Origin of the sequence: Vibrio sp. JPW-9-11-11, assembly GCF_013369335.1 — a bacterium.
Taxonomy (GTDB): Bacteria; Pseudomonadota; Gammaproteobacteria; order Enterobacterales; family Vibrionaceae; genus Vibrio.
Genome location: NZ_SZQJ01000005.1, coordinates 1 through 57,671 on the forward strand (window position 1 = coordinate 1; position 57,671 = coordinate 57,671).

At 47.6% G+C, this 57,671-nt stretch carries 39 protein-coding genes and 2 tRNA genes (1 of these 41 running past the window's edge); 33 read left to right on the plus strand and 8 right to left on the minus strand.

Features of this window, described 5'->3' with window-relative positions; all coding sequences use genetic code 11:
* The first annotated feature begins 1 nt into the window (after position 1).
* Positions 2 to 77 (plus strand) — tRNA-Gly (locus FCU94_RS05900).
* Between the two features lie 55 nt (positions 78 to 132).
* A tRNA-Gly gene (locus FCU94_RS05905) sits at positions 133 to 228 on the plus strand.
* 359 nt (positions 229 to 587) lie between these two features.
* On the opposite strand, the gene FCU94_RS05910 is transcribed toward FCU94_RS05905, so the two are convergent.
* Positions 588 to 1,664, minus strand: coding sequence for a PQQ-dependent sugar dehydrogenase (locus FCU94_RS05910; RefSeq protein ID WP_176287623.1), 1,077 nt, complete (start codon positions 1,662 to 1,664; stop codon positions 588 to 590).
* A 225-nt stretch (positions 1,665 to 1,889) separates the two neighbouring features.
* On the opposite strand from FCU94_RS05910, the gene FCU94_RS05915 reads away from it, so the two are divergent.
* From FCU94_RS05915 to FCU94_RS05935, 5 genes are all read left to right on the plus strand, one after another.
* Positions 1,890 to 2,678, plus strand: a complete 789-nt coding sequence (locus FCU94_RS05915; RefSeq protein ID WP_176287624.1) for a TetR/AcrR family transcriptional regulator — start codon at positions 1,890 to 1,892, stop codon at positions 2,676 to 2,678.
* 172 nt (positions 2,679 to 2,850) lie between these two features.
* Positions 2,851 to 5,223, plus strand: coding sequence for an efflux RND transporter permease subunit (locus FCU94_RS05920; protein ID WP_176288338.1), 2,373 nt, complete (start codon positions 2,851 to 2,853; stop codon positions 5,221 to 5,223).
* A 12-nt stretch (positions 5,224 to 5,235) separates the two neighbouring features.
* On the plus strand, positions 5,236 to 6,030 hold the full coding sequence (locus FCU94_RS05925; protein WP_176287625.1) for an outer membrane lipoprotein-sorting protein: 795 nt from the start codon (positions 5,236 to 5,238) through the stop codon (positions 6,028 to 6,030).
* A gap of 8 nt (positions 6,031 to 6,038) precedes the next feature.
* Positions 6,039 to 7,220: a hypothetical protein gene (locus tag FCU94_RS05930; RefSeq protein ID WP_176287626.1), complete on the plus strand. Its 1,182-nt coding sequence runs from the start codon at positions 6,039 to 6,041 to the stop codon at positions 7,218 to 7,220.
* A 189-nt stretch (positions 7,221 to 7,409) separates the two neighbouring features.
* Positions 7,410 to 8,540: a GGDEF domain-containing protein gene (locus FCU94_RS05935; RefSeq protein WP_176287627.1), complete on the plus strand. Its 1,131-nt coding sequence runs from the start codon at positions 7,410 to 7,412 to the stop codon at positions 8,538 to 8,540.
* Here FCU94_RS05935 and FCU94_RS05940 read toward each other — a convergent pair.
* Entirely contained in the window at positions 8,526 to 9,008 is a 483-nt protein-coding gene (locus FCU94_RS05940) for a GNAT family N-acetyltransferase (RefSeq protein WP_176287628.1), read from the minus strand. The two genes, FCU94_RS05935 and FCU94_RS05940, sit on opposite strands and share 15 nt — an antisense overlap.
* A gap of 260 nt (positions 9,009 to 9,268) precedes the next feature.
* Between FCU94_RS05940 and pheS the strand changes: the two genes are divergently transcribed.
* Together pheS and pheT are read left to right on the plus strand one after the other, a co-directional pair.
* Entirely contained in the window at positions 9,269 to 10,252 is a 984-nt protein-coding gene (gene pheS, locus FCU94_RS05945; RefSeq protein WP_176287629.1) for a phenylalanine--tRNA ligase subunit alpha, read from the plus strand.
* An 18-nt stretch (positions 10,253 to 10,270) separates the two neighbouring features.
* Positions 10,271 to 12,676: a phenylalanine--tRNA ligase subunit beta gene (pheT, locus tag FCU94_RS05950; RefSeq protein WP_176287630.1), complete on the plus strand. Its 2,406-nt coding sequence runs from the start codon at positions 10,271 to 10,273 to the stop codon at positions 12,674 to 12,676.
* Positions 12,677 to 12,755: 79 nt separating this feature from the next.
* Here the strand turns inward: pheT and FCU94_RS05955 are convergent, their stop codons facing one another.
* Together FCU94_RS05955 and kduI are read right to left on the minus strand one after the other, a co-directional pair.
* Positions 12,756 to 14,492, minus strand: coding sequence for a methyl-accepting chemotaxis protein (locus FCU94_RS05955; RefSeq protein ID WP_176287631.1), 1,737 nt, complete (start codon positions 14,490 to 14,492; stop codon positions 12,756 to 12,758).
* 326 nt (positions 14,493 to 14,818) lie between these two features.
* Positions 14,819 to 15,655 carry a 5-dehydro-4-deoxy-D-glucuronate isomerase gene (gene kduI / locus FCU94_RS05960; protein WP_176287632.1) on the minus strand — a complete coding sequence of 279 codons (837 nt, stop codon included), beginning with the start codon at positions 15,653 to 15,655 and terminating at the stop codon, positions 14,819 to 14,821.
* Positions 15,656 to 15,884: 229 nt separating this feature from the next.
* Between kduI and FCU94_RS05965 the strand changes: the two genes are divergently transcribed.
* From FCU94_RS05965 to FCU94_RS06015, 11 genes are all read left to right on the plus strand, one after another.
* Positions 15,885 to 16,823, plus strand: coding sequence for a sugar kinase (locus FCU94_RS05965; RefSeq protein WP_176287633.1), 939 nt, complete (start codon positions 15,885 to 15,887; stop codon positions 16,821 to 16,823).
* A gap of 15 nt (positions 16,824 to 16,838) precedes the next feature.
* Positions 16,839 to 17,474 (plus strand): bifunctional 4-hydroxy-2-oxoglutarate aldolase/2-dehydro-3-deoxy-phosphogluconate aldolase, encoded by a 636-nt coding sequence (locus FCU94_RS05970; protein ID WP_176287634.1) that lies wholly within the window; start codon positions 16,839 to 16,841, stop codon positions 17,472 to 17,474.
* 18 nt (positions 17,475 to 17,492) lie between these two features.
* On the plus strand, positions 17,493 to 19,115 hold the full coding sequence (locus FCU94_RS05975; RefSeq protein WP_255199234.1) for a SulP family inorganic anion transporter: 1,623 nt from the start codon (positions 17,493 to 17,495) through the stop codon (positions 19,113 to 19,115).
* Between the two features lie 4 nt (positions 19,116 to 19,119).
* On the plus strand, positions 19,120 to 20,136 hold the full coding sequence (galE, locus tag FCU94_RS05980) for a UDP-glucose 4-epimerase GalE (RefSeq protein ID WP_176287635.1): 1,017 nt from the start codon (positions 19,120 to 19,122) through the stop codon (positions 20,134 to 20,136).
* Between the two features lie 14 nt (positions 20,137 to 20,150).
* A complete protein-coding gene (locus tag FCU94_RS05985) occupies positions 20,151 to 21,206 on the plus strand; it encodes a UDP-glucose--hexose-1-phosphate uridylyltransferase (protein WP_217906384.1) in 1,056 nt (351 codons plus the stop codon).
* A 122-nt stretch (positions 21,207 to 21,328) separates the two neighbouring features.
* Entirely contained in the window at positions 21,329 to 22,090 is a 762-nt protein-coding gene (gene kduD, locus FCU94_RS05990) for a 2-dehydro-3-deoxy-D-gluconate 5-dehydrogenase KduD (RefSeq protein ID WP_176287636.1), read from the plus strand.
* A gap of 167 nt (positions 22,091 to 22,257) precedes the next feature.
* Positions 22,258 to 23,427, plus strand: a complete 1,170-nt coding sequence (locus tag FCU94_RS05995; protein ID WP_176287637.1) for a glycoside hydrolase family 88 protein — start codon at positions 22,258 to 22,260, stop codon at positions 23,425 to 23,427.
* 58 nt (positions 23,428 to 23,485) lie between these two features.
* Positions 23,486 to 25,672 carry a 1,3-beta-galactosyl-N-acetylhexosamine phosphorylase gene (gene gnpA / locus FCU94_RS06000; protein ID WP_176287638.1) on the plus strand — a complete coding sequence of 729 codons (2,187 nt, stop codon included), beginning with the start codon at positions 23,486 to 23,488 and terminating at the stop codon, positions 25,670 to 25,672.
* A 57-nt stretch (positions 25,673 to 25,729) separates the two neighbouring features.
* Positions 25,730 to 27,808, plus strand: coding sequence for a polysaccharide lyase family 8 super-sandwich domain-containing protein (locus tag FCU94_RS06005; RefSeq protein ID WP_176287639.1), 2,079 nt, complete (start codon positions 25,730 to 25,732; stop codon positions 27,806 to 27,808).
* A 119-nt stretch (positions 27,809 to 27,927) separates the two neighbouring features.
* On the plus strand, positions 27,928 to 29,448 hold the full coding sequence (locus FCU94_RS06010) for a putative Ig domain-containing protein (protein ID WP_176287640.1): 1,521 nt from the start codon (positions 27,928 to 27,930) through the stop codon (positions 29,446 to 29,448).
* Between the two features lie 144 nt (positions 29,449 to 29,592).
* Positions 29,593 to 31,485, plus strand: coding sequence for an ABC transporter substrate-binding protein (locus FCU94_RS06015; protein WP_176287641.1), 1,893 nt, complete (start codon positions 29,593 to 29,595; stop codon positions 31,483 to 31,485).
* Positions 31,486 to 31,758: 273 nt separating this feature from the next.
* Here the strand turns inward: FCU94_RS06015 and FCU94_RS06020 are convergent, their stop codons facing one another.
* Positions 31,759 to 33,225: a sulfatase family protein gene (locus tag FCU94_RS06020; protein ID WP_176287642.1), complete on the minus strand. Its 1,467-nt coding sequence runs from the start codon at positions 33,223 to 33,225 to the stop codon at positions 31,759 to 31,761.
* Entirely contained in the window at positions 33,218 to 34,702 is a 1,485-nt protein-coding gene (locus FCU94_RS06025) for a sulfatase family protein (protein ID WP_176287643.1), read from the minus strand. Before FCU94_RS06025 ends, FCU94_RS06020 begins: the two co-directional genes overlap by 8 nt.
* 148 nt (positions 34,703 to 34,850) lie before the next feature.
* On the opposite strand from FCU94_RS06025, the gene FCU94_RS06030 reads away from it, so the two are divergent.
* From FCU94_RS06030 to FCU94_RS06070, 8 genes are all read left to right on the plus strand, one after another.
* Positions 34,851 to 36,053: an anaerobic sulfatase maturase gene (locus FCU94_RS06030; RefSeq protein ID WP_176287644.1), complete on the plus strand. Its 1,203-nt coding sequence runs from the start codon at positions 34,851 to 34,853 to the stop codon at positions 36,051 to 36,053.
* A 544-nt stretch (positions 36,054 to 36,597) separates the two neighbouring features.
* On the plus strand, positions 36,598 to 38,292 hold the full coding sequence (locus tag FCU94_RS06040; protein ID WP_176287645.1) for a DUF2264 domain-containing protein: 1,695 nt from the start codon (positions 36,598 to 36,600) through the stop codon (positions 38,290 to 38,292).
* Positions 38,276 to 40,195, plus strand: coding sequence for an ABC transporter substrate-binding protein (locus FCU94_RS06045; RefSeq protein WP_176287646.1), 1,920 nt, complete (start codon positions 38,276 to 38,278; stop codon positions 40,193 to 40,195). Before FCU94_RS06040 ends, FCU94_RS06045 begins: the two co-directional genes overlap by 17 nt.
* Positions 40,196 to 40,315: 120 nt before the next feature.
* Positions 40,316 to 41,311, plus strand: coding sequence for an ABC transporter permease (locus tag FCU94_RS06050; RefSeq protein WP_176287647.1), 996 nt, complete (start codon positions 40,316 to 40,318; stop codon positions 41,309 to 41,311).
* 16 nt (positions 41,312 to 41,327) lie between these two features.
* Complete coding sequence (locus FCU94_RS06055; protein ID WP_176287648.1) at positions 41,328 to 42,503, plus strand: ABC transporter permease; 1,176 nt, start codon at positions 41,328 to 41,330, stop codon at positions 42,501 to 42,503.
* Positions 42,504 to 42,512: 9 nt separating this feature from the next.
* A complete protein-coding gene (locus FCU94_RS06060) occupies positions 42,513 to 44,186 on the plus strand; it encodes a dipeptide ABC transporter ATP-binding protein (RefSeq protein WP_176287649.1) in 1,674 nt (557 codons plus the stop codon).
* Between the two features lie 117 nt (positions 44,187 to 44,303).
* On the plus strand, positions 44,304 to 46,307 hold the full coding sequence (locus FCU94_RS06065; RefSeq protein WP_176287650.1) for a methyl-accepting chemotaxis protein: 2,004 nt from the start codon (positions 44,304 to 44,306) through the stop codon (positions 46,305 to 46,307).
* Positions 46,308 to 46,310: 3 nt separating this feature from the next.
* Positions 46,311 to 47,507 (plus strand): ROK family transcriptional regulator, encoded by a 1,197-nt coding sequence (locus FCU94_RS06070; protein ID WP_176287651.1) that lies wholly within the window; start codon positions 46,311 to 46,313, stop codon positions 47,505 to 47,507.
* Between the two features lie 97 nt (positions 47,508 to 47,604).
* On the opposite strand, the gene FCU94_RS06075 is transcribed toward FCU94_RS06070, so the two are convergent.
* Positions 47,605 to 50,310, minus strand: coding sequence for a glycoside hydrolase family 2 protein (locus FCU94_RS06075; RefSeq protein WP_176287652.1), 2,706 nt, complete (start codon positions 50,308 to 50,310; stop codon positions 47,605 to 47,607).
* 338 nt (positions 50,311 to 50,648) lie between these two features.
* On the opposite strand from FCU94_RS06075, the gene galK reads away from it, so the two are divergent.
* From galK to FCU94_RS06095, 4 genes are all read left to right on the plus strand, one after another.
* A complete protein-coding gene (gene galK, locus FCU94_RS06080; RefSeq protein ID WP_176287653.1) occupies positions 50,649 to 51,806 on the plus strand; it encodes a galactokinase in 1,158 nt (385 codons plus the stop codon).
* Complete coding sequence (locus FCU94_RS06085; protein ID WP_176287654.1) at positions 51,803 to 52,816, plus strand: aldose epimerase family protein; 1,014 nt, start codon at positions 51,803 to 51,805, stop codon at positions 52,814 to 52,816. The genes galK and FCU94_RS06085 overlap by 4 nt, the downstream gene beginning before the upstream one ends.
* 571 nt (positions 52,817 to 53,387) lie before the next feature.
* On the plus strand, positions 53,388 to 54,179 hold the full coding sequence (gene kdgR / locus FCU94_RS06090; protein ID WP_176287655.1) for a DNA-binding transcriptional regulator KdgR: 792 nt from the start codon (positions 53,388 to 53,390) through the stop codon (positions 54,177 to 54,179).
* Positions 54,180 to 54,675: 496 nt separating this feature from the next.
* Positions 54,676 to 55,638 carry a porin gene (locus FCU94_RS06095; protein WP_176287656.1) on the plus strand — a complete coding sequence of 321 codons (963 nt, stop codon included), beginning with the start codon at positions 54,676 to 54,678 and terminating at the stop codon, positions 55,636 to 55,638.
* Positions 55,639 to 55,798: 160 nt separating this feature from the next.
* On the opposite strand, the gene FCU94_RS06100 is transcribed toward FCU94_RS06095, so the two are convergent.
* Entirely contained in the window at positions 55,799 to 57,238 is a 1,440-nt protein-coding gene (locus tag FCU94_RS06100; protein WP_176287657.1) for a sucrose-specific PTS transporter subunit IIBC, read from the minus strand.
* A gap of 222 nt (positions 57,239 to 57,460) precedes the next feature.
* Here FCU94_RS06100 and FCU94_RS06105 point away from each other — a divergent pair, with 222 nt between their 5' ends.
* Positions 57,461 to 57,671, plus strand: partial view of a LacI family DNA-binding transcriptional regulator gene (locus FCU94_RS06105; RefSeq protein WP_176287658.1) — the 5' portion only. 779 nt of this gene lie beyond the right edge of the window; only the first 211 of its 990 coding nucleotides appear in the window; it begins with the start codon at positions 57,461 to 57,463; its stop codon lies beyond the right edge, outside the window.

Below are 57,671 nucleotides of genomic sequence, written 5' to 3' on the forward strand. Positions count from 1 at the left end.
TGCGACACTAGCTCAGTTGGTAGAGCGCAACCTTGCCAAGGTTGAGGTCACGAGTTCGAACCTCGTGTGTCGCTCCAAATTGTAAAGCCCTAGCAGAAATGCTAGGGCTTTTTGGTTTCTGGTGGTGGCTATGGCAGCGGCTCGCGGCATCAGTTGGTAGAGCGCAATCTTGCCAAGGTTGAGGTCACACTGATGTTCAAAAGAAAGCGAACCTCGTGTGTCGCTCCAAATTGTAAAGCCCTAGCAGAAATGCTAGGGCTTTTTGGTTTCTGGTGGTGGTTATGTCAGCGACTCGTGGTATCAGTTGGTAGAGCGCAATCTTGCCAAGGTTGAGGTCACACTGATGTTCAAAAGAAAGCGAACCTCGTGTGTCGCTCCAAATTGTAAAGCCCTAGCAGAAATGCTAGGGCTTTTCGGCTTGATGCAAGGTGAATGTTCAGTCTGTTTGAAATCAGTTGGTAGAGCGCAATCTTGCCAAGGTTGAGGTCACACTGATGTTCAAAAGAAAGCGAACCTCGTGTGTCGCTCCAAATTGTAAAGCCCTAGCAGAAATGCTAGGGCTTTTCGGCTTGATGCAAGGTGAATGTTCAGTCTGTTTGAACTAAGCGGAAAATTCGTCCGCTGTCACTACTGAAAATAATCTCGCCATTGGGTAGGACTTCAATATCTCGCACTCTCTCCCCAAGATCTTGCAATATTCTTTGCTCATCAATCGCGACACCTCGCGCTAAACTAATGATGTTGATGTGGGTCAGCTTCAATGCGCCTGCTAGGAGTTTTCCATCAAGCTCTGGAAAGCGCTCACCTCGATACATCACTAGGGAACCGGGGGCAATTGAAGGCACGTAGACCTTAATGGGGCTCTCAATGCCAGGTTTTTCTTCGGCCTCTCCAACATCGAGTGGGCCCCAATACTCTTTGCCATGCGAGGTGATGGGCCAACCGTAGTTCTTGCCTTTGGCAATTAAGTTAATTTCGTCTCCGCCGCGGGGACCGTGTTCAATTGACCAGAGTTGTTTGGACTGGCTGTCAAAGAATAGCCCCTGCGGATTACGATGGCCGTAACTCCAAATCTCGCTGAGCACCTTATCATCATCAATATACGGATTATCGTTTGGTACTTGACCATCGGGCGTTAAGCGTAAAATGGAGCCAGCATGAGTTTGTCTATCTTGCCCGTTGTCGCGCTCTCCTCGATCGCCGACAGAGAAGTAGACAGACTCATTGTCAAAGGTGATACGACTGCCAAAATGCCGTCCGCCATCGGAACCGGATTTCGTCACTAATAGCTCACGCCAGCCACCAATCACCTTGCCATCCAGTTCGGCCCTTGCCAGCGTTGTCTCAATCTCTTGTCCAACTTTCTTGGTGTAGGTGACGTAGATATGGTTTGGATTGAAAGGAGAAATGGCAATATCGAGTAGCCCGCCTTGACCATATTCTAGGGCATTTGGCACAGTCGTTATCGTTTGATATGTGTTGGTCGCGAGGTCCAAAAGCCCGATAGTACCGTTTTTCTCACTCACCAACACACGGTTGGAGTCAATCGCGCTCAATCCCCATGGAATTGTTAGCCCGGAGACAATAGGTTCAGCTCGCCATTGAGTGGATGCGACGCTCGGATAGGCTAGGCATAACAATAGTCCGAATAACAGTTTGTTCATAGCGATGTCCTTGTGGATCTGGGGGTTCCGGGGCCAAATAAACCGGCCAAGTATTTCTGTCATCATTATTTTATGCAAAAAAAGCTTGAGATGATCAATAAATGGTCTATTATGACGATGTGTCAAAAATGACGAAGCGTCATAAATGGGTGTTTATCACCGAGTTGTGAATCGTGATACAATCGTGAGCTATAGGGGTATAGAGCAAAGATGGATTAAGTGATCATGTTTGGTTTTGGTGATAGCAAAAATGACAAAAAAGAGCGCTCTCAGTGTTCGCTTGGGCTGACGAAGAAGCAACAAGCGATCGCCGATAGAGAAGTGGAACTGACTCTACTAGCGAAGTCGCTTGTGCAGGAGCAGGGATGGAGTAACTTGACCATGGATAAGTTAACGGCCTCCAGCGCTTACTCTAAGGGTACGATTTATAATCATTTTTGTAGCAAAGAAGATGTGATCATTGCGTTGTGTATCCATTCTCTTAAGAGCGAAGCCGTGTTATTTGCCCGCTCGGCAGAGTTTGAAGGCAGCTCACGAGAGAAAATGATTGCTCTGCATGTTGGCTACCGTATTTATGCTCGCATGGAGCCCATTCTTTCGACGTGTGCGATTATGGCTAAAACACCTTGGGTACTTGAGAAAGCTTCTGCTGAACGTGTTAAAGCGCTCAATTTATTGGAAGAACAGGTGATCGACGAAGCGGACCTGCTGATCCAAAGCGGCATTGAGCAAGGGGACGTGAAGTTCTCACCAGGTATTGGCTCTGACGCGATAGTGTTTGCCAACTGGTCAATCGCTTTTGGCTCCAATGCACTGACGCAAAATGCGTCAAACAGCAATTGTATCCAACGCTTGCAGGACCCATACTCGGTGCTCAATAACGCCAACATGCTACTAGATGGTTTAGGTTGGCGCCCGTTGTCAACAGAGTGGGATTACCGTAAAACGTGGCGGCGGGTTGAGCAGGAGATTTTTGCTCAAGAAGTCGAGTATTTAGCTTCTGTTGGCCGCTAGCGATCTTATTAAAGCCCTTTCTGGGCTTTTTAAATCGCACTTTGTGACGAATCGTCAAATTGACACTGACACCAACTTTTGCAGACCAGCGCAGAAGTGACACCGCAGTCAACCAGCGTGTGCTGGTTTTTTAATGACATTACTTGACGAAACGTCACAAACGGAGAGTGTGATGAAGGCTAATCAATCTAACCCTGTGCAAATCGCGCCATGGCTGACACTGGCTACACGCTACAGCTGGTGGGTAGTATTAATATCAGTCACCTTATTGGTGCTCGCGACCTTAGGGGGTAAGAACCTCTATTTTCGTGGTGACTACAACATATTTTTTGATGGCGAAAACCCTCAGCTACGCGCCTATGACGAAATTCAAACTACGTTCGCCAAATCGGACAATCTCGCTATCGTGATTGCCCCGAATAGCGGCAATGTATTTGAACGAGACACCTTAACCCTAATCCAGAAATTGACTCAAGATGCGTGGCAAGTTCCGTATTCGAGCCGAGTCGATTCATTGGCCAACTATCAGCATACTCAAGCCGATCAAGATGATTTATTGGTTGAGGATTTACTACTAGACGAATACCCGTTGACCGAGCAACGTATTCAACAGGTACGAGAAATAGCGCTATCTGAACCTGTGGTTCGAGATGCCTTAGTGTCGGCTCGCGGAGATGTGGCTGTGGTCAATATCACCGTTCAGCCCCCCCAAATCGATGAAACGGCCGAGGCTCTGGAAATTGTCGCGTATGCAGACCAACTGCTTAGCCAATATCAACGACAGTATCCCGAGGTCACTTTTCATAAGGCGGGAATCATCGCTATGAATCACGCGTTCATGGCGTCTGCTCAACAAGACAGTGAAACACTCGTTCCCACTATGTTACTGGTTATTCTGGTTTTTCTGACAGTGATGTTACGTTCTTTGCTCAGTGTGCTCGCTACTCTTTTTATCATTATCGCATCGGTTGCCGCGACGATGGGGCTATCCGGCTGGGCGGGGATGTTTTTGAGCACTGCAACGGTCAACATTCCCACTTTAGTAATGACGCTGGCTGTTGCGGATTGTGTCCATATCATCGCGACTATGCGGCAAAACTTGCGTAAAGGGTACAACAAGGTCTATGCGATTGATCAGAGTATCGCTATCAATGTGCTGCCGATAGTCATTACCTCAGTGACGACAGCGATTGGTTTCTTAATGATGAACATGTCGGATTCACCAGTGTTGAGAGACTTTGGCAACTTAGCGGCGCTGGGGGTGTTGGTCGCCTGTTTACTCTCCGTCACCTTGTTGCCCGCTTTGCTTAAACTGCTACCCATCAAGGTGAAAGTGGCTCCCGCCCAACAAGATCGTGTGGATGTCATGGACAAGTTGGGGGATTGGGTGGTGCGTCATCGCAACGCATTGCTGCCAGTGTCTGCAGTCGCCATCATAGTGTCAGCGAGTTTAATTCCACTCAATCAAGTCAATGATGAATCGGTCAAGTACTTTGACTCAAGTAATGAGTTTCGCCAAGCGGCAGACTTCATGGAACAGAACATCAGTGGCATGACAACGATCAGTATCGCGATTAAAACTGGCCAGTCACAAGGGATCGCAGACCCCACCTACATGCAAACTATCGGTGATTTTTCGACATGGTTGCGAGCACAACCAGAAACCGACCATGTGGCTACGATCGCCGACGTGTACAAGCGCCTTAATATGAATATGCATGGTGACGATCCTGGCTACTATTCACTGCCATTGGAGAGAGAGCTCGCGGCGCAATATTTGCTGCTGTATGAAATGTCATTGCCATATGGTCTTGACCTCAATAATCAAATCAATGTCGATAAGTCATCGGTCAAAATGGTCGTAACGCTTGCAAACTTGGGCAGCGTAGAGTTGGTTGAAATTGAAAACCGCATCTACCGTTGGTTCGAGCAGCACGCGCCGCAATATCAAGTTATTGCTTCCAGTCCATCTTTGATGTTTGCCCATATCGGTGAAACCAATATGGCGAGTATGTTATCAACCTTGCCGATAACACTAGTGCTTATCTCTGCGCTGATGGTATTCGCACTGCGCTCGTTGCGTTTAGGCATGATTAGTGTTGTGCCGAATATTGCCCCAGCGATTATCGGCTTTGGCTTATGGGCGCTGTTTTCAGGGGAAATCAACCTTGGTTTGTCTGTGGTTGTCACTTTGACTCTAGGCATTGTCGTTGATGACTCCGTCCATTTTTTATCGAAATACCAACGCGCGCGCCAGCAAGGTCAGTCTGCTGAAGAGGCGGTGCGTTATGCATTCCACACCGTGGGCCGAGCATTATGGATCACCACCGTTGTGCTAGTGGCGGGCTTTGGCGTCCTTGCTATGTCGAGTTTTAGACTTAACTCTGATTTAGGACAACTGAGTGCGTTGGTGATTTTTATCGCCTTGGTGGTGGATTTTATCTTCCTGCCCGCACTGTTGATGCGCTTCGACACCGCAAGCTATACCGCCCCAGAGCCCTCGAAAACGCCGTCTTCAGCGGTCAATGTTCAAACTCAAAATTAAAAGGATCTCAGCATGAAATTTAACCTTAAGACGTACCGCATAGCGACGACTTTGGTCAGCTTACTCCTCATTTCAACCGCGGCCTTAGCTGACCCTCAACGAGGGTTGGAGATAGCCAAAGAGCGAAAAGCACGCGATATGGGGTGGGGAGATTCAGTCGCGACGATGCAAATGCTACTGAGTAACGCACAAGGTGAAAGTAGCAGTCGCAAGATGAGATTAAAGTCGCTCGAGGTGGCCGGTGATGGCGACAAAGGTTTAACGATTTTTGACCAACCGCGTGATGTGAAAGGAACGGCATTTCTAAATCATTCTCACAGTACTGAACCGGACGACCAGTGGCTGTATTTGCCGGCACTCAAACGCGTCAAACGCATTTCATCGCGTAATAAATCGGGCCCTTTTATGGGCAGTGAGTTTGCTTACGAAGATTTGAGTTCATTTGAGTTAGAAAAGTACCGCTTTAACTACCTTGGCAACGAAACGCTCGAGGGCCTCGAGACTTTTATCGTCGAACAAACGCCGACGGATAAAAACTCAGGTTATACCAAGCTGTTGGTTTGGCTTGATCAGCAGTTTTATCGACCAGCCAAAATTGAATTCTATGATCGCAAAGGGGCGCTATTGAAAACCCTACAATTTAAGGACTATAAGCAATACCTCGACAAGTACTGGCGCTCGCACAGCATGGAAATGGTCAACCACCAAACAGGGAAGAGTACGCTTTTGACCACCAGTGACCTGACTTTCCAAACGGGTTTAGACGCGCAGGATTTTGAGAAAAATGTCTTAAAGCGAGTGAAGTAGGGAGCGTTATGTCAAAACTATTTAGTTTGTTGGGCCAAGTGATGGCCAGCGGTGTGTTAGCGAGCTTTGCGTTACCAAGCTATGCTGTCGAGATAAGCGGTCAAGGTGTGTTGGAACATCGACAGTTCTTTTCTCAAGGTTTGCAAGGACAAGAGAAAGGTCAAACGTCTGTCGTCATTGAGCCCGAACTCTATTGGTCTTTGACTGACAGTTCCGATTTCACCTTGGTCCCTTTCTATCGACTCGACAGTATGGATGAGCAAAGAACACACTTTGACCTGCGTGAAGCGCTCTATCTTAAGTACTGGGATCAGGTAGAGCTCAGGGCAGGGGTTGGCAAAGTATTTTGGGGGGTGACGGAATCTCAGCACCTAGTGGATGTGGTCAATCAAACCGATGCGATTGAATCTGTCGATGGGGAAGATAAGTTAGGTCAACCTATGCTTCACCTAACTTCGCTGACGGATTATGGCACGTTAGACACATTGCTATTACCCATATTTCGCGAGCGAACATTCGCCGGTGTTGATGGCCGAATACGGCCGACACTGCCGGTGTCTGACTCAGCAGAGTATGAGTCATCTCGGCAAGACCGACACTTAGACTTTGCGCTGCGTTATTCAATCATGCTTGATGATTGGGATCTTGGGTTGAGTTATTTTCAAGGGACGAATCGCGATCCTTATTATCGTGTCGTCGGCTCAGAGCTTCGGCCATATTATGCTCAAGCTAAACAGCTCGGGTTGGACGTGCAAGGCATTGTCGGCGATTGGCTTTGGAAATTCGAAAGTATCTATCGCGATAGTCAGGACCACCATACAGGCCTGGTATCCGGTTTCGAGTATACCCAAGTTGGTTTTTGGGGAACCGTATACGATGTCGGCTGGATAGGGGAATACTTGTATGACAGCCGTGGCAATAACGCTCAAACCCTTGGCCAGAATGATCTTTTCCTGGGTTTGAGAGTAGCGATGAATGATGCCGACAGCAGTGAACTTTTGTTCGGTATCACTCAAGATTTGGATAATCACGATGTATATAATGCAAAGCTTGAAGCGTCGAGTCGTTTGACCAACAGACTGTCTTGGAATCTAAATGCTTGGCTGTTTGAAAACGATTCTCCGAGTGACTTGCTCTATTTTGCTCGCAAGGATGACTTTGTTGAACTATCGCTGGAGTATTATTTTTAAGCGTTAGCCAGATCACGCTTATTGAATGTGATATTGATTCCAAACCTATGGGAGCTGATCTAGCTCCCCTTTTCTGTGTTTCATCACTTAGCATTAGCTAATAAAGCATGTAAAATCCTTATCAATAGAATGGTGATTATAAACCGCTGCTATTTGAACAAGACGGGCAGCGAACAAGGGCTAGGATAGATGAAGTCATTTGAATGGGATAGCTGTTACGAGACAGGCTTGGAAGAGGTCGATGAGCAGCACCAATATCTAGTGGAAGTCATAAACCGTTATGGCGCTTTGATCGCGCAGAACAATATCTCGCTACAAGATATACGCATGGCTCTATTTGAACTCTCTCGCTACGCAGAGTTCCACTTCAAAGAAGAAGAAAACTTAATGCGTCAGGCGGGTGTCTATCAGCTTCATATTGACGAGCATATCAAAGTACACCGCGCTTTTATGGCCGATATTGTCAGTATGCAAGCCTTTATCAGCGAGGAGAATAAGAAGTCATCCGAGCACTTGCTCAACTTTCTTATTCACTGGCTGGCCTACCATATTTTGGGTATTGATCAGAACATGTCACGTCAGGTCAAGCAGATAGAGCAGGGGGTGGACCCAAAATTGGCGTGGGAAAACGAACAAACCAAGCAAGACAAATCAACAGAACCATTGCTTAAAGCCTTGAATGGCCTGTTCGAACAAGTCTCTGAACGCAATAAAGCGTTACTTGAGCTCAACCAGTGTTTAGAAGACAAAGTGCTTGAACGGACCAAACAGTTATCGCGTGTTAACAAGCAGCTAGAAGAACTCTCTTTGACCGATTCGTTGACCAAGCTGCCCAATCGTCGCTGCGCGATTCGTAAACTCAAAGCGTATTGGCAGGAGTCAGTGCAAAATGATGAGCCGTTGGTTTGCATTATGATTGATGCTGACTACTTTAAGCAGGTCAATGATACGGCTGGTCATGATGCGGGGGATAGGCTGCTGGTTGAACTCTCTCAAGCTTTAGGAGACTCGTTCCGCAGCGATGACCTGGTCTGTCGTTTGGGCGGCGACGAGTTTTTTGTTATTTGCCCTAATACCGATCTCGAAGGCGGCGCCCACATCGCCGAAGTGACACGCCACAAAGTGAATCAGATGTTGGTTCCGGTGGGTGACAGTGTGTGGCGCGGCAGCATTAGTGTTGGGGTTGCGGAGCGCAGTCGCGAGATGGTGGACTACAACGATTTGATCAAAGCGGCAGACAACGCGGTCTATAAAGCGAAATCACTCGGCCGTAATCAGGTTGCAGTCACTCAACAGCACCTAACATCAGAGAGTCTTTAACATCCATACGTCGCAACGGCTGTGTTCGGTTCCTTCTAGCGGTTGCTCTAGGTGCGTAAATCCGAGTTTTTGATACAACTGGATCGCTGATGTCATCGACGTCAGTGTATCCAAGTAGCACTGTTGATACCCTTGCTGCCGCGCAAAAGTGAGGCATTGTTGCGTCAACTGTTGCCCTACGCCTAAGCCGCGACTCTCGGGCAATAAGAAGAGCTTTTTCAGCTCACACGTTTGCTGAGATTGTGCAAATGGCGCGATACCACACCCGCCAACAATTTTCCCATCGAGTAATGCCACAAGATACAGACTCTTGTCTTCAGGACGATAGTGTTGACTCATGGCCAAGACCTCAGGGTCAGAAGGGCCGAAACCATCCCCAACTGCGCCAAATTCAGCGCCAACGGCTTTTATAATGGCGCATATCGCCGGGTCTTGTTGTGGCTGAATCGGTTCGATGCTGAGCGTCATTTCTATTCCTTATTTGACCTAGTGACTATGGAACATTTGGGTATAAAAAATCGATTTATCAAGTGTTGAGGCGAAATTTTATCCAAAGGCGGTAAATATGGTGATTTCAGTTTGGATTTGACCTTGTCATTCGTTACTATGTAGGGCTATCTATAGACCAAAAATCCCCGTCGGGTACGAGTCGATAAACGCTCTACCTATAATGGACACTACCACTTATGCCTATGACTTTCATCTAGGTGTAGGTAGATGAGGAAACGATGCAACATCTAGAAGAGATCATTGCTAACGCGAATGCAGCAATTGAAGCTGCAGATTCGTTAGTCGCACTTGATGAAGTGCGTGTTCAGTATCTAGGCAAAAAAGGTGAGCTAACGGCTCAACTTCAAAGCCTAGGTAAACTACCACCAGAAGAGCGCCGTGAAGCTGGTCAAGAGATCAATAAAGCGAAAGGCGCTGTTCAACAAGCGATCGCAGCTCGTAAAGATGCACTACAACGTGCAGAGCTAGAAGCGAAGCTTGCAGCAGAAACAATCGACGTGACTCTACCGGGTCGTCGTATCGAGAACGGTGGTCTACACCCTGTAACTCGCACTGTTGAGCGTATTGAACAGTTCTTTGGTGAGCTAGGCTTTAACACTGAGTCTGGTCCTGAGATTGAAGATGCATTTCACAACTTTGATGCACTAAATATCGCAGAAGATCACCCAGCGCGTACTGACCACGACACGTTCTTCTTTAACCCAGATCTAATGCTACGTACTCACACGTCTGGCGTTCAGATCCGTACGATGGAAAATGGTAAACCACCATTCCGCTTTATCGCACCGGGCCGTGTTTACCGTAACGACTACGACCAAACGCACACGCCAATGTTCCACCAAGTGGAAGGCATGCTAGTAGACGAGAACGTAAACTTCGCACAGCTTAAAGGCATCCTGCACGACTTCCTATGTAACTTCTTTGAAGAAGAAGTTGAAGTTCGTTTCCGTCCTTCTTACTTCCCGTTCACAGAGCCTTCAGCTGAAGTAGACGTGAAAGGTAAGAACGGCAAATGGCTTGAAGTTCTAGGTTGTGGCATGGTTCACCCTAACGTACTTCGCAGCGTTGGCATCGACCCTGAGAAATACTCTGGCTTCGCATTTGGTATGGGCGTTGAGCGTCTGACTATGCTTCGTTACGGCGTAAACGATCTTCGTGCGTTCTTCGAGAACGACCTTCGTTTCCTAAAACAGTTCAAGTAATCCAGGGGATACATCACTATGAAATTTAGCGAATCTTGGCTTCGTGAGTGGGTAAACCCTGCGGTATCGACTGACGAACTTACACACCAAATCACAATGGCGGGTCTAGAAGTAGACGACGTACTACCTGTTGCGGGTTCTTTCACGGGCGTTAAAGTAGGTAAAGTGGTTGAGTGTGGTCAACACCCAGACGCTGACAAACTACGTGTAACTAAAGTAGATGTTGGCGCTGAAGAACTTCTAGACATCGTTTGTGGCGCATCTAACTGCCGTCTAGGTATCAAAGTTGCTGTCGCGACTGTTGGTGCTGTTCTACCAGGCGATTTCAAAATCAAAAAAGCAAAACTACGTGGTCAACCATCACACGGCATGCTGTGTTCATTCTCTGAACTAGGTATCGACGTTGAATCTGATGGCATCATGGAACTAGCAGAAGACGCAGCAATCGGTACTGATTTCCGCGAATTCCTAGGTCTTGACGACGTAACAGTAGACGTAGACCTAACGGCTAACCGCGCTGACTGTTTCAGTATCCGTGGTATGGCGCGTGAAGTTGGCGTTCTAAACCGTGCTGACGTAACTGAGCCTGCGGTAAATGCAGTAGCTCCAGCGATCGACGATCAAGTATCAATCGAAGTGAAAGCACCTGCAGCATGTCCACGTTACCTAGGTCGTGTGGTTAAGAACGTAAACGTTCAAGCTGAAACACCACTTTGGATGCAAGAAAAACTGCGCCGTTGCGGTATTCGCTCTATCGACCCAGTTGTAGACATCACTAACTTTGTTCTTCTAGAGCAAGGCCAGCCAATGCACGCATTTGATCTAGCTAAGATTGAAGGCGGCATCGTCGTTCGTATGGCAGAGCAGGGCGAGAAGCTAACTCTTCTAGACGGTAACGAAGCTGAGCTAAACGCTGATACTCTAGTAGTAGCAGACCACAACAAAGCACTTGCTATCGCAGGTATCTTTGGTGGTGAAGAGTCTGGTGTAACCACTGAAACTAAAGACGTGCTACTTGAGTGTGCGTTCTTCGCACCAGACCACATCCGTGGTCGCGCGCGTAGCTACGGCCTACACACGGATTCTTCAATGCGTTTTGAGCGTGGTGTCGATTTCGCATTACAAACAAGCGCAATGGAGCGTGCAACAGAACTTCTTGTTGAGATCTGTGGTGGTGAAGTAGCACCTGTTGTTGCTGTAGAGTCAGAAGCTGACTTACCAAAAGCGAACACAGTATCACTACGCCGTACTAAGCTAGACAGCCTACTAGGTCACCACATTGCAGACAGCGATGTTGTTGAAATCCTAGAGCGTCTTGGCCTAACAGTGGAAACAACTGACTCAGGTTGGACAGCGACAGCACCAACATGGCGTTTTGATATCGCAATCGAGCAAGACCTAATTGAAGAAGTAGGTCGTATCTACGGTTACGATAACATCCCTAACCAAAACCCAGCGGCAGCACTTAAGATGCACGACCACGTTGAAGCGAACATTCCGCTAAAACGCGTTCGTAACCTACTTGTTGACCGTGGTTACCAAGAAGCAATCACTTACAGCTTCGTTGAGCCAGAGCAGCAAAAGCTTGTTGTTCCAGGTGTTGAGCCGCTAATCCTGCCATTCCCAATCTCTGCGGATATGTCAGCAATGCGTCTAGGCCTTATCCAAGGTCTACTAAACACTGTGGTTCACAACCAGAAGCGTCAACAGCCACGTGTTCGCCTATTTGAATACGGCCTACGTTTCATCCCATGTGAGTCTGCTGAAAACGGTATGCGCCAAGAGCCTATGCTTGCAGGTGTTATCGCAGGTACTCGCAGTGAAGAGCACTGGGACATCGAAACCAACACAGTTGATTTCTTTGATCTGAAAGGCGACCTAGAAGCGGTTCTTGAGCTTACAGCAAACGAAGCGGCTTACTCTTTCGCAGCACTTTCTGCTGAAGACAAAGCAGCGAACCCAGCGCTTCACCCAGGTCAATCTGCAGCTATCATCGTTGATGGCAAGCAAGTTGGTGTGATTGGTACTGTGCACCCTGAGCTTGAGCGTAAGTTTGGTCTAAACGGCCGTACTATCGTATTCGAAGTGGAATGGTCTGCAATCAACACTAAAGTGATTCCTGAAGCAGTACAGCTTTCTAAGTTCCCATCAAACCGTCGTGACATCGCGGTCGTTGTTGACGAAGCAGTCGCTTCTGGCGACATCGTTGCAGCGTGTCTAGAGCAAGGTGGTGAGTTCCTGAAAGACGCGAAACTGTTCGACGTTTATGTTGGTAAAGGCGTTGAAGAAGGTAAGAAGAGCCTAGCAATCGCGCTGACACTACAATCTGTAGAGCGTACGCTTGAAGATGCAGACATCGCTGGCGCGGTTGACGCAATCGTTGCTCACGTATCTGACAAGTTTGGCGCTGTACTACGCGATTAAGTCGTCGCTAACCGATATAAAAAACCTGCTCATTGTTAGCAGGTTTTTTTTCGTCTAAATACTGGGCAGAGCGCTTTGCTTATCGTTTGATATGCATCACCACTTGGTTTAGCTCATTCACGTTGTTTTGCAAATCAATCACGATCGGCTCCACTTGGTTGATGGCTCTACTCATGTCAGACGACAAATTCTTAATGTTGGCCAAATTACCCGATATCTCATCACTCACGGTGAGCTGCTGCTCAGTTGCAGCAGCAATCGATGTATTGAGATTATGAATCTCTGATGCTGAATTCTTGATCGTCGTCAGGGCATCATTGGCCGTGGCCATATTACTTCTCGTCAACTGCATTTGTTCAGCGCTGGTGTGAATCGTCTGGGTCGATTGCTTGGCCTTTTCTTGCAACGACAAAATAATAGACTCAATTTCCCCCGTTGAATCCTGAGTTCTTTGGGCGAGTGAACGCACTTCATCGGCAACGACCGCAAAGCCGCGGCCTTGTTCACCCGCTCGGGCGGCTTCTATTGCGGCATTGAGGGCAAGCAAGTTGGTTTGTTCTGCAATACCTTTAATCACATCCAGCACGTTACCGACGTTATTGGACTCTTCCGCCAAGTGCTCGATGATCTCTGAGGTGTTGGTAAACTCAGATTCTAGGCGACCAAAATCAGACGTTGTCGTCTCAAACACCTCTTTGCTGGTCGTCGCCTCTTTTTCGGCACTTCCCGCATACTCTTCGGCAAGATTGGTATTTTCTGAAACGTTAGAAAGGGCAGCGGTCATTTCCTCCATCGCAGTGGCGGCCAGTTCCATTTCTTGGCTCTGTTGACCTGCTAGGTCGATATTCTGTCGCGTTATGTCTTGCATGGATTCTGAAATATGCGAAATCGTTCGGTTCACTTGGTCAATTTTGTTCACCGTCGTGGCGTAACTGGCTAGTACTTTATTGATGGTGGTGGCAATGATGCCCAGCTCGTCTTTGCGAGTGTCATCGGTTCTTAGCGTGAGGTCAGAATCATCATCGACTTTTTGCAGCATCTTGGCCATGGTATCGACGGGTTTTACTACTTTTCGGTTGACCATGACATAGCCAAAAATCGCAATGACGAACACAGCAATAAGTGAGGCGTTACCAATCAGTACTACGGTTTTCACTCGTTGCGTTTGGGCGTCAAACTGAGCGGAGGTTCGTGTTTCAAGGGCTGTGAAAAACTCGTCAATCGGCGCCATGATTTTGGCTTTTTCTTGGTGATACTGTTTGGAGTGAAGTAACTCGACAGCCATCTGGTTGTCTGGAGTGCCACGTACCGTATAGTTGCCACTGGCGTCGGGGAAGCGACCTTTTACCGCATTCATTGCGCGCACTTCCATATTGACGAGTGCGTCGGAGTTATTTTGTGCTTCTTCGAGCAGTTTAAATTCTTTATCGGTAAACCCTAAGTTCTTCATCATGGTATTGAGAGAGATACGCTGACCATCGGGTTTGGGTTTTTGACCGTAGTTGAGCACTAAGTCCCAGTAGATAGTGTGGTAGTTTTCTGGACGGGGAATATCGCCGTTACGAATCGCCAAAATGTCCATGTACATCTTTTCGTAGTCATCGTTGCCGGTGACTACGTATGTTCTTCCCAAACGAGTTAAATCATCAGAGCTTTGGCGTAACTCGTCTGCAGCTTGATAGGACTGATAGCGAACGTTTGCCAACTCATCCAGTTGTTGCAAAAGGCTACTGAGCTGAAAGATGGTGACGACACTAATAATAATCCCTAAACCAATTACACCAAACACTGCTTTCATCGTGTTGTTAATTGTCATAGCACTCATTCCTAGTAAGTGCTGGGTCAAACTAGGTGAAACCTTTGATAAAGGTGTTTCCCTTAAGCCGATAGTTCTCCAGCAAGTATGTCTAAATGACTGCATTTGTAATTTTGTATTAACAGTCCTATCAGTAATGCTAGTCAAAACTGCGTGCTCTTGCGGGAAATTTTATAGGAAAATGGACTGGCCGCGTGTTGCGAACGAAAAAAAAGCGCCCTTAACGGGCGCTTGAACTGCAAACAATATCTTAATTAATCAGCTATATCCTAGTTACTTCAAACAACTACAAAAGTAGGGCCAATGTTTTCAGTAACCAAGCGGAGTTAACGCAGATCTTGCATAGCAATGTGGTCCATGTCAGTGAACTCTTGGTTTTCACCCACCATACCCCAGATAAAGGTGTACGCTTGAGTGCCAACGCCAGAGTGAATTGACCAACTTGGAGAGATAACCGCTTGTTCGTTACGAACCACTAGATGACGAGTCTGTTGTGGCTCACCCATAAAGTGGAACACTGCGCTGTCTTCTTGCATACCAAAGTAGAAGTACACTTCCATACGACGATCATGGGTGTGACAAGGCATGGTGTTCCAAAGCGAGCCTTGCTCAAGCTTGGTGAGTCCCATTAGTAGCTGACACGTTGGTAGTACGTCAGGAACGATGTACTTGTAAATCGTACGCTTGTTGCTTGTTTCACTGTCGCCGAGCGTGACCGGTGATGCTTCTGCAAGCGTAATGCGCTTATTTGGGTACTTCGTGTGTGCTGGTGCACAGTTGTAGTAGAACTTAGCAGGTGCATCCGCATCGTTACTGCTGAAAGAAACCTCGCGTGCACCCATACCGATGTACAGTGCTTCTTGAGCATTTACCGTGTATGTTTCGCCATCAACGGTGATCACACCATCACCACCTACGTTAATTACACCAAGCTCACGACGCTGCAGAAAGTACTCTACGCCGATTTTCTTGCCCAAATCTGCATCGAGTTCAACTTGAGTATTCACTGGCTTAACGCCACCAAATACGATTCGATCGATATGGCTGTAAGTCATAGTGAGTTGGTCAGCAACAAAAATATCTTCAACAAGAAACTCGTTACGAAGTTCTTCTGTGTCTAATTGTTTTGCATGCTCGCTGTGAATAGCTTGACGAATTTGCATTCTACTTCTCTCTTAACATTTGGCCTGTATTTCAGGCATCACAAACTGGATGAAACAAATCCTAGCACCTTGTTTGTTTAACTTTCCAATTTGAAATGTCGTTTTACTATTTACGTCACACTATTGCAAATTTGTGTAATTAAAAATGAAATGCTGTTTCAAAATGATTGAGTAGGCAATTTTCATCGAGTATAGTGAGCAACAATTGATAGAGATTTGGTGTGGAGTCATGCACGACAAGAAAGTGGCCATCATTGGCGAATGTATGGTGGAACTACGTAAAACAGAAGACGGCATTGAGCAAGCATTTGGCGGTGATACGTTAAACACTGCGCTGTATCTATCACGTTTATCAGCGCAATATAAACAGCCTTTGATGGTCAGTTACTTTACGGCTTTAGGTAAAGACAAACTCAGCGATGCAATGGTGTCTGCATGGCAAAGCGAAGGTATCGACGTGAGTCAGGTAAGCCGTTATAGCGACAAGTTGCCCGGGCTTTATATGATTGAAAACCGTCCGTGCGGTGAGCGAGATTTCTTCTACTGGCGCAACGATGCTGCTGTTAGGCAATGGTTAAACCGAGAAGAGCCAGAGCAGCTTTATCAACAGTTAAAGCAATACGATGTGATTTATCTCAGCGGTATCACGTTAGCAATTCTTACTGCCAGCCAAAGCAACTTGCTTATCGATCTTCTTAAGCGACTAAAAGAGCATGGCTGTTTGATCGCTTTTGACACCAACTACCGACCAAACTTGTGGCTAACCAAAGCCCAAGCTCAGCAACGATTTATTCAGCTTTATCAGTTGAGTGACATCGCATTGCTGACTTTTGATGATGAACAATTGCTGTTTGGTGATCAATCGCCCCAAGCCACGCTTGAGCGTTTGCGTGAATTTGCTATCTCGCAACTGGTTATTAAATCGGGCGCTGATGGATGCTTGGTCCTTACTGAGGATGATGAGCAGTGGGTGACAACGAGCCAAGTTGCGCAAGTCGTCGATACAACCGCGGCCGGCGATTCGTTCAATGCGGGCTACCTCTACCAATGGTTAGTGACACAAGATTGCGTCAAAGCAGCGCGTGCCGGCCATACCCTAGCAGGCACCGTGATACAGCACAAAGGGGCAGTGATTGATGTACAGCACATGCCGCAAATTTCTGATTAATACTGGGAGAGAAAAATGAGTAACTTGTCGCTAGAACAGCAGCTGGCCAATGTCAAAGTTGTGCCTGTGATTGCAATCAAAGATGCAGCGTTGGCCGTGCCACTTGCACAAACCTTAGTGGACAACGGGCTACCGTGCGCTGAAGTGACGTTCCGTACAGAAGCGGGCCATGAAGCAATTCGCTTAATGCGTGAAGCTTATCCAGAGATGCTGATCGGTGCGGGTACCGTTGTCACGACCCAACAAGTGGACCAAGCAATTGAAGCGGGTGTCGATTTTATTGTGAGCCCGGGTTTCAACCCGACGGTTGTCAAGTACGCGCAGCAACGCGGTGTGGTCATTGTGCCGGGTGTTAACAACCCGAGTTTGGTTGAGCAAGCGATGGAAATGGGGCTTAAAACGCTTAAATTCTTCCCAGCAAGTGCATCGGGTGGTACTGCGATGCTCAAGGCTTTGAGCGCGGTATACCCGGTACAATTTATGCCAACGGGTGGTGTCTCGGCGAGCAATATCGAGTCGTACCTAGAGATCCCAAGCGTGTTGGCTTGTGGCGGGACTTGGATGGTGCCAGGAGACCTGATTGACGCGCAAGATTGGGCAGCAATTGGCAAACTAGTGCAGCAAGTGGTTTGCGCGCTTTCTGAGCAATAAAATCAAGGGGTAACCTGAATGATGGCCAAAAGCAGCCGTAAGCTTGCCTTGTATTTTCCGTTCTTAAACTGGTTACCCCAAGTAACCTCACAGACAGTCAAAGCGGACTTTTGGGCGGGACTTACCGGCGCAATTATCGTTCTACCGCAAGGTGTAGCGTATGCAATGATCGCTGGGTTACCGCCGGAGTACGGCTTGTACACCGCGATCATACCGGCGATTCTAGCCGCCTTGTTTGGCTCATCACACCATTTGATTTCGGGGCCAACCGCCGCGCTTTCGGTCATTGTGTTTACGACGGTCAGTCAGTTTGCTGATCCGGGAACACCTCTCTATATTCAGCTTTGCTTTACTTTGACGCTGTGCGCCGGATTAGTACAACTGCTGTTTGGTCTACTGCGATTTGGTGCGGTGGTCAATTTTGTCTCCCACTCGGTTGTGTTGGGCTTTACCGCGGGCGCGGCGCTCATCATTGCGATCAGCCAGCTTAAACATGTGCTGGGTTTACACTACGCGTCGGGCGAAACCGCGATTGAGAACGTTAATCTACTCTTTTCTCACTTGGGTCAACTCGACATCAAAGAGATGGTCATCGGTGTGATCACGATTGCGACTTGTATATTGGTCAAGCAAGCGGCCCCCAAAGCGCCCCATATGCTGTTAGCCACGTTAGTGGCAATGGGCGCGGCGTATGGCATGAATTTATTTGGCAATGATGTCGCATTGGTGGGTGAAGTGAGCAGCGCTTACTTGAGTTTGTCGTCACCGTTTATCGGTCTTGCGCATTTAGAATCCATGTTGGGCGGCGTTATCGCTGTGGCGATGCTGGGTTTGGTGGAAGCCATTTCGATTGGTCGATCCGTTGCGATTAAATCTCGACAGCAACTCGACAGTAACCAAGAGTTTATTGGTCAGGGGTTATCGAATGTTGTGGGCTCTTTCTTCTCTTGTTATGTCTCTTCTGGTTCGTTTACCCGTAGTGGAGTCAATTACACCAGCGGGGCAAAAACGCCGTTAGCTGCCGTATTTGCTGGCTTGATTCTATTGGTCATCATGGCGCTGTTTGTTCAATACGCGGCGTATATTCCAATTGCAGGTATGGGCGGTTTGTTGCTGGTGGTGGCTTGGAACTTGGTGGACTTTCACCATATTAAAACGCTGTTTGAGCAAGATATTAAAGAGACGGTGGTATTGGTCGCGACCTTTGTCGCCGCACTCGTACTGCATTTGGAATGGGCAATCTACGTGGGTGTCGTTGCATCGCTGTTTTTCTATTTGCGCCGCACGTCGCAACCTGTGATTGAGTCGTTGACATCAGAGCTTGTCCACCTTGAAGACAAAGATGTTGAAGTGATTCGTATCAATGGTTCAATTTTCTTTGGCTGTATTCAATACCTCAACCAAGAGCTACAAAACATCACCGCACAGCGTGTGATCATTCTAGGTCGCGGCATTAACTTCATCGATCACCTTGGTGTACAAATGCTCGATGACTATATCGCCAGTAGCGGTCGACAGGTCTACTTCTGCCGATTTAAAGCGAAGGCAAAAGAGTCGTTACTTAACGGTTCTAAGCACGTTCAAGAAGAGAACTTCTCCGAACGTTTAACCCCTTTATTAACTTTGACTTCTAGGAAGTAACACTATGAACGTACTTGTTACGGGTGGATGCGGTTACATCGGTAGCCACGCGTGTGTCGCGTTACATCACGCTGGGCATACGCCAATCGTCTTGGATAACTACTCGAACAGTCACCCGAGCGTGATTGGTCGAATCGAAGAACTGACCGGGTCACCGCTAAGGGTTTATCAAGGTGATATTCGAGACAGCAAGGTACTGGCGAGTATTTTTGCCGACCACAATATCTCTGCTGTGATGCACTTTGCGGGCTTGAAAGCGGTGGGGGAGTCTGTCGCTCAGCCACTAGCCTACTACGACAACAATGTATCAGGCACCTTGAACTTGTTAGCTGCCATGCGTGATGCGCAAGTCAACAAACTGATCTTCAGTTCTTCAGCAACGGTATACGGCGACCCTGCCGTGGTGCCGATTGATGAGCAAAGCCCAACGGGTGGGACCACCAACCCTTATGGTACCAGCAAATATATGGTCGAGCGTTGTCTTGCAGATTTAGCCAATGCCAACTCAGGCTGGAGCATCACCTTGCTGCGTTACTTCAACCCGATTGGCGCGCATCCGAGCGGCCGTATCGGCGAAGACCCAAGTGGCATCCCAAACAACCTGATGCCATTTATCACGCAAGTCGCGATTGGTCGCCGTGACGCGTTATCTATATTTGGTAGCGATTACCCAACCGAAGACGGAACCGGAGTACGCGATTACATCCACGTCGAAGACCTAGTGGACGGCCATGTGGCGGCACTGGAAAAACGCGGCGAAGTTGCTGGTCTGCATGTCTACAACCTTGGGACCGGCAATGGCGTCAGTGTATTGCAGATGGTGAACGCAATGAATGGCGTCTTGGGACGAGATCTTCCGGTTCGAATGGAGGCGCGACGCCCGGGCGATATTGCTGAGTGTTTCGCTAACCCAGCGAAAGCCGAACAAGAGTTGGGATGGAAAGCGAAGTACCGCTTAACCGACATGGTCGAACATAGCTGGAACTGGCAACAATCGAACCCGAACGGATACCAATCTTAATTTAAGGAACCACAATGTTGGAAACATTTGATGTCTCTGAGCACCCACATCGTCGTTACAATCCGCTAAGCGGAGAGTGGGTACTTGTTTCTCCTCATCGTGCCAAGCGTCCTTGGCACGGACAGCAAGAAACACCAAGCATCGAGCAGCTGGCCACGTATGAGCCGGAATGCTTTTTGTGTCCAAGTAACACGCGCGTGAGCGGTGATGTTAACCCGGACTACCAAGGCACGTTTGTGTTCAAAAACGATTTTGCGGCGCTGACGACCGAGACGCCTGAATCCCCTTCAAGCGACGATCCCTTGTTCCAGATGCACAGTGCAACTGGGGAGAGCCGTGTGATTTGTTTCTCTCCTGACCATAGTCGTACCTTACCAGAGCTAGAGCTGGATGAGTTAGATCAAGTGGTGGCGACCTGGATTCAGCAGACCGAAGAGCTAAGCCAGTCGTACCCTTGGGTTCAAGTATTTGAAAACAAGGGCGAGACAATGGGGTGCTCTCAGCCTCATCCACATGGCCAGATTTGGGCCAACAGTTTTGTTCCGACTCTGGTGGAAAGAAAAGAACAAAACCAACAGCGTTACTACGCCCAGCACGGAGCGCCAATGTTATTGGACTATGTACAACGTGAGTTGGCATCGGGTGAACGCGTTGTCGTTGAAACAGAACATTGGGTTGCTTTAGTGCCTTATTGGGCGGCATGGCCATTTGAAACACTGCTGCTACCTAAAGCAAAAGCAGGACGTTTGACGGAACTGTCGCTGGCACAACAGCAAGACTTGTCACTTGCTCTCAAGCAACTGACCACGCGTTACGATAATTTGTTTCAGTGCTCATTCCCTTACTCAATGGGGTGGCATGGCGCGCCATTTGTTGAAGGCAACCCAAGTGAGTATTGGCAAGTGCATGCTTGTTTTTATCCGCCATTACTGCGCAGTGCGTCTGTGCGTAAGTTCATGGTGGGATATGAGATGTTGGCCGAAAGCCAGCGAGACCTTACGCCGGAGCAAGCAGCAGAACGTTTACGTAACGTGAGTAGCGTGCACTTTAAATCTGCAACAAGTAAATAAGAAGCAAGTCACATATTGATAGGTCAAAAAATTTTTGCCTTTATTAATTAGTGAAATGATGTTTCAATAAAATATATATCGCATTTCTTTTTAGGTGTGCGCAAAATTACAAGGTAAATAAAATGGTATTAGATACGTTTAATCTAGTCGGGAAGGTAGCTTTAGTTACTGGATGTAATACTGGATTAGGACAAGCAATGGCGGTTGCGCTCGCACAAGCGGGTTGTGACATCGTGGGTGTCAATTACGCAGATGCGGAAGACACGCCAAGCTTAGTGGAAGCGGCAGGGAGAAAATTCTACCCGATTACTGCCGATCTGAGTGACCATTCGGTGATCACTTCAGTGGTCGACCAGGCCGTCAGTGCCGCGGGTCGAATTGATGTTCTAGTGAACAACGCAGGGATCATCCGTCGTGCCGATGCTATCGAGTTCAGTGAGAAAGACTGGGACGATGTGATGGACGTCAATATCAAGAGTGTGTTCTTTTTAAGTCAAGCGGTGGCTAAGCAATTCAAGTCGCAACAGGGTGGCGGTAAGATCATTAATATCGCCTCTATGTTGTCGTTCCAAGGTGGTATTCGCGTGCCGTCGTACACGGCGTCTAAGAGTGCAGTGATGGGGGTAACCCGCTTGTTGGCAAACGAATGGGCGGCGCAAGGCATCAATGTTAACGCGATTGCTCCGGGCTATATGGCTACCAATAATACCGCCGCGTTACGTGCCGACGAAGAGCGAAATGCAGCCATTCTCGACCGCATCCCAGCGCAGCGCTGGGGCGTACCAAGTGACTTAGCTGGTCCGGTGGTCTTTTTGGCATCGCCTGCCTCCGATTATGTCAACGGTTACACCGTGGCGGTCGATGGCGGTTGGCTGGCACGATAAAAATTGAGGCTGCGATGCAGCCTTTTTTTGAACTTGAATTTAAAAGTGAAAAGGTGTTTTAAAAAATGTGAGCAATGGTTGTGTTTGACTATTGATAAGTCGATACACTAGCGCCATCACATTCATTAACCCTTTTCTTTGCGTTGCAAAGGTGTTGAGAGATTTTTATGACCGAAGCGATTACTTTACGTCCGTTGCCAAAAGCACTGGATGAGCAGAGAGTGATTAACCACCTACCGACGGTAGTGGAATCCATTAAGCGAAACATTCCTAAGATTGGTGAGCGTAACCCTAAGATTGGTACTGATGATAATCAGTGGGACTACTGCGGCCAGTTCGACTGGGTATCGTCATTCTGGACAGGCGAGCTATGGCTTTGCTACCAGATGACCGCAGACCAGCAGTTTAAAAACAGCGCAAAGCTACGTAAGCGCTACTTTGCCGATATGTTGTTGGATCCGTTTTGGTTAGATCACGATCTTGGTTTTCAATACAGCTTGAGCTGTGTAGCAGACTACAACCTAACGGGCGATGAAGAGTCAAAAATGATGGCGATTCGCGCGGCTGACCACCTTATTCATCGTTTCCGTAAAATTGGTGGCTATATTGTCGCGTGGAACGATACGCATCCACTCGGCCCTGAGATTACACAGGGTAAGTCGATCATTGATTCTTTGCAGAACACGGCTTTACTGTTCTGGGCTGGCAAAGTGACGGGTTCTCCAGTGTACGCTCAAGCAGCGAAAACGCACAGTGAGACACTGGCAAAACACATTGTCCGTGATGATTTCTCAACCTACCACTCGTTCAATTTTGATCCTGTCACTCAACAGCCGATCAAAGGCGAAACGTTCCAAGGTTACGCTGACGACTCTTGCTGGGCGCGCGGTCAATCGTGGGCGGTGCATGGTTTTGCGCAAACTTACCTATACACAGGTGAAGAGAAGTTCCTAACACTGGCGAAAAAGCTGGCTCGTTATGCGGTGGAACAGATCACTGATGATGGTGTGCCCGTTTGGGACTACTCATTGCCAGCGGATGAAATTCAATACAAAGACAGTTCAGCGGGTGCGATTACCGCGGCAGGTCTACTGCTGATTGCACAGTGCATTGAAGATGCAGAAGAAGCAAAACAGTACCGTGATTGGGGTTTATACCTGCTGCAAGGTCTGATAGATACGTGTGACCTGACGGGTGATGAGAATGCTCTTGGGCTATTGGCTCACGGTGCATCGTTCGTCAAAGTTGGCCTGTGCGACAACATGTTGCCATACGGTGATTACTACTACTTAGAAGCGCTGATGCGCGCCAATGGCTACCAGAACTTCTTCTGGTAATTATTCGATTTCTTACGGGGGAGTCACCCCCGTTTTACCCACATTTTTGGAGCATATCATGACCAAGATTGCCTCTCGTAAAGGTCATATGACCCTGCCTGTAGAAGTCGGTCAGGAAGACGTTGTACTGGATCTTTATCAGCGTTGGCAAGCGGACGCGTTGCGTGACAGTGACGGTACCAGCATGCCTGATTCATTGGCAGAGCAAGACAGCGACATCTATTCAGTCATGTGCCTGGTGCGCGCAGACCAAGATTACGCCAATCAACACCCTGAATACCTTCACCGCAAATATCTGATGTCTTTCCCTGTGACAGCAATGAGTGACAGCGTGACTATTCAACCCTTGGATGGCTACAGTAAAGACAAGTATGAACTTGACGACGACAGCGAGCCTAAACAGTGGTGGGAAGTCCGTAACCGCACCACGGGTGAAGTGATCTCGGTTGATAACTGGTCGTTTGACGCGCAGACGCAGAGCGTTGAAGTCACCAATGTTAACCGCTACCACGAGTACACAGTAACCTTTATGGCTCGCCAAGTTTGGGATAGTGTGTCGATGTACAACGCGCTTACCAATGATTGGGATGGCCCGCGCATCAAGAGTCTCGATCCATACCACCCTGAGTGCCGCGCGCATTTGCTTAAGCACTTCCAACACTGGTTAGAGACGCATCCAAACACCACAGTCGTTCGCTTTACCACGTTCGCGTTCCTGTTTGTGATCGATACCGGTGAGCAGAACCAAGACATCTACCGTGACTGGACGGGTTACGGTGAAACCGTCAGCCCACGTGCACTGCAGGATTTTGAAAAGCGCTTTGGCTACAAGTTATCGCCAGAAGACTTTGTGGACGCCGGTTACTACAACGGCACCTACAAAGTGCCATCACAGCAATACCGCGACTGGATGACATTTGTGCAAGAGTTCGTGGTCGAGTTTGCTGCGGAATTGGTGAAAATGGCGCACGATGCAGGTAAGCGCACAGCGATGTTCCAGGGCGACCACTGGATCGGAACTGAACCATTCTTAGCCAGCTACCAGCAAATCGGTATCGACATTAACGTTGGTGCGGTGGAAGACGGTGTGGCACTGCGTCGTTTGACCGACTCGGGCGGTGACCAAATCCGCGAAGCACGTTTTTACCCGTACTTCTTCCCTGATGTGTTCAGTGAAGGGAACGACCCGGTGGTAGAGTCGATGTCGAACTGGACTAAGATTCGCCGTGCGATGCTGCAAAAACCGCTCGATCGTATCGGGTATGGTGGTTATTTGTCATTAGCGAACAAGTTCCCGCATTTTATCGATCATGTTACTGATATTTCTCAGCAGTTTGGTGAGTATCTCGACAATACCCAACGTACAGAATCGCAAAAACTGCCGGGTAAAGTGGCGGTACTCAGTGCTTGGGGTGAAGCGCGTAGCTGGCTACAAAACCAAGCGCGTGATCAGCGTTTTTACGTACCGCCTCGTCCGGATGTGATGGAACTAGTGGGTAACAACCTGCTTGAGTGTCTCTCTGGCCTACCGTTTGATGTGGAATTCATCAGCTTTGATGACATCAAACAAAACGGCATCGACCCTGAAATCAAAGTCATCATCAATACGGGTGACGCAAACTCGGCATGGAGTGGCGGCGAGTGTTGGGATGACGCAGACATCATCGTTAAGTTGCGCGAGTTCGTGGCGCTTGGTGGCGGCCTACTTGGGGTCTCTGACCCTTCTGCGTTCCAGAAAAACGGCCGTTACTTCCAACTGGGGGATGTGTTTGGCTTAGAGAAAGAGACGTCTCTGACAATGGGCCGAGTGGCGATGCCGCTTGAAATTGCTCAAGATCACTACTTAAGCCAGTTTATTACCGGCAACGAAGACTTTGGCAACGCAAGCTATGTGTACCCGCAAGCGCAGGATCTAACCGTGATTGCGGCTCAAGGCCAGCACTTGGCGTTTACGGCGCGTGACTATGGTCAGGGCCGTGCGGTGTATTTGGGTAACTTACCGTTCACCATGGACAACGCACGTTTGCTGCAATACGTATTGATCTGGTTGGCGCAGCAAGAAAGTACCTCCTTTAGCTGGTTGTCGGCGAACCCGAATGTCGATGTTGCGTTTTATCCGCACACCAACAAAGCGGCGGCAGTGAACTTTAGTGATCAAGTGCAAACCACCACGGTAACGAACACCCAAGGTCAGTCAATTGACCTGCGCTTAGATCCGTATCAATGGATTTGGCTAGATAATTAACCCCTACCAACGAAGGCGCGCAAGCGCCTTCTTTTTTATACAAGGAATTTTAATGTCATGATCTCTCAGCATTTGATCAATATTCAAGCTGTGGTGACCGACGAAATCATCCGTCAACAGTCAGAGACCCATTCGCGAACTCGCAGTGACGAGGGGTTGGCGAATTGGCAGCAGAGCTTTTGTCGTGACGGCGGTTGGTACGATATTGATTTGCCGGGTGCAGAGCAAGATGGCGAAATCATCCGGGTTTACTTACAGCGAGTATTGCTGCTGGCGTGTGAGCATTACCGCAGTCAAAGCAAAGTCGCCGCGGAGCTTGCGCTAGAGGCGTTGCAGCATTGGTATCGCGTTAATCCTCAGAACTGGAATTGGTGGTGGAATCAAATCGGTAAGCAGCGCCTGTTAGGCCCGATAGCTTTGCTGTTGTCAGCGCAATTACCTAGTGGATTAAAAGCGCAATTAATTGCTGATTTTCCAACCTGCGCGACCATGACCGGGGCAAATAAAGCAGACCTTGCCCACGCGATGGCGTTTGGCGCGCTACTGAGTCACAACGAAAATCGTTTTCACGCTGCGATGGTGGCGATTTGCGACACCATTTGCGTGACAGAAGACGAAGGGATCCAGGCTGATTACTCTTATCAACAGCACGGTCCGCAACTGCAAAACGGAGGTTACGGAGAGTCATTTTATAACGTCGCCCTGCCTTGGTGTTATGCTACACATCATACCCCGTTTGCGTTTCCCGTGCCTGTTCAGTCGATACTCAGGGACTACTTTCTACTTGGTAGTGTGTGGATGACCAGAAATGGTCAGTGGGATTACAACGTTTGCGGCAGAGCGGTAGCCAAACCGAATTTGGAAAAGCCGTTTAGTCGCGAAGTGCTTGGCACTCAAGCGCGGATGCTTAAAGCCATCTTTCCTCAAGATGCCTGCTTATTTGACAGCTACCTCGCCCACTTAAATGGGGAGCCTTACCCCTTCACGGGATACAAGCATTTTTGGCGCTCTGATTATGCCGTCTCGGTTTCTGACCGTTATGCCGTCACCGTGAAAGCCAATTCTGAACGAACCAACCCAATCGAAACGGGTAACCAAGAAAACTTGTTTGGTTATTGGTTGGGCTTTGGCAGCATGAATATCGGGGTGAATGGCGACGAGTACCGCAACCTCTTTCCGATGTGGGATTGGCGCCGCGTTCCTGGTGTGACGAATCCGCAAGTGGCAATGCCTGCGCACGAGTGGGGCAGGGTGGAGCAGCAAACCCATTGGACAGGCGGCGTGTCGAATAGCCGCTGGGGGATCTTTACCTTTGAGCTGAACGCACAGCAAACCCAAGCGCTAAAATCTTGGTTTTTCTTTGGTGACATGGTCGTCGCCTTGGGAGCGGGCATCAGTTCCACCCATTCGCAGCCAGTTGTGACCACTCTCAACCAGTGTCGTTACCAGAAGCCGTTGTTTCGAGATAACATCGCGGAGTCGGGCGCATTGGATACACACGCCCAGCGCTGGTTGCACCATGGTGATATCGGCTATGTTCTGCACGATCAAAGCGCCGTTCTGAAGTGTGAAACGCGCTTTTCTTCGTGGCGGTGGATTAACCAACATTTAACTGACAAGCCGCTCGACGCAGAAGTATTTGAGCTGACGATCCACCATGGTGTTCATCCAAGCGATGCGAGTTATCAATATACACTGTTGCCGGACGCGACCGTTGAGCAAACACGCCAATACGCAGACGCACCTAAAGCGTTAGTGGTGTCGAATAGCAAACAAACGCAAGCGGTCGTTGCCGATAAGCGTATTGGCTGTGTGTTTTATGCGCCAGCAACCTTGAGTCTCGAAGGTGGATTGTCGATCCAAGTCGATCAACCGTGCGTGTTGGCCTGTGAGAACGAAGCGCATTGCTTTAGCCTCTCCGTCGCCACCCCAGGGCGCAGTGCGATGATCAACATTGTGATTGTCGAACATGGTTGCGAGTACCAAATGCAAGTGAGCACCGCATCAGACCGGGCGAAGTTAGGTGAGAGTGTTCATCGCTGTATTGAAAAATGTGCCAAGCAGAACTTTGATGGGCTGAACGCCAGTCCAGGTTTGATTAATGCTAAGCCTAAAAGAACTTGCAACCTTGTTTAGTGTAAAAGACTGATAAGCTCCCACCTAAATTCAGAGAGTGTCATTAGAATCTCTTCATTTGTCACTCTCTGTTAAGAACTCCTCACTGAATGTGTATTTGAGTTCGCTAGGATCTATTTATGTCATATTGCCCAATTCGCACGCCTAAACCGAGCAAAGCCCCCCGTATCAATGGTGCTAAAACCGTTGGCTATTATCCCAATCATCCGTTCCAGCACAAAGTTGCCGCTAGCGGCGCAAAACCTATTGTCTATTTTGCTGACGATTTACCCGCAGGATTAACGCTTAATTCGAATACCGGCGTCCTATCAGGAACGGTTCAAACGCCAGGCAAATACGAGATTCAATTGACTGTGCGCAATACTTTCGGTCAAGACACTAAAACGCTTCGCTTATGTATTGGTGATCAAATTTGCTTAACTCCCCCGATGGGGTGGAACAGCTGGTATTGTCATAGTGAACTGATCAGCGAAGACGCTATAAAACAAACGGCCATCGCCTTTATTGAAAAAGGATTAATTGATTACGGTTGGAGCTACATCAATATCGACGATTGTTGGCAAGGCGAACGTTGCCCTAGTACCTTAGCCCTGCAAGCGAATGAACGCTTCAATGATATGCGCGGCATGTGTCAGTTTGTAAAGTCTCTGGGGTTGAAACCCGGTATTTATACCACGCCATGGCAGGCGACTTATGCTGGTTTTATTGGCAGCAGCGCACCCAATGTGCAAGGTCGTTACCAAGATTACTATCTCGTCGAACAAGACCGTGAACAATATCATCAGTTTTTCGGTCGCTATCCAAGCATCAATACCAATGGACTCAATCAGGTAGGAGAGTGGTTTTTTGATAGGGATGTCCAACAGTTTGCAGATTGGGGGTTCGAGTTTATTAAACTGGACTGGAAACCGAATGATGTCCCCACTGCGATGCGGATGTGGCGAGACACACAGAGCACTCGCGCCAATATCGTGGTTAGCTTGTCAAATGATGCGCCTTTTGCACATGCCGCTGAGTTAGCGAAGTGGTGCCACTGCTGGCGGACAACCGGGGACATCCATGACTGTTGGGAAATTGTCTCGAAAATTGGTTTTTCTCAAGCTCCTTGGCAAGCTTTGTCAGCTCCCGGCCGATACCCAGACCCCGACATGCTCCAAATCGGGCGTATAGGCGTACCTAATCGGAAAAATACCCAATTTAATCCCACTCGACTCTCCTACGAAGAACAGTATGCGCAAGTCTCCTTGTGGGTACTCTTATCGGCGCCACTGATGTTAAGTTGCGATATTGAGCAACTGGATGAGTTTACATTAAATCTGATCACCAACTCTGAGGTGATTGATATTAACCAAGATCCTCTAGTGTCGCCGGCACGACGTTTTTGTCTGGAAAACGACGTTGAGCTTTGGATAAAAGACCTAGAAAACGGCGATATAGCAATAGGTATATTTAACCGTTCGGATATCGATCGAACGTTGAATTTCGACTTAAGTCGCTATATCGACTTTGCCAACGTCCAGCTTCGGGATGTGTGGCGACACCAATATGTCGATATAAATGAAACAAAAGTGTTGATTCATTTACATCCGCACAGCGCAGAGTTGTTACGTGCTGAATCGTCAATTAATAAGCATAGTTAGAAAGTTGAATTTAGGTCTAAAAACTGACTAAATTTTGTTTAATTAAAATCAAAGACATCAAAAAAGAAATAACAGTAACAGTCTGACAGTATGTTATTGCCATGGAGGACATGGCAATAACAAATACAACTCTACGAGAAATAAATGATGTTTAATATCCACAAGAAAAAACTGGCCATGGTAGTTGGCCTAGTTATGAGCGGTCAGGTTTTTGCAGCATATGATGAAGCCCCTATGTTGCAACAACAAGTTAAAACAGGCGTATTGCCAGAGGTACAGAGTCGCCTTCCTAAAGAGCCTTTAGTCATTGAGCCAATAGATTCAATCGGCGAGTACGGCGGACAATTAAACCTTTTATCACTTAAGCGTAATATTGGTTTAGATATGCGCTTGATGAAATACGATAATCTTTTTAACTTCAATCGTTCTTACACTGGTATAGAGCCCAATATTGCTACCTCATTTGAAGTTAACCCTGAACTTACTGAATATACTCTTAAACTTAGAGAGGGAATAAAATGGTCTGATGGGGTTGAATTTACGTCAGAAGATATAAAGTTTTATATTGATCTTGTTTCAAGGGAAGATTGGTCAGGGAATAAACCTGTGTATATTCCCGCAACGGCTGAAGTCTTAGATAAATATACGGTTAAATTCAAACTCGAAAAACCAGATGGTATGTTTATTCGTAAGCTAGCAAATACCGATGGTTCTAATATTGTGCAGTTCCCTAAGCACTACTGTGAACAATACCTCCCAGAAGTGAATCCTCAAGTGCGCGCTGAAGCTAAGAAAACTGGATTTGAAAGCTGGCAGCAATACTTTCAAACGAAATGCCGCGCCCATTACTTCCCTGAGCATTATTCAAATCCGGAGAGACCGACCGTCAATGCTTGGAAGATCAAAGTCCCCGCATCACCTGAAACGCAATACGCCATTTGGGAGCGAAATCCTTATTACTGGGTTGTTGACAGTGAAGGCAACCAGCTTCCTTACCTTGATAAGGTCTATGTCTCCTATTCTGAAAACAAAGAAGAGCTGGTATTGAGAGCGGCTGCCGGTGAAACTGATTTTCAAACTCGTTTTGTTGGTGAACCGAAATATCGCTCTATGTTTATCGAAAATGAAAACAAAGGGAATTACCAATACAAACTACGCCCAACAACCAGTTCGAATGCTCTGATTTTAGGGTTGAACCAAACGATTAAAGATCCAATTAAACGTGAACTTTATCAGCAAAAAGCGTTTCGTATTGCCTTGTCTCACGCTATCGATCGTGAAGGGATAAGTGAGGCGGTTTATTCGGGAGCGGTGGAGCCTTGGCAGGTGGCCCCTATTCCAGGAAGCGAATTTTATAACGCAGAGTTTGCAACCCAATATCTTGAGTACAACCCAGAGAAAGCGAATAAGTTGTTAGATGAGTTGGGGTTAAACAAACGAGATAGTGATGGTTTCCGGTTGGACAAAACCGGTAAGCGATTGCGCATCGATACTCTAATCGACCAGCGTTTAGCGGGCGAACGTACCGATATCCTTGAACTGATAAAGAATGACTGGGCCAAAGTCGGTGTCTTTATGGACATGAAAATTTCAGACGGCTCCTATGTGCTAACTCAGCGTTTGGCGAATGAGCATGATTTGATTCCCAACACGGGGGATGGCGGTATTGGGGTATTGGATACTTACCGAAATTATGCACCACAAAACCCTGAATCCACATGGGCTACCGCGCACTATTATTGGTCTACCGATCACTCCCATAACCTTGCTGAGAAACCCGAAGGCGCAATCGCAAAACAGTTCCAGTTGCTCGACGCGATGGCCAATACCGCCTCTCAAACTGAGCAAAACAAGCTTATGCACCAAGTAATTGAAATCGCGAAAGAGGAGTTTTATCTTATCGGCACGGTTCGCGCGTTAGACGAAGGCGTGATTATTAAAAATGACGTACGCAACTCAGACACCAGCGTACCTCATTCTTATGGTATCGCGTCGCCGGGACCGATGCGCCCAGCGCAGCTTTGGAAGCAAAAATAACGCTCACCGCAGCGCCTAGAACACTCTGCCAGAGGTTCTGGGTGCTACCCATGAGTTTTCACGCTCCGGTTAGTTGGGCAAATGGCATACTGACCAAACCCAATGTTTTAAAATCCTTGTCACTTGCTCGCGTGTCAAAATGTCAGTAAAGAAAAAGGCGCCTCTATTATAGTGGCGCCTTTGAGTTGACTAACATTCATTCGATGAGAGTGCGAGGTTTTCGCTTAATCCAGCTTAAGTGTCGTTAACATAGACGCTTTCAAGCAACAGAAATTACCGAGTTTGCTCGCTGCTGATCACATTTTGCAGCTTCTCGTCTAGCTCAGCCACTTTCTCTGGCATCTGTTCGGCTAAGTTCACTACCTGGCCCACATCGTCATTGAGGTCGAACAGTTGCGGCTTAGACAGGTTGCCTTTCTCATTACCTGTGTATTGGCAGATAAAATCATCATCGTGTGGTGGAATGTAAGCGTAGCGCTGGTCGCGGAAGACCTTTTTGTACTGCATCCCCTCGAGCACCATTGATTCTCTACCAACCTGATCTTGGCCGATTAGCGTTTCAAGTAGTGCTTGGCTGTCTGGCGCTTCTGCTGACTCTAGCGGCTGATTCACCATTTGTGCAAATGAATGATACAAGTCTACTTGGTTGAACAGAGCGTTGGTTTCACCCGGTTGAATTTGCGCTGGCCAGCGAACAATAAATGGCACTCGGGTGCCACCTTCAAATAGGCTGTACTTACCGCCGCGCAGAGGGCCAGCCATGCGGTGCTCGCCGTTGAACTCAACCGCGTGATCTTTATAACCGTCGTTCAAAACCGGACCGTTGTCACTGGAGAAGATCACTAAGGTGTTGTCTTTCAGGCCCAAGGATTCCAGCTTGTCTAGCACCTTACCTATGCACCAGTCCATTTCGACGATCACATCGCCGCGCACACCATGAGGTGTGATACCTCTGAAACGTGGGTTCGGGATACGCGGTACATGTGGCTGGTGCATTGCGTAGTAAAGGAAAAACGGCTCGTCTTGATTTTGCTCGATAAACTCAATTGCTTTATCTGCAAACACTTCGCCCATGGTCTCATCGTCCCAAATAGCCGATTGACCGCCGCGCATATGGCCGATGCGGCTCACGCCGTTAATGATGGTGCCGTCGTGACCGTGATCGTACATCACATCCAATAGCTCTGGGTTGTGGCGACCATTTGGTACGTCAACAAACGCTTCGTCCGAGTCGTAGGTCACTTGAATGGGATCTGATGGGTCAAGGTTGTCGACGTGGCGATTGTCGATGTAAACACACGGTACGCGGTCATTGGTTGCGGCCATGATATAAGACTCGTCGAAACCAACATCGTTGGGAGTGCCGTTGATCTCTCGGTTAAAGTCTAGCTCGCCATCACCTAGGCCAAGGTGCCACTTGCCCACAATACCGGTTCGGTAGCCCACTTTTTGCAGCATCTGCGGCATAGTGCTGTCGTGAATACCGATGATCTGAGGGGCGTCGCCCGGCAGTACCGCCGCGTCTGGGTTACGCCAAGGGTAAGACCCGGTTAACAAACTGTAGCGCGAGGGCGTACAGGTGGCAGCCGTGGCATAACCTTGGTGAAATTTAAGGCCCTCTTCAGCCAACTTGTCTAGATTTGGCGTGGGAATGTCGTTGGCACCATAACAGCTAACATCACCAAAGCCTAAGTCGTCGGCGTAGATAATAATAATGTTAGGACGGTGGTTACTACTCATGGTTGTTCCTTGAAAACAGGTGATAAGGTAAAAGTTCGGTTAACCAGCGTTGGGCGACCCAAGGGTCGTCTGTGCGCACTAATTCTTCGGCGAGCGCCCTTAGTAGGCAGCGCTCGATAGGCGCATCAGGGTTAAAAGACAAGTTGTGCAACTGGTATGGGTCGAGTGCGTTGTCGAAAAATAGGGTGTGCTCGAGTTTACCCTGCGTGTCGACTTCGAGCGCTAAGGTGTAACGCTGTGTTTTGAGCCCTCGACTGACGGGGAAGTAATCGACCACTTTATTGTTGTGGTCACGATACCCATCGATATTGCGAATATAAAGCGCACAGCTTGGTAATGAAGCACTCGTATTGGCAAACACTGCATTGCTTAAGTTACGTCCATGAATGTCGTTTGGACACTGCTGCTCTAGGCCCATGACACCGAGCACCGTCGGCATAATGTCAGCGCTACTTAGAAACACAGAATGCTGCTTTACTTGTTTCGACTGGGCACCTTTGATGACAAATGGCACAGAGAACGCTTCATTGTAAATGCAGTTTTTGGCGTCGTTGATCCCTTGACTACATAAGGTTTCGCCATGGTCGCTAGTAAACACAACCACAGTGTTCTCCCATTCGCCGAGCGCTTTAAGCTCGTTGACCAGGCGACCAAACTCACTGTCTGTGCCTGTCACGTTGGCAAAATAGTATGCGGCGCTGTGTGCCTTCTCGATGTGGGTATCGGCATTATTGCGCAACAACAACTCCTCGACTGGCGTATCTTTATAACGCAGCCAATCCTCTAAGCGACAATCATCAAGGCTATCGTAAGGGCTGTGCGGTGGGTTCATCGACATAAACAACGCGAACGGTTTGTCTGGATCGCGTTCGCCATGCTCGTTCTTAAGGTACTCAATGGCCTTGTCGGTTTCGTGCTCAGCCGACCACACTTTGGGTTCGTGACGAACGCCATGAGTGTCGTAGTAGTGTGGATTGTTGTGTTCATCAAACGTGCCGTACCCATACCAATAATCGATGCCATGACGACGCTGTGGCTCAGTGTAAGAGTCCCAAGCAGGCACATTGGGATCGACGTAGTGACCAGGGTTAACTGGATCGTTTGGCGTCGGGACGTCTAAATGCCATTTACCGATGTAACCGACATGATAGCCAGCCATTGACAGGGCATTGGTAAAGCAAAAGGCAGTTTCGGGTAACTCGGAGTGAATGCGGTCGGAGTTGCAATTCAACGGGACGCCACTGCGAGAAGGAAATTGTCCGGTCATCAAGCTGCCTCGGTGAGGGCTGCACACCGGACAGTTGCTTACCGCATTACTGAGTAATGTCGACTGCCTAATGAATGCGTCTAAATGTGGGGTACTGACAGGGTCTCCAACCCCAGGTAAATACGCTTGGTACTGAGCATCTTGCCAGATGCTTAATGACATTAAACGGAACTGGTCGGGAAAAACGTATAGCAGATTGGGCTTTTTCATACTCAAATTATCTAGAAAGTTTACATTATTATATTGAAATGGTGTTTTAAAATTGAGTTGTCGATCACGATTTGGTGATTATTTGAAATGCTGTTTTAAAAATAAAATAGAATGGAGATTCATAAATGAGAAGACTAGGGTGAGTTAGATGCCACTGCAGATACCGACTGGAAAAGTGAAAGCCAAACGACCATTTCATATTCTGTCTAAGCCGATAGGTCCGTTGTGTAACCTCGCTTGTGAGTATTGCTTCTATTTGGATAAGAGCGAGTACTACCCGCAATCTAAGCAGTTTACGATGACGGAAAACACACTTGAGGCGCACGTCAAAAATTACATCGAGAGTCAACCGGCAGGGTGTCGTGAAGTCACGTTTGGCTGGCAAGGCGGAGAGCCCACACTCAGAGGCTTGGACTTTTTCCGCCAAGCGGTGGCGCTGCAAAAAAAGCACGCGCGTCCGGGAATGAAGATCATCAACACACTGCAAACCAATGGTGTACTGATCAACGACACTTGGGCTGCTTTTCTAAAGCAGCACGATTTTTTGGTCGGCATCAGTATCGATGGTGACGAAGCACTGCATGATCACTACCGCAAAACCCGCAGCGGCGCTGGCTCTTATCGTCAGGTGATAGCCGGTTTACAGATGCTACAAAAGCATCAGGTCGAGACCAACGTGCTGACCGTTATTCAGAATCACAATGGCGACCATGGCCAACGGGTCTATCAGCATCTAAAGCAACTCGGGGTGACGTTTATTCAGTTTATCCCGATTGTTGAGCCAGAAAAGGGCAGAGGTGTCTCCCAGCGCAGCGTATCTCCGGCGCAGTTTGGCCAGTTTATGATCGATGTGTTTGAGCAGTGGCGCAAAGAGGACATCGGCAAGGTGTTCGTCAGCCATTTTGATAATGCGCTTGGTATGCACTTGGGATTGCCGTCGTCTATCTGTGTGCATGCGCCTCAGTGCGGTGAAAACCTTGTGGTTGAACATAATGGTGATGTTTATAGCTGCGATCATTTTGTCTACCCAGAGTTCAAAGTGGGCAACATCAATCAACGCGATTATCCAGACTTAATTGAAACGCCGATTCAACAGCAGTTCTCTACGCGAAAGCCGATGGGTAGCCAAACCCACTGCCAGCAATGCGACCAACGCTCGCTTTGTCATGGCGCTTGTCCCGCGCAGCGTATTGATGAAAGCGGCGAGCTCTCGATCTCAGCCAAGCACTACCTGTGTGAAGGGTATTATCAACTTTTTTCACATTTACGCCCTTATCTTGATGCCATGGGACGTTGCCTGCAGCGTGGACTACCGCCTGTTTATTACGCCAGATTTATGCGCCAGAGCTAAGCTGGCGCAATCTTTACTTAGATGACCGATATGCCATTTACCGATATAGATATGTTGGTGTTTTGGTAGCTGAGAAATCAGATTGGCATCGTCTAACGGCACATCTCGTTTCTCGGTGGCGTACAAACAGAAGAGGCACAATAGGCGTTGTCAAAACGCATATCGTCTGCGGCAAGTCTATCCATATTTGGTGTACGGACAACGTCATGGCCGTAACCCCCCAAACATGTCTGCGCGCGTCTGTTACATCAGTAACAGAGCAAGATTCACATACCTTCCAAATCCATAAATTGAAACGGCGTTTTAATTATATTTGTGTTTCGAGTGCAAAATTGTGAGCTGAGTAGCTGTTGGTCTAAAAAAATGAAACGTAGTTTTGATCTTCATATCATAAATATAAAAAAGCGTTTCAATAATTAAATTCAATAGGTTTTAATTCACCTCATTGATGATTTTGTTGTTAGGCGAGTAACCCGTGGCAATAAGTTTGAATTGTTTGGCTGATACGGCGCAGGGATGCATAGGCCGTTCTGAAACGATGAATATGCTAAAAGTAATTGTGGAACGTCAGGTGGCCGTTGTTCGTGGAACGGCGCAAGACCTGCCCAATTTCAATAGTGCGGCGCACTATACTGCTGAGGTTGCGGGTATTGAGCATGTTTGTCGATTGATGTGGGGCGCAGTACCTGCAGGCGATGAACTGAGTACAGTGCATGTCGAACTGCGTCGATTGATCGCCAACGGCACCAACCCATCTCACCCAGACTTTTGGCAGTTTCCAGGGCATTACGACCAACGTGTGGTAGAGATGTCTTCGATTGCTGTTGCGCTTATTGATGCCAACGAACTTTACTGGCAGCCACTGGATAACGAGCAGCGTGCCCATCTTTCCGCTTGGTTAAACTCGGTGGCTGATTTAGAGCTTCCGCCAAACAACTGGCGTTGGTTTCGAGTTCTTATCTTAAAAGCTCTGTCGCTATTGGGTGTCGAGATTGAGCAGTCAGTGCTTGAGCAAGATCTCGCGTTTCTTAATGACATGTATTTAGCAAACGGCTGGTACCAAGATGGTCTTACAGGTGTAGTCGACTACTACAACCCGTTTGCTTTTCAGCTTTATGCGCTGGTTTACGCGCGATGGGACAATTCAAACAGCGAACTGAGTCAGGTTCTGGTGCGTCGCGCGATTGAGTTTTCTGACAGTTACCAATATTGGTTTAGCCAAGATGGTCAACCGCTCTGTTACGGGCGCTCATTGAACTACCGTTTTGCCGGTGCTGCGTTTTGGGTTGAACTGGCACGCTGTGGCCATCCTGATGTCGATATCTCACTGGCAAGAACGTGCTGGCAGCAGACCATGGGCTGGTGGAGTGAGCAGCCTATCTGGGACAATAACGCCCAGTTGCTACCAGGTTTTGCGTATCCCAATCTATTGAGCAGCGAGTTCTATACCTCGTATGCGTCACCAATGCTAGCACTCAAAGCTTTTAATGCGCTGGCATTACCTGAGCAACACCCCTTCTGGCAGGCGTCGTTAACGCCGCTTGTGGATACCGAACACCCGGTCAAAGTTGCCAATCATTTGCTCATGAGACGGGGTGGGGTGTACATGCTGACTAACAGTGCTGGCTCTGCCGAATTGCGCCATTGTGATGATAAATACGCCAAGTTTGCCTACAGCTCTGATCATGGTTTATGTGTCGAAAGTAGCCGTTGGATTGAACAAGGCTGGGCAGGTGACAACATTCTCGCGTTTCGTCACCCCGACACCAAACAGTGGATTGGCCGTTCGCGTCATCTAGAAACCTACGCACTCGATGACTCCATCGTATCTATTTGGCAACCCTTTCCGGGCTGTAAAGTGGAAACCACGCAGATGTTCTCCAACGGTAAAGAGGTGCGACTCAATCAGGTGACCTGCGACCAAGCGTTGGATTTTGTGATGACAGGGCACGCAGTTGATACATGGAGTCAATGGTTTAGTCACGATGAGCCTCGTGCAGCCAAAGTGGAGTCCGACAGTCTATACAGCCAACTGGTTTTGGTCAGTGGTCCTGGCGAAACGCGTGTTTATCCGTGTGCGCCCAACACCAATTTACTTTTTCCCCACGCCAGCGTTCCAGTGATAACTGGGCAGTTCCCGCAAGGAACGTCGCGTCTGCTAGTTGAAGTGTACGCCGGCAAAAAAGAATCCCCTCAAGAAAAATCACATCAGGGAGTGACTGATGAAATATACAAATAATATACCTCTACTCGGTAAAGTTGCCGTTGCTATTGCGGCTTCGGTTTCTGTCTCTGCTTTTGCAGAAACGTACAATGAAGCGCCTCAGCTTAAAGAGATGGTTAACAAAGGCCAGCTACCACCAGTGGTAGAGCGTCTGCCAGAGAATCCATTGGTGGTTGAGCCTATTGACTCTATTGGTCAATACGGCGGTGAACTGCGTCTACTTGGCTTAAAAGCAGACCGCGGACACCGTATGCGTATGTTGAAATACGATAACTTGTTCAACTTTAACCGTCACTATACGGGTATCGAGCCTAACCTTGCGACCAGCTATACCGTCAATGATGATCTGACTGAGTACACGATCAGCTTACGTAAAGGTGTGAAATGGTCAGACGGCGCTGAATTTACCGCCGACGACATTGCTTTCTATTTGGAACTGATCAATCGTGAAGATTGGTCTGGCAACCGACCTCTATATGCAAGCGCACCAGGAGACGCGGTCGGTGAAGTGGTCGATAAACACACCATCAAGATTTCGCTGAAAAAAGCAGATGGTATGTTTATCCGCAAGCTGGCGAACACCGACGGCTCAAACATCGTTCAATTCCCAAAACACTACTGTGAGCAGTACCTGCCAGAAGTTAACCCTAAAGTGAATGCCGAAGCTGAAGCGGCAGGCTTTGACAGTTGGCAACAGTACTTCCAGACTAAGTGTCGAGCGATTTACTTCCAAGAAAGCTACCAAAACCCAGACCGTCCAACAGTTAACGCGTGGCAGGTGAAAGTGGTTCCAGGCCCACAAACTCAATACGCAGTTTGGGAACGTAACCCATACTACTGGCAAGTGGATACGGAAGGTAACCAACTCCCTTATCTAGACAGTGTGTATTTCTCTTACTCAGAGAATAAAGAAGAGATGGTTCTTCGCGCTGCAGCGGGTGAGACTGATTTTCAAACTCGCCACATTGGTGTCGCCAAATACCGTCCAATGCTGATCGAAAACGAGAAAAAAGGTCAATTTACCTACGCGACTCGCCCAAGTACCAGCATGAACGCGGCAATTCTGGGCTTCAACCAAACGCACAAAGATCCCGTTAAACGTGAACTATTCGCGAACAAAGATTTCCGTGTTGCTTTGTCTCACGCGATTGACCGTGACGGCATTAGTGAAACGATCTTCTCGGGCGTTGTCGATGGATATCAAGCAGCACCTTCTGAAGGTAGTGCTTTCTACGATGAAGAGTTTGCAACCCAGTTTACTGAGTTCAACCCAGAATTGGCCAACCAATTGCTCGATAAAGTCGGTCTTGCGGATAAAGATGAACAAGGTTACCGCTTAGACAAAAATGGTAACCGTCTGCGTATCGAAGCGTTAGTTAACCAACAGCATGTTGGCGAAATGACCGACATTCTTGAGCTGGTTAAGAAAGACTGGCAAGCGGTGGGTATTTTCCTAGACATTCGCATTGTTGAAGGCTCTTTCCTACAGACGCAACGTTTAGCGAACGAATATGACCTAGTGCCTGCTAAAGGTGATGGCGGCATCGGTGTGCTTGATACTTTCCGTAGCTACGCGCCACAGAATCCAGAATCAACCTGGGGCCTTGGCTACTACTACTGGATGACAGACACCACCCACGCTAACGCTGTAGAGCCACCGGCGCACGTTAAAAAGCAAATTGAGCTTTACCGCGCAATGGGCAAAACCGCATCGCATAAAGAACAGTCTGAATTGATGAAGCAAATCATTGATATCGCGAAAGAGAACTTCTACGTGATTGGTACTGTTCAACCTTTGGATGAAGGTGTGGTTATCCGTGAAGGCGTGCGTAACGCCGATACAGAAGTACCCAACTCATACGGTATCGCCTCACCAGGCCCGATGCGTACCTCTCAGCTTTGGAAGGAGTCAAAATAACTCTAGCCGCTAGCGATAAGGTGTGGTGATTACCAGACCTGTTAGCCACAGCCTTATGCAGTTGTGGCTAACAAACTTCTTGTTAAAACAGTTTGCGATTTCGCAAATGTAGGAATTATTATGAGCAGTTTTTTTCTGTATATTGGACATAGATTAGCCGCGGTATTTACCACTTTGCTAGTCGTTTCAATTTTAGTTTTTGTCGTTATTGATTTACCGCCAGGTGATTTTGCGTCTGCAAAAATCGCCGAAATGGCCGCTATGGGCCAAGACGTCGATCCAGAGCAAATCCTTGTTTTGCGTGAAATGTTTGGCTTAGATAAACCGTTGTATGAGCGCTATCTGAGCTGGGCTGGCGGGCTATTAACCGGTGACTTAGGGCTTTCTTTGGTCAACAACAAACCGGTTTGGGATAATATTCAGCCCACTCTGTTACCGACTATTCTCCTTGCTAGTGCGGTACTGGTATTCAAATTTCTTTTAGCGATTCCTATTGGTGTGTATTCAGCACTGCGTCAATACTCGATTGGAGATTACATTGCGACGATCTTCGGCTTCATCGGTATGGCGACACCAAACTTTGTTATCGCCATTGTCGCCCTGTTGATTGGTTACCACTCCTTTGACGTCATGCTGTCTGGTTTGTACTCGCCCGAGTACATTAGTGAACCTATGAGTTTTGATAAGTTTATGGACGGGGTCAGTCGCAGTTGGCTCTACATCGTTGTAGCAGGTACCGCGGGTATGGCAGGGATTATCCGTATCATGCGCGCTAACTTACTCGACGAGTTAACCAAACCTTATGTAAAAACGGCACGTGCTAAAGGACAGAAAGAACTAACACTGTTGGTGAAATATCCTATTCGCGTTGCATGTTTGCCATTGGCTGCGACCATTGGTTGGCAGTTGCCTTTGCTTATCAGTGCGGACGTCATTGTGAGCCAAGTACTGAACATCCCAACCATGGGCCCAACCATGCTTAGCGCGTTACGTAACCAAGATATGTATCTCGCAGGCGACATTCTTCTGCTGATGTCTAGTTTGACGATTATCGGCACCATTATTTCTGACCTCATCATGTATTGGGTAGACCCTCGCGTGCGCGCTGGTCTTTAACCGAGGAATTACCATAATGACAGTGAATATTGAAACTGCGCCTTCCAATAGCATGTTTGCTCGAGTTTGGAAGCGAAAGAAAAAACAAATTGATCTCACCGAAGCGACAGCTTGGCAACTGATAGGCATTAAGTTACGCCGTCACAAACTGGCTTGGTATAGCATGTGGTTCCTAGCGCTGATTTATTTCGTCGCCGCATTTGCCGAATTCTTTGCGCCGTTTGAGCCAAGTGAGAACTGGCGTCGATACACTTACGCGCCACCACAAGAAGTCAACTTATTTGAAAAAACCGATGACGGTTGGGGCTGGGCCCCGCATTTGATTGGCTATGAAGTGACCACAGACATGCGTTCATTGAAACGTCACTTCAAAGAAGATCCCGCGAAAAAAATCTACTTCGAATTTTTTGGTGAGGTAGAACCCTACACCTTGGCGGGTTTCATTCCAATGAAGTACAAACTGTTGGTACCACATAACAAACGTGATCCTTTCTTTATCCTCGGTTCTGACCGAATGGGCCGTGATATGTTATCGCGCTTAGTTCACGGTGCGCGTATCTCATTATCGGTCGGTCTGATTGGTGTGTTCTTTACGTTCTTCATCGGCATTCTCATCGGTGGTATCTCCGGTTACTTTGGCGGAAAAGTGGATAACTTCATTCAGCGTGCTATGGAGATCGTCAAATCGATTCCGACACTGCCGCTTTGGATGGCGCTGGGTGCATCACTGCCTAGTGATTGGAGCTCGCTACAGCGTTATTTCTTGATCACTATCATTCTCGGTTTGGTTGCGTGGCCGGATATGGCTCGTGTTGTCCGTAGTCGTTTCATGTCATTGAAGAGTGAAGAGTACGTCGCAGCCGCATGGCTAGATGGCAACACGCCATTTGAAATTATCCGTCGCTACATGGTGCCAAACTTCTTAAGCCATATCATCGCGGTGGTTACGTTGGCTATTCCGGGCATGATTTTGGGTGAAACCGCACTCAGCTTCTTAGGTCTCGGTCTTCAACCACCTATGGTGAGTTGGGGGGTATTGTTACAAGAAGCGCAAAACATTCGTGCTCTTGCGGATGCAATCTGGCTGTTAATTCCAGCGGCAAGTGTGGTTATTGCCATTCTAGCGATGAACTTTGTAGGTGACGGTTTACGAGACGCCTGCGACCCTTACCACGAACAAGGTGCAAAATAGGTATTTAAAATGGCGGAAAAAATTCTTGAAGTTAAAGAGCTTAACGTCAGCTTCCCAACAACGATGGAAACATTCCACGCTGTTAAAAACGTATCGTTTGATTTGAATCGTGGGGAAACCTTGTCGGTTATCGGTGAGTCAGGCTCTGGTAAATCGGTGACAACTAGCGCGATCCTTCAACTTCTCGACAAACCGGGCAGAATCGACTCAGGGGAAATTCTTTACCACACAGATGGATCGATTGTTGATATCACCACCTTGCATCCACGTAGTGAAGAAATGCGCAACCTGCGCCGCTTCAATTTCTCGTTAGTCTCGCAAGAGCCAATGGCGGCACTTAGTCCGGTACATACCGTTGGCGATCAGATTAAAGAAGTGTTGTGTCTTGTTGACCCGAGTATTACAAAACAGAAAGCACATGAACGGGCACTCGAGCTGTTAAATCAGGTGCAAATGCCTGAGCCAGAGAGCTTGATCAACAAGTATTCGTTCCAGCTTTCTGGCGGTCAGCGTCAGCGTGTGGTGATTGCTATGGCCATCGCAAGCCGTCCAGATGTGCTCATCGCGGATGAACCCACCACCGCGCTAGATGTGACAACTCAGGCTGAAATCTTGGAGCTGTTTGCCAAACTTCAACAAGAGATTGGCATGGCTATCTTGTTTATTACCCACGATTTGGGCGTAGTCGCACAGATTTCAGACCGCGTCGTTGTAATGGAAAAAGGCGTTGTTGTTGAGCAGGGCGAGGTTCGCCAAATCTTTGAAGAGCCGGAGCATCCTTATACGATTAAGCTTATGAATGCGACGCGTGCGCTTGAGTTACCGTCCAAAGTTAAAAGACCGTTTGTCTATCAAGGCCAAACACCACTATTAGATGTCAATAGTGTCACGAAAGTATTTGAAAAACCGAGCAAAATGTTTGAGAAAACACAGTTTATGACTGCGGTAAACAATGCGACCTTGACGTTACATCCCGGTGAGTCTTTGGGGATTGTTGGCGAATCTGGTTCAGGGAAAAGCACCTTGGGTCGCGCCATTTTAGGTATGCAACCTGCGACTTCAGGTGACATTCGTTACGTCGATGAGAAGAATGGCATCGATCTTGAGCTGGCAGATTACAAGCGTATCAAGCGCGATCCTTTGTTCGCTGACCTTCGTTTGATTTTCCAAGACCCTTGGTCATCGTTAAATCCTCGTATGACGGTCGCGGAAATTATCGAAGAGCCATTAAAATTACTTCGCACGGAAATGAGTGCTCAAGAACGCAAAGAACGTGTGCGTAACATGATGAGCCGCGTCGGCCTGCCTGCTGAGTTCTCTAGTCGCTATCCTCATGCGTTCTCGGGGGGGCAACGCCAGCGTATCGTTATCGCTCGCGCTTTGGTGACGATACCTAAGCTGATTATTGCCGATGAAGCGACGGCGGCATTGGACGTATCACTCCGTGCTCAGGTACTGGATCTCTTGATTGAATTCCAAAACGAGTTTGGTACTTCATTCATTTTGATTACTCACGACATCGCAACCGTGAAGTACTTCTGTGACCGAGTGATCGTTTTGCAACACGGCACCATTATGGAGCAAGGGACAATCAACGAGGTCATTCACAACCCTCAAGACCCTTACACACAAAGGTTGATTGCTGCAGTCCCTGTGGCTGAGCTTCCTAAAGACGTGGCGTAAAGTTCGATAGCGACTGTCGTCGTGACTTTAAATTGTGTGAACAAAGGCCGCTTTTTGCGGCCTTTTTACCCTGAATACTCTAGTTATATGAATACGAATTAAAATTTGAGGTTGTCTATGAAGTATTGGCAGAATCTGTCTATTGTTAGGCGTATCTATGTCAGCTTTAGTCTGTTGCTTTTGGCGATGATATCGATTACTGGTGTCAGCTTGCTGCAAGGTAATTTGCAATCAGAGCGCACGCATGTGGTCACTCAGGTGATCTCCCCATACCTGGTTGAGCTTAATCGCATTACGGTTCACTTGCTAACGACTCAGGCTCTGGTTAACTCTTATTTCACCGCTCATGATGTTGATGTACACAACGAAATCAAAACGCAATTTTTGGCGAGTGACGAGTTATATCAGCAAAAACTAATCGAGTTAGACGCTATGCATGTCGAACTCGATAAGTATCACATCGAGTTAAATAAGATTCCCCACGATATTGCGCTGTTTTCAAACACGTTAGATTTATTTGACCAGTACCAGAAAACGATGGACATCGAACATTGGGTCGAGCGTCAGTCGGCGCAGTTTGCTTTAGAAAGCGCCAAGATGAAGCGGGTCGCGTATGGCTTATCTGGCTCGGTAGATGATATGAACGCCAGCTTTATGGCCAACAGTTTGGTGACGACGATTGACTCGCTGATTTTTAACACCGAAAAAGGGTTAAAATCGAGATCAGCCGCCGCGATTGGCGAGCTGATTAAAAAGAATCGAGCCATTGCCGAACGGATCATTAAAACAAGCCAATCATTAGCTAAAACCTCAAGAAGCTATACCAAACGTGACCAAACACTTTTAACGGCGGTTATCGCTCATGCAACGGATGAGCAAGGCGCGTTAGCCAAGCATTACCATGCCATGTTAGCCCAACAGCGGATAGCCACACTGGTCAATACCGTTCAAACCGAAACCGCAGATTTGATCGATCAACTTGTTCAACAATCTGAGCAGTTAAGACAGTTGTCAGTCGTACAGATGGCTGAAGCAAACCAAATGCAAGCGCACGGTGAAAATTTGGTAATGTTGGTGACTCTGGCCTCAGTGATTGCTGTCACGATTGTGGCTCTCTCTCTGAGTCGTGATATTCGTCAGGCGCTATGCAAACTAAAAGCGTCGCTGAGCCGGGTAGAAAACGGAGACTTAACTGAAACGACCGGCATCCACAGCCGTGATGAGTTTGGTGAGTTGTCTGACTCGGTTGACCATATGATCAATACGTTGCAGCGTTTGGTCGCGTCCGTTCAATCGGTTTCTCACCAACAACATCAACTTGCCAGCCAAAACCAAATGACCGCCAGTGAAAGTCAATCATCATTGGAATCTCAGCGCGTCGAAACCGAAAGTGTCGCGGCAGCAATGAACGAAATGGAAGCGTCGGTGACGGAAGTCTCGACCGCGACGCGCTCGAGTCAAAGTCAGCTGACTGAAATTGAACAATCGGTCGTCAATGGACAAAGGCAAACTGAGGCGAATCTAAACACTCAAGACCAACTGTCACAAGCATTGCAGTCTTCAACGGATGCCATTACTCGTGTGAATGAGGTGAGTGGCGATATTGGCCGCGTGCTGGAAGTGATCCAAACGATTGCCGATCAAACCAACTTGCTGGCGTTGAATGCAGCGATAGAGGCCGCTCGCGCAGGTAGTATGGGGCGTGGTTTTGCTGTTGTTGCCGATGAAGTGAGGGAGTTAGCGAGTCGCACCGGGCGTTCAACGCAAGAAATCCATACCATGATTAAACAGTTGCATGACTCCGTAGCACAAGCGGTGGCGCAGGTGGGGCAATGCCACCTTTATATGCAAAATTCACGCGAGTCGTCGAATCAAACCAGTCGTGTCATGCAAGGCATTCAAGCCTCAATCTCTGAGTTGACGCAGCTTGGTGCGCATATTGCGACGGCCACCGAACAGCAACAAAACACAGCGATAGATATCGCTAAAAACATCAGTCGAATTTCTGACATCGCACTGGCTAATTCAAAAGGAGCGGTTCAGGTCACCGACAATGGACAGATGCTGCAGGAGCTCTCCGTCAAGCAACTTGAACTGATTGAGCACTATAAGCTGGGGTGAGCTATGTGGTTACGACAAGGAGTAGGGCTCGCTAACAGTGCGATTCGAGTTCATAACAAGCGCGCCATTTTAACCCATTTAGCGAAAAGTGGCCCGTTGAGCAAATCAGAGCTGGCGTTACGGACTCAGCTTTCTATTCCCGCAGTGAGCAAAATACTCTCAGATTTAGATGCGGAGTCCAAAATCATGCTTCACTCCGAGAACGTTCATGGCCGAGGCAACAGTGCGGGTATGTACGCGCTGAGCAATAAACATGACCCAATTCTGTGTTTAAATGTCTCGCCTAAAAAAATCGTCGCGTTAATTGTGGCGGCTGATTTTCAGCTGTTGGTCCCGCTTTCAGAGTATGAGATTGACGCTGAAACGCCGAAAGAGCTGATTGACGCCATCTGCGATGTTTACGCAAGTGGGTTGAAAGCGAGTAAGCAGCGTTCGCTAAGAATAGCGATAGGGTTACACGGAAAAGTCGACAAACAAAGCGGCGCATCATTGCACATGCCACTCGCTAACTGGCAAGGTGGGTTTGAATGCCGATATTTGTTGGCGCAGCGCTTAGGCACCGAAGTTATGGTGGAAAACGACTGCGTAGGGTTAGCTTTGGCAGAAAAATGGCAAAGTCAACGTTCTGAACATTTCTGCGTGGTGAATTTAGATTTCGGGATCGGCTCGGCGTTTATTGTCGATGAGCAGGTATCCCGTGGGCGTTCTCACTCGAATGGTGAAATTGGACACACCTTGGTGGATATCGAAGGTCAGCGGTGTGGCTGCGGTCAGACAGGTTGCTTGGAAACGGTTGCTTCGCTGTCTGCACTGCAAAAAGCATGGAATGACGTTTTACAACAAGGGGGTAAGGGAAACAAAAGCTTTATCGACGCGGTCGTAGCAAATCATCCTCAGGCGATGCTTTTAAGTGAAAACGCAGTGAACGCCATTGGTCGAACACTGAGTAACTGCTTAAACTTGGTCGAGGTAGAGCAGATAGTATTGTACGGAAGGTTATGTGCACTGGGTGACGCTTGGCTCACTCGCATTCGAGACACTGTCTGTTCACATCCTTTCTATAACCATGACAATTTGCTTAAGCATCAAACTCAAGTGATGTTTGGCGAGTTGTCACTTGCCCAGCAAACCAGAGGGTTGGCTTATCTCTATATCGAACAGAGTATGAACCAGGACGGCGTGTATCGCTCGCTCACTTGAGCGGTATTGGCGATGGCCTGTTTATCTAGGACAAAGCCAAAACCGCGCGGCGGATGGGTTTAATAAAAACGCCAACTGGGTAAGTTGGCGTAATAGGCTAGAAATGAAACTCTCCGCAGTCAGATTGTTGTAGCTCCACACCTCGTAGCTTGGCTCTTATATAGGTGTTGCGAGCGATACGTGTTTCAACCTCTTCAGCGAAAGAGCGTTTGATGTTGGTTAGCTGCTCAGCGCTGTGTAATGACTGAGTGGGTGATACACACTGTAATGTGGCATATGGGTTAGGCCTAGTCTCCAGTTCTAGGAGAGCAGGTACCAGCGTATTTATCCCTTCGTTGACAGGACGCGCTACAACCAGCACTTTACCGGCAATTTGAGTGGTACGAATCAAAGCGGGTGCGCTGCCCCACTCAGTGGCTCTTGGATTGGCGAAAATATTGTCTGCGTCTATTAAGCTCGCTTCTCCGTAAACCTCGAACTTGATTTGGTGGCGAGCCAATCGCTTCACGTTCCCGTCTTCGTCGGTGACTTCAGCAATAATGGTGGCAATATCTGAACCGTTGGCGACGAGTGAGGCATTGAAACTCCTCAGGCGCAAACGGGTTGGACGTTTTGCTGGATACTTAACTTCAGAGATGACGCACTCTTCGCCCACATAGCCGTGAGCAATGATACAGGCCTGTGCGAACTTTTCTTCGCGGTGCAGACGTTTGAAGTCCATAAAGTCAAAAGCATCTTTAAAAATAGCGGGTAAAAATGGGATGCCGACTTGAGGGTTTTTGACCACTTGTGTACCCACAACCTGACCTGCGACACTAAGTTCGATTCTATCAACATTGGCCACCACGACGATATCGGAACCCGAGATAGGCGTCGCTTCGTGCAAAATTTTTAGATGGTAGCCTGATTGGCAAATTGGGTGTGTTTTGTTTGGATTACGCTGTGCCATAAACACGTGATAACTATATTTATCTTGGCGAAACGCATCCATAATGCCTCCCCAAAACTGCTCTGGATGATAACCTCGCTGGTGGTCAAAACCGTGCCACATAGTGCCACCAATGTGTTGTCGTGGCGATTGGTGCAGCACGTTGAGATTAGTGGCATATTCATGACCTGAGTTATCTGAACCGATGGCGTAGTGCAGGGCTTGAACTATTTGTGCTTGCTCCCCCCAACTGCGGTGTACTCGGCTATTTGAGTTATGAGAATTCCAGTCGTCAACGTTGTCGCCCCATTCTCTTGTGAATACAGGAACATGGAGCTCCGCAGGGTAGTGGAACTGCCCGTTGTCAGTTTGACCATCTTGGATTTGGTTGGGGTGCGCATACATCACCTCTCTGGCTTGAGGGCAATCGATATAGCTATCGAGTGGAACCCAAGTACTATCGTCCATTTCTTGGTGAACGATTTGGTGTAGCTCGTTTAAAAACCAGTCAGGTTGATGGGTTTCGTTCAGAGCCGGTTCAAACATCCACAGGCATGCGCGGTTGCGGTCTCGGCGTATTTTTTCTCGAACGTTTTGTTTTGCTTGAGCAACAAATCTAGGGTCGTCGTTCCAGAACTGCCAGCCAATGGAGGGCTGAATGACTAGAACCCCCAGTTGATCTGCGGCATCAAGAAACGCTGGATCTTGCGGGTAATGGGCGGTTCGAATAACCGAGAGGCCGGCATCTTTAAGTTTTTTTACATCACTCCAATGCTGACTATTGCTAAGTGCCGTCCCAATGTGAGCGTAGTATTGATGGCGATTCACGCCGATCAGTTTTTCTTGGTACGCTTCGCCGTTAATATAAAGGCCCTCTTTGCCTCTGAGTTCGAGAGAGCGAATGCCAATTCTTAATCGAGTACTATCGAGCTGTTGCCCAGAAATATCAAAGATGCGGCAGTCTAGCCAGTACAGGTTGGGAGTATCTGGGTGCCAAAGTTCGGGCTGATCAAGGTGCAAGTGATAGGTAACGGTTTGATCATGAGTTTCAAGCAAAGCCTCGGCGGAATGTATCACAGCCGTGTCCCCGGTTTGGCACGAGGTCAACGCGCATTCCAGCGTGATAGGGTGCGCAGTATTCGTTTGGTTGACCACCTGCATATCCAGGGTGATTGCGGCGCTCTGTTTGGTGATATCGTGATAACGCACTCTCAGTCCGGCGTTTTTGCTATTGAATTCCGCTGAAGTCGCTAACCCTTCATGTCCAAAATGAATCTGATTTGTGGAATAAAGCCAAACATCACGATAGATCCCCCCAAGGTAAGTAAAATCTAACTCATATTGATTTTTCCCCGCTGGGTAATTGGGGTCGTCACTGTTGTCGGCCTTTACCGCGATGACGTTGTTGGAAGTAAAGTCTAGGAACGACGTCACATCTATCACTAGGGGCAAGAAACCTTCTTGACGCGATGCAACAAGCTTTCCGTTAATCCACACTTCTGATTTACCTTGAATCGCTTCAAAATCAATCACGACTCTTTGACTTTGCAACTCCTCCGGAAGAGCAAAGTGCTTTCGATACCACACGATGCCTTGGTAGTTTATGGTGCCACTTGCATCCTCAGGGAGTAGATCAACACAGTGTGGCAAGGTAACCAATGACCAGTTCTTGTCATCACAAGCCCGTTGATTCGCGTTGGACTGATCGCCCTTATAGAACAGCCAGCCGCCGTTAAAGTCGAAAACACGACGCGAAGCATCTGGCATAGAGAAAAAACCAGAATGAGAAAACTCACGTTGGCAATCGAGCGATAAAGTCGGTGTGTGGCGGATGAGTTGTGATCGACAACTCGTCTGTTCTATCTGTGTCGTCATGTGATGCTCCTACTGCTTGTATCAAGACATCACCATTATATCGACACCACTCACCTTAATGCGTTTGAAAATTAAATCTGATATCACACGCCGAAATTAACTTGGTTAACTAAAGATTTGATTTGTAAACCTGAGTTAGTAAAAACTCTGAGATGTGAGTCAGTTTCATGTTGGGCCGCTCGCTATAGTGCCGTGAGTTTGATTAAGTGTCTCCCCCCATTACATGACGCCCTAATCAGTCGGCCAACTTTCTTTTTTTGAAGGGTGGCTAGGGCTAGCCAGTCTATGCGCAGTGGCGATTGAGGGGGGCAGACGTTTCTACCTTAAGGTGAGTAAATATGAAGCGTGAACTAACGACGAAAGTAAAATCTGAGTTTTTATCCTTATATGGCGACGCTGCAACAGTGATTGCCAGTGCCCCGGGGCGTGTAAACCTGATTGGTGAACATACAGACTATAATCAAGGCTTTGTTTTACCTTGTGCCATTGACTATCAAACCGTTGTTGCGATCGGAAAAAATGATAGCCAAATCGTTCGCGCATGCGCACTTGATCTAGCAAGCGCATGCGACCAATTTTCAATTGAGCCCGTTATTGAACAAGGTGAACAACTTTGGAGCCAGTACATTCGTGGTGTCGTTGCTGGAATCCAGAAAATCACACAACTCCCGTCTGGTTTCGACATCGTAATTAGTGGCAATGTGCCTCAAGGCGCTGGCTTAAGCTCTTCTGCGTCCCTTGAGCTCGCGATCGTTATTGCTATTTCTCACCTATTTGATTTGAACCTGACACGTACTCAAATGGCCGAGATCGGACAAAGCGCCGAGCATCATTACGCAGGTTGTCAATGCGGCATTATGGATCAAATGGTTATCGCCTGCGCACAACAGGGTAAGGCACTGCTTTTGGATTGCGTCAACTATGCGACGGAACAGGTCACTTTACCAGACAGTCATCAATTGCTGATTGTTAACTCCAATGTCCAACGTGGTCTTGTCGACAGCGAATACAATACACGCAGAGAACAGTGTTTTAGTGCGGCGAAGACCATGTCGGTGCGGACACTAAGAGAAGCCAGTATTGAAAAACTGCAGCAGTTCGCTCAACAGATGACTGAGCTTGAATATCGTCGTGCCAAACATGTCATTACTGAAAACGCGAGAGTGTTGAATTTCTGTCGGGCATTGAAAAATGGTGAACTTAAAACGGCATTTGCACTCATGCGTGAATCGCATACTTCTATGCAGCAAGATTTCGACATAACCACGGCTGAAATTGACTGGTTAGTCGCGTCTATCAATCACGAGTTGGGTGATGAAGGGGCAGCGCGAATGACCGGTGGCGGTTTTGGTGGTTGTGTCGTGGCGTTAGTTGAAAAAACTAAAGTGACGGGCTTGATCAACACCATCCAAGCTAAGTACAGCGCTCAGTTTGGTTTGAACGCGGACTGTTTTGTCGTCAGCGCGCAGCAGGGAGCCGATGCTGATTATTTATGAACAGCGTTAAAATTAGCAATGCCAAGGGCAGCGTTGCGACGCTGCTTGACTATGGCGCCACATTAACCAGTCTCAAAATAGCCTTCGACGCAAGTAAACGACACCAGGTTGTGCTTGGGTATCCAAGCGCCAGGGACTATTTGTACAACCCAGTGTATATGGGCTCAACGGTAGGCCCATTCGCGGGTCGGATTCCGTTTGGAACAATTCGCAGTGGTAGTCTGTGTATTAATGCCCCGTGCAATGAGCAGTATTCAATGTTACATGGTGGACAATGGCGCTTGAGCCATCGCTATTGGAAGCTATCCGAACTGCTGACCAATAGTGCAACCTTCTTGTGGCATGGAGAGGCATATCAAAAAGAGTTACGCTGTCACCTTGAGGCCAGAGTGCATTATTTGTTGACTGATGATAATGCATTGAATGTTGAGATTTCAGCGTTACCCAGTCAACCGGCGCCGCTGAGTTTCACTCATCACAGTTACTTCAACTTAGATCCAGTGCAACACAGTGTCACAAAGCACAAACTTAGGATAAATAGCCACGAGTTTTGGCCAGTGAACGATAAAGGGTGGGCGCAGCAGCAGCAGCGGGTTGTCAATTCAGGCCTAAATTTTATTCGTAGCAGAGAGCTGAATCTCGATACGTGGGGTTGTCGACATCTGAAATCGGCCTCTGGCTTAGATCACTCATTTTTGCTCGACAGCGAAAAAACAACCACTCAAGCAGAGTTGGTCAGCTCCGATGGCCAGCGCATGCTTGAAGTGATGACCAATCAGCCCGCTCTCCACGTGTATAGCGGCAACTTTGTTGGCGGGCAAGTATCGCGTTTAGGCCATCTTTACCAAAACAGGGCTGGCATCTGTTTTGAAGCTCAGCACCGCCCAGTTGAGCACAGTAGTGACGGATGCGTGCCTAGCAAACATTGCTGGTATCACCCGGCCAAACCGTACTTCTCACAGACTACCTATCGGTTTAGTTCCAAGGCTCATGATACCAACCGCGGCTAGCTGAGAGTTTGGTGCCAACCCCCTTGGGCTCCTACGACCAGAATGAGTTACAGCTTATTTACTTATCTTATCATTTTAACAACGGCGACCTTAGGCGATGTTAAGCCATGTTAAAGGTTACGAAAGGGGGCTCAAGGTAAAAGAGTCGTCACGAATGAAGTTAATCTTGGGGGGGAATTTGCAGTCTAGCGAAAATTAACCTTGGAGAAAGAAAGGAATAATTTGGCGTGATTCTTTATTTGCGCTGTAAATTAATTCAATTCGAGCGATAAGAAGGCTGAATGCTATATTGATTAACATAGTTTTCATTTATGAGAAAGTTGCCAAAATTATTGTTTTTCAGTGGTTTATGGCTAGCTTTGTATCTAATCTGAGACCTTGTATGCAAAAAAAGAGCTTTGGCTCTTTTTTTTTGTAGAACATTATTTTAAATTGTATGAAATTTTTGTGTGAAATAAATTTGTCAGTATAGCCTTAATAACAAAATAATAAGGGAACTGGAATGCAATGGTGTGTCAAAAGACACGTTTGATTTGAGTAAGCGTGCTGGACAACGAGGTAGGTAGTAAGAATGAGTAATGGGAAACAACCTGAATCAGTATCATCTGTGTTAAAAACATTCGGTATACTGCAAGCGCTGAGTACTCAAAAAGACATTGGCATAAGTGAACTGGCTCAACGTTTGATGATGTCAAAAAGCACGGTTTATCGTTTTTTACAAACAATGAAAACGTTGGGGTATGTCTCTCAGGATGGAGAGAGTGAGAACTATTCATTGACGTTAAAGCTGTTTGAGCTCGGTTCTACAGCACTAGAGTATGTCGATCTCGTTGAGCTGGCCGATGCTGAAATGCGCCGTATCTCTGATGTTACTCTAGAGGCGCTTCACTTAGGTGCGTTGGATGGTGATAGTATCATCTACGTACATAAAATCGATTCAAAATATAACTTAAGCATGCAGTCTCGAGTGGGTCGACGCAATCCACTCTATTCGACGGCGATTGGTAAGGTACTACTGGCCGAGCGAGAGCCAGAAGATGTCCGTAGGATTTTAAAAGACGTTGAGTTTACGCAGTCTACAGAGCGTACACATACCTCTATCGATTCTTTCATTGACGAACTGCATACCGTACGTGAAATGGGGTACGGTGAAGACAATGAAGAGCAAGAAGTTGGACTGCGTTGTCTAGCGGTGCCTGTTTATGATCGATTTAATCACGTGGTTGCTGGTATGAGCGTCTCTTTGCCGACCATACGCTTTACAGAAGAGAAGAAGCAAGAGTACATTGCTGAGCTTCATTCTGCCGCCGCGCGTATTTCTGAAAAGCTAGGTTGCGCCAAGTATCCTCATACTGACCACTAGCGTCTGTCCGTTGTCATCTAATAAAAAAGCCTCTTGCGAGGCTTTTTTTGTGCGCTAAGTTTCCACCCACCCTATCTTAGCCCGCGAACTCGCTTAACAGCGCCATAACACCTCTTTCATAATCTTAACTGCGTCATTGGCACCTTGTTGCTGAGCGTATGCTACGTACTGCCTATGCGTTTTTTCTCGTTCAAAAATAACCAAGCCCAGATCACAATTTGGCTGGTGGTATTTTGACCTCTGCTACCGAAAGAAGCACGCCATTTCCCCGCAAAATCACGAATAAAATATGAAACCACTATCATTAAAACACTGTTTTAATATGATCGAGATCTTATAAATTAAAAGTAAAACTAAGTTTCGATTTTATTTTTTAAATGTTTGCATAATACTGGCTGCAAGTTTCATTCAGGGGATGGATGATTCTTCTTGTTAACATTTTATTAAAAAACAATTAGTTGTAATGATTATTTAATCATTAATTTCGAGGTACAATATGAACATCAAACCTTTAGTTATCGCAGTGTCTATGTTGACAGCAGGTTCTACTGTTGCAGGTGAAATTTACAGCGACGAGCAAAATACAGTGGAGTTAAGCGGCTGGGCTAAAGCAATCGCAGTACATGTAGACGCAGACGCTGCTGAAAAGAACGCGAACGTTTTCACTGACGCACATCTAAAAGCAAAAGCAACACACGTTGTGGACGAAGAAGTGAAACTTATCGGTTCATTTGCGATCAACACAGGTAACAGCACAGATAAAAATGCGGAATTTGGTGATATCAAACTAGAATTTGATCACTCTCGCCTTGGTAACCTTTCTCTGGGTGACACGGGTAACTCGTTTGGTGCGCTTGGAAAAGCAAAGCAAGGTGAAGGTTCTAACCTTTACACGGTTAATCAAGGTGGTGTGAATGGTCAGGGTGTTCGTTACAAAAACACGTTTGGTGACATCGAATTTTCTGCAAACTACGAAACTGACAGTGACTCTTCAGAAGATTCAAACTACGCCACTTCTCTAAACTACAAAACTGACACAGTATCTGCTGCGGTAGCATACGGCTCTGACGGTGATGACGCGACTTCTGTAGGTATTGCGGGCGACGTTAAAGTCGATGGCTTTACATTTGGCGCTGGCTTCATTTCGTTTGAAAACGCACAAAAACTGACAGCAAGTGACAGTGTTGACATCGAACTGTCTAAGCCGAACGACGGTGAGACATACTCAATTGCTGCGGCTTACCAACACGAAGAGTTTAAGTTCTACGGCTCGTTCCAAGTTGCTGACGGCGAACTCGATGGTACTGACATCGAAGCGCAAACTGCTTACGTTGGCGTTAAATACGAAATGACTTCAAGCTTCAACACTGACTTCGTTGTTCAAAACGGTTTTGTTAAGAAAGACGGTGTGAAGGAAGATGGTACAGCAGTTAAGCTTGTTGCCAAATACACTTTCTAAACACTCGTTGACTTTACTTGTCATTAATCCACTGTCTTCTTGCTAAGACAACCGCATCCACTTTGGATGCGGTTTTTTTTATAAAAAGCCCCTGCTAAATATCAACGGGGTGGAGTCAACCTTATCGTGTAGTGGGGGACGTGACTCACAAAATTATCTGTTAAGCGGTGACGGCTTTGCTTGCTTTGACCTGCTGTCGCGCACCTAATACCAGCGTTAGCGCAAATGCGACGATGAATGAAATTGCCATGCCTGCGACGAAGTACGCGAGTTTGTCTGGCACAATCGAAATGACACCGGGTAGGCCTGCCGCACCAAGCGCTTGAGCTTTGACATTAAACAGAGTAATGAAGGCACTGGCTGAAGCCGCTCCGACAATTGCTGCAATAAATGGGTAGCGCAGTTTTAAGTTGACCCCAAACATCGCAGGTTCAGTGATGCCAAGTAGCGCTGTCACACCTGATGGAAGGGCAATGCCTTTTAGCTTAGTGTCTTTAGTGGTGAAACCGACCGCGAGGGCTGCGGCACCTTGAGCAACGTTCGACATCGCTGCGATAGGGAAAATAAATGTGCCCCCTGTGATTGCAATGTCAGCCAGTAACTGAGTTTCGATAGCAATAAAGCTGTGGTGCATACCAGTTATCACAAAGGGTGCATAAATAAAGCCAAACAGCGCACCGCCAATAAAGCCAGCAGAATCGTAAAGCCAGTTGAGGCCGTCGCCCAGTAGGAAGCCGATATCGCGGGTGATAGGACCAACCAGAGTAAAGGTTAGGAATCCAGTAATGAAGATCGCCAGCATCGGTGTTAGTAGGTTATCTAATACAGACGGTATTACTCTGCGTAAACCGTTTTCGATCTTTGCTAGGATAAAAGCCGACACCAAGACTGGCAGCACCGAACCTTGATAACCCACTTTTTGAATTTCAAAACCGAACAAGTTCCAAGTAGGGATTGTGCCGCTTACACTGGCACCGCCAAATCCCCACCCATTAAGAAGATCGGGGTGCACCATCAACATACCTAGAGCCGCACCAAGGAACGGGTTACCCCCAAATTTCTTACTGGCAGAGAAAGCTAACAGAACAGGCAAGTAGACAAAAGGAGCGTTAGCGAAGGTGTTGATCATGCTCGCTAAATCAGCAAGCCCTGGATTGGCTTCGATCAGTGATTGACCTTCGATAAACAGGCCTTGTGCGGTGAGCAGGTTAAAGATCCCCATGAGTAGACCACCCGCAACGATGGCAGGAATGATCGGGACAAAAATATCCGATAATCCTTTGACAGCGCGTTGTACAATATTCTGTTTTTGCGCACCGGCACTGGCGACATCATTGGTCGACATGTCACTCATGCCGGTGAGTTTGGCCATTTCCGCGTGAACTTGATTGACAATGCCCGAACCAAATATGATTTGGTACTGGCCTGCGACTTTAAACTGTCCTTTAACTCCTTCTAAGTTCGAAATGGCCTCTTCATCGACAATTGTTTCATCTTTCAACGCTAGCCTAAGCCGCGTGGCACAGTGGGCGAGCGCTTGTAGGTTTTCTTTTCCTCCCAGTAGCTCCAGCAGCTGTTTGGCAATTATTGGATAGTTCATTCCAGACCCCGTTATTATTCGTTTGATAATGTCTGCAAAACCGTTTCGGGAACGTTTGCAATTTGATTTTTTTCTATTCCATTCATTCAGTCAAAGAATAGCCAGTATTTATGTGAGTTGGATCGGCTAAAATTTTTTGCTAAACCGATTGAGCTGGGTGGATTTTGTCGCGATTTCTGTTAGTTTTGCAAACATTCCCAATTACTTACATGAGTTTTAATTATGGCGAGTCTGCACGACGTCGCGAAATTGGCCGGAGTGTCCAAGTCGACGGTCTCGAGGGTGATTAATGATGAGTATGGCGTTAAGCCTTCGACTAAGCTGAAAGTCATGCAGGCGGTTGAAGAGGTGGGGTATGTCGTCAACCAAGTCGCTAAAGACTTAAAATCGCAGAAAACCAACCTTGTGGGTGTGATTGTTCCTCGGGTTTCTT

Coding starts and splice junctions, on each gene's coding strand:
- galE (WP_176287635.1), top strand. CDS start 19,120: ATGAACGTACTTGTTACGGGTGGATGCGGTTACATCGGTAGCCACGCG.
- FCU94_RS05955 (WP_176287631.1), bottom strand. CDS start 14,492: ATGACAATTAACAACACGATGAAAGCAGTGTTTGGTGTAATTGGTTTA.
- FCU94_RS06005 (WP_176287639.1), top strand. CDS start 25,730: ATGATCTCTCAGCATTTGATCAATATTCAAGCTGTGGTGACCGACGAA.
- FCU94_RS05930 (WP_176287626.1), top strand. CDS start 6,039: ATGTCAAAACTATTTAGTTTGTTGGGCCAAGTGATGGCCAGCGGTGTG.
- FCU94_RS06095 (WP_176287656.1), top strand. CDS start 54,676: ATGAACATCAAACCTTTAGTTATCGCAGTGTCTATGTTGACAGCAGGT.
- FCU94_RS06040 (WP_176287645.1), top strand. CDS start 36,598: ATGCTAAAAGTAATTGTGGAACGTCAGGTGGCCGTTGTTCGTGGAACG.
- FCU94_RS05920 (WP_176288338.1), top strand. CDS start 2,851: ATGAAGGCTAATCAATCTAACCCTGTGCAAATCGCGCCATGGCTGACA.
- FCU94_RS06030 (WP_176287644.1), top strand. CDS start 34,851: ATGCCACTGCAGATACCGACTGGAAAAGTGAAAGCCAAACGACCATTT.
- FCU94_RS06025 (WP_176287643.1), bottom strand. CDS start 34,702: ATGAAAAAGCCCAATCTGCTATACGTTTTTCCCGACCAGTTCCGTTTA.
- FCU94_RS05995 (WP_176287637.1), top strand. CDS start 22,258: ATGACCGAAGCGATTACTTTACGTCCGTTGCCAAAAGCACTGGATGAG.
- kdgR (WP_176287655.1), top strand. CDS start 53,388: ATGAGTAATGGGAAACAACCTGAATCAGTATCATCTGTGTTAAAAACA.
- FCU94_RS06075 (WP_176287652.1), bottom strand. CDS start 50,310: ATGACGACACAGATAGAACAGACGAGTTGTCGATCACAACTCATCCGC.
- FCU94_RS05915 (WP_176287624.1), top strand. CDS start 1,890: ATGTTTGGTTTTGGTGATAGCAAAAATGACAAAAAAGAGCGCTCTCAG.
- FCU94_RS06060 (WP_176287649.1), top strand. CDS start 42,513: ATGGCGGAAAAAATTCTTGAAGTTAAAGAGCTTAACGTCAGCTTCCCA.
- FCU94_RS05925 (WP_176287625.1), top strand. CDS start 5,236: ATGAAATTTAACCTTAAGACGTACCGCATAGCGACGACTTTGGTCAGC.
- FCU94_RS06015 (WP_176287641.1), top strand. CDS start 29,593: ATGATGTTTAATATCCACAAGAAAAAACTGGCCATGGTAGTTGGCCTA.
- FCU94_RS06045 (WP_176287646.1), top strand. CDS start 38,276: ATGAAATATACAAATAATATACCTCTACTCGGTAAAGTTGCCGTTGCT.
- FCU94_RS05910 (WP_176287623.1), bottom strand. CDS start 1,664: ATGAACAAACTGTTATTCGGACTATTGTTATGCCTAGCCTATCCGAGC.
- FCU94_RS05970 (WP_176287634.1), top strand. CDS start 16,839: ATGAGTAACTTGTCGCTAGAACAGCAGCTGGCCAATGTCAAAGTTGTG.
- FCU94_RS06050 (WP_176287647.1), top strand. CDS start 40,316: ATGAGCAGTTTTTTTCTGTATATTGGACATAGATTAGCCGCGGTATTT.
- FCU94_RS05940 (WP_176287628.1), bottom strand. CDS start 9,008: ATGACGCTCAGCATCGAACCGATTCAGCCACAACAAGACCCGGCGATA.
- galK (WP_176287653.1), top strand. CDS start 50,649: ATGAAGCGTGAACTAACGACGAAAGTAAAATCTGAGTTTTTATCCTTA.
- gnpA (WP_176287638.1), top strand. CDS start 23,486: ATGACCAAGATTGCCTCTCGTAAAGGTCATATGACCCTGCCTGTAGAA.
- FCU94_RS06020 (WP_176287642.1), bottom strand. CDS start 33,225: ATGAGTAGTAACCACCGTCCTAACATTATTATTATCTACGCCGACGAC.
- pheT (WP_176287630.1), top strand. CDS start 10,271: ATGAAATTTAGCGAATCTTGGCTTCGTGAGTGGGTAAACCCTGCGGTA.
- FCU94_RS06070 (WP_176287651.1), top strand. CDS start 46,311: ATGTGGTTACGACAAGGAGTAGGGCTCGCTAACAGTGCGATTCGAGTT.
- FCU94_RS05965 (WP_176287633.1), top strand. CDS start 15,885: ATGCACGACAAGAAAGTGGCCATCATTGGCGAATGTATGGTGGAACTA.
- FCU94_RS05985 (WP_217906384.1), top strand. CDS start 20,151: ATGTTGGAAACATTTGATGTCTCTGAGCACCCACATCGTCGTTACAAT.
- FCU94_RS06065 (WP_176287650.1), top strand. CDS start 44,304: ATGAAGTATTGGCAGAATCTGTCTATTGTTAGGCGTATCTATGTCAGC.
- FCU94_RS06085 (WP_176287654.1), top strand. CDS start 51,803: ATGAACAGCGTTAAAATTAGCAATGCCAAGGGCAGCGTTGCGACGCTG.
- FCU94_RS06100 (WP_176287657.1), bottom strand. CDS start 57,238: ATGAACTATCCAATAATTGCCAAACAGCTGCTGGAGCTACTGGGAGGA.
- FCU94_RS06010 (WP_176287640.1), top strand. CDS start 27,928: ATGTCATATTGCCCAATTCGCACGCCTAAACCGAGCAAAGCCCCCCGT.
- FCU94_RS06055 (WP_176287648.1), top strand. CDS start 41,328: ATGACAGTGAATATTGAAACTGCGCCTTCCAATAGCATGTTTGCTCGA.
- kduD (WP_176287636.1), top strand. CDS start 21,329: ATGGTATTAGATACGTTTAATCTAGTCGGGAAGGTAGCTTTAGTTACT.
- FCU94_RS05935 (WP_176287627.1), top strand. CDS start 7,410: ATGAAGTCATTTGAATGGGATAGCTGTTACGAGACAGGCTTGGAAGAG.
- FCU94_RS05975 (WP_255199234.1), top strand. CDS start 17,493: ATGATGGCCAAAAGCAGCCGTAAGCTTGCCTTGTATTTTCCGTTCTTA.
- pheS (WP_176287629.1), top strand. CDS start 9,269: ATGCAACATCTAGAAGAGATCATTGCTAACGCGAATGCAGCAATTGAA.
- kduI (WP_176287632.1), bottom strand. CDS start 15,655: ATGCAAATTCGTCAAGCTATTCACAGCGAGCATGCAAAACAATTAGAC.